Below are 57671 nucleotides of genomic sequence, written 5' to 3' on the forward strand. Positions count from 1 at the left end.
GATTGGGATCCAGGCCTTCATTAATATCGCTTCTGTGACAGGGATGGGGCCCGTTATTGGTGTTCCTCTTCCCCTTGTTTCATATGGCGGATCCTCATATCTCTTTACGGTCTCTGCGATTGCCGTCGTTGCTGCCTGCGCACGCGAGAATGCAGGAATGACAATGGGCCTGAAATTCTCGAGTTTGCGTGACCCCCGCGTCTCGTCGCGGCGTCGTCATCCCGGAAAGAAACGTCAACGCTCGACGGAAGGAACACGATGAGTGAGAAGATCGTTCTTGCTGGCGGTGGAACAGCGGGGCATGTGAACCCCCTGCTCGCAACGGCCCTTGAACTGCGTTCACGCGGGTACGAGGTTGTCGCGCTTGGAACGAAACAGGGCTTGGAAACGACCCTTGTTCCGGCAGCGGGCATCGAACTTGTGACAATTGAACGCGTCCCTCTTCCCCGGAAGCCTTCCCTGCAGTTCTTCTCATTGCCGCGTCGCATGAAGCAAGCCATTGCTCAGTGTCGCTCGGTCCTCCAGGGGGCACAGGCACTTGTTGGTTTTGGCGGATATGTGTCCACGCCTGCTTATCTTGCCGCCCGTAAAATGGGCATTCCGATCATCATCCACGAGCAAAATGCGCGGCCGGGTCTGGCTAATCGCGTAGGAGCTCGCTGGGCCTCGGCTTTGGGCCTGACTTTCCCCTCGACACCGCTGATTGCCAAGCAGGGAATTACGGAAGTGACGGGCTTGCCGCTTCGCCCTGCCATCCAGGAGCTGGCCGCTACTCGCTCCAGTGAGGAAGGACGCCTCGCTGCACGCGAGCAGGCGGCCTCGAGGTTGGGAATTGATCCGAAGTTGGAGACCCTCCTTATCACCGGAGGATCTCTTGGCGCGCTCAATGTTAACCGTGCGATGATTGCCGCGGCCGCGCAGCTTCCGCTAAACGTACAAGTGCTTCACTTGACTGGGAAGGGCAAGGATCAGGAAGTTTCTCAGGCGGTGTCTGCAGCTGGCGTTGCACAACGCTGGCACGTGATTGATTACCTCTCAACAATGGAGGACGCGCTAGCTGTCGCTGACCTTGTTGTCTGCCGTTCAGGAGCAGGCACTGTCGCCGAGATGACCGCTCTGGGATTGCCGTGCGTATATGTTCCGCTTCCTATCGGTAATGGAGAGCAGAAGCTTAATGCCGCTGACCACGTTGCTCACGGTGGTGCTCTTCTCGTTGCGGACTCGGATCTGAATTCCCACTACGTTTGTGAGAAGATCTTCCCCCTGCTCGGAAGCGCAGAATTGCAGCAGATGGCGCAGGCATCGCGAGCTCTGGCTCAACCCGATGGTGCGCTTAAACTTGCCGACCTGATCGAATCGACTCTTCATGGGAAGAAGGCTGAAAAGTGACTACCTCACATCGCTTCCACCTGATCGGTATCGGCGGCGCTGGAATGTCAGTGGTCGCAGAGCTTTTGAAAGATCGAGGCCTTGAGGTCTCGGGATCCGATCAAAAGGATTCACCGGTCTTGGACCACCTACGCAGCGTGGGTGTGAAGGTTTTCGTCGGCCACGATGCTTCGCATGTTCCCGCAGATAGCGTTGTTGTCGTTTCGACCGCTGTCCGAGAGACAAATCCAGAACTTGCTTATGCCCGCAAAGAAGGGCTGAGAGTTATCCATCGATCTCAAGCTCTTGCTCTGGCCGCTAGCGGCATGCGTTTCGTTGCGGTTGCAGGCGCTCATGGAAAAACGACGACCTCGGGAATGCTCTCAATGGCCCTGCGTCAGGCGGGCGCTGATCCTTCGATTGCGGTTGGGTCTGTCATCCCTGAACTTGGTTCGGGAGCTCACTTGGGCAGTGGAGATATTTTCGTTGCCGAGGCCGATGAATCCGACGGCTCTTTCCTGAACTACACGCCGTGGATCGAAATCGTTACCAATGTCGAGCCCGATCACTTGGACCGCTATGGAAGTCGCGAGGCCTTTGAACAAGTTTTCGTTGACTTCGTTGGGTGTCTTCGTGACGGCGGAACACTTGTGTGCTGCGGTGAGGACGCGGGGAGCGCTCGCCTTGCTCGTTACGCGAAAGGACGCGGTATTGATACCGTGACCTACGGGCGTGAAGGACAGGAAAGCCCTGAACTTGGTGCGCCCTGCGATGTCGTCATCAAAGACGCGACAACCGATGGACACGTCGCATCGGCTCAAGTTTTGTGGAACGCAGAAACGGTCGAGATTAACCTGCGCGTCCCGGGCCTGCACAACATTGTGAATGCTGTGGCCGCGTGGATTGCTGGTGTTCGTTTGGGTATCGAGGGGCATCTCATGGCTTCCTCGCTCACTGCTTTCAGCGGGACTTCTCGTCGTTTTGAATTCAAGGGGGAAAGCGACGGACGTCGGCTTTATGATGACTATGCGCATCATCCCACTGAGGTCGCAGCAGCCATTACCCAAGCCCGCAGTGCAGCTGGGAATGGGGAAGTAAGCGTTGTCTTCCAGCCTCACTTGTATTCGCGGACCCAGTCTTTCGCGGGGCGTTTTGCTGATGCGCTTTCGCATGCTGATCACGTCTATGTTTGTGATATCTACGGAGCACGTGAAGACCCTGTTCCGGGCGTTGACTCGACTCTCATCACTTCGCACCTACCGAAGGCACGCTACGTCCCTGACATGCATGAGGCCGCTCGTCTGGCTGCTCGCGAGGTCAGCGAAGGTGGGATTCTCCTGACCATGGGTGCCGGATCGATTACCCAATGCGATCAGGATGTACTCGATGAGTGGGAACACGACGGCGCTGGGAGCGCTCAGTGAAACAACCCCCTCGTCCTCGTCGCAGCCGCGCCTTTCCTCCTCAAGAACCGGCGAGCGCCCCGGAATCCGCCCCCGAAGACGATCGCCGAGGCGCAGCTGAGGTGGTCGAGGCCCCGCAGGCCTCGTTGGGGGATGACTCGCGCACCGCTTCGGCCTCGATGCGGGGTGAGGAAAGCGGAAGTGAGCGTGAGGCTCATTTTTCAATGGGTGCACGTGCTTCGCGGATTCGTCGGGGGAGCGAAGCGCGTGATGAGCGCGCGGCGAGGCGTGAACGCAATCGTGAGTTGCGTCGTTCGCGACGCGAAGCAGCAGCTCGTCCAACCAGTGGCGACCTTCTTCGCCGTCCTATCGGTCAGTCGGATGCTGCGACAGTTTTAGGCTCGAGTGATGAGAGCGCGACTGCAGACTTGAGCGAGCGCCGAAAAGAACGTCAGTTAGCGCAGCGTCGATTAGTGCTCACTCGGATCGCGACGGTATCTGCTGCATGCGTAGTGGTTGCTGCGCTCGTGTGGGGGATCTTTTTTTCTCCGCTTTTCGCGCTGGACACGTCCAAGGTTTCGATTGAGGGCTTGGGTGAAGATGGTGCAACAACCTCTGAGGTGCAAGCTGCGATTGAGCCTTTTGCTTCTACTCCGCTCCCACGCCTATCGACCTCAAAAGTGAGTGCTGCTATTGGCCAGGTGCGTTTGGTTCGTGAGGCTCAAGTTGAGCGCACGTGGCCACGAGGCCTAAAGATCACGGTGCGTCCGCGTCAGGCGGTTCTTGCAGTAAAAGAGGGGAACGCTTGGTCCTTGGTTGACGATCAAGGTGTGAGCTTGTCGACCTCTCCTTCCATGCCCGAAGGAATGGCACCGACCACGCTGCCTGATGGAGACGAGCGCTCACGCGCTGCCGGTGAGGTTGCTGCAATTTGGGCGGCAATGGGAGACGAATTGCGTTCTCAAATCACGATGATCACTCATGACGGTCAGACCGTATCGATGACATTGTCGAACTCGCGGACTTTAAATTGGGGAGTCGCTAGCGAGAATGATCTGAAAGCAAAAGTGGCTCAGGTTTTGGTTTCGCAGCGTCAGGCGCGCACCTACGACGTGTCTTCTCCCGTGCATCCTGTCACTTCTTAAGTTCGAGAAGCGACACGCCCACAAATGACCTTGAAGAAGAGGTGTCCTACCCCTACCGTCTTTCCGTCTAAAAGCAGGTCAAACATCAACCTTCCACTTGAGGTTTAAGGTTGGTGCGCAGAAAGAGGGCAGGGTTATGGTCGCACCGCAGAATCATCTGGCGGTTATTAAGGTCGTCGGAGTCGGTGGTGGCGGTGTGAACGCCGTCAATCGAATGATTGAAGTGGGCTTGAAGGGCGTTGAATTTATCGCCGTGAACACGGACGCGCAGGCGCTGCTCATGTCCGATGCAGAAACCAAGCTTGATATCGGTCGCGATCTCACGCACGGCCTCGGCGCTGGCGCAGATCCTGCGGTCGGTCGCCAGGCTGCCGAAGACCACATTGACGAAATCACCGAAGCCCTCGAGGGTGCAGACATGGTCTTCGTGACCGCGGGTGAAGGCGGCGGTACCGGTACCGGCGCTGCCCCCGTCGTTGCAAAGATTGCGCGCACCGCGGGTGCACTGACCGTCGGTGTTGTCACTCGTCCCTTCTCCTTCGAAGGAAATCGCCGTGCCTCTCAGGCGGATGCAGGTGTGGAAAAGCTGCGCGAAGAAGTCGACACCCTCATCGTGATCCCCAACGATCGCCTCCTGCAGATTTCTGACGCGAATATTTCGGTTCTTGAAGCTTTCCGCGCTGCTGACCAAGTCCTCCTTTCAGGTGTCCAGGGCATCACCGAACTGATCACGACTCCTGGTCTGATCAACGTTGACTTCAACGATGTGAAGTCCGTGATGAAGGATGCCGGTTCTGCCCTCATGGGGATCGGCTCTGCAACCGGTGAAGATCGCGCTCTGCGCGCGGTTGAGTCCGCAATTTCTTCGCCCCTTCTCGAGGCCTCGATCGATGGCGCGCACGGCGTCCTCATGTTCTTCCAGGGCGGTTCCGACCTTGGTCTGCAGGAGATCTACCAGTCCTCGCTCCTTGTTCGCGAGGCCGCACACCCCGAGGCGAACATCATCTTCGGCTCGGTTATCGACGATTCGCTGGGCGACGAGATCCGCGTGACAGTTATCGCTGCAGGCTTTGATGAGGTTGCGACGCAGGCAGGCCCGATCAGTGAACCCGTCATCGCGCCTCGCCCCGTCCAGGCTCGCCCCGAAAAGAGCGAACAGCAGCCGGCACCGCAGCGCCGCCTCGGTGAGGTTGCTTCGACTCATACCGCTGCACACCGCGCAGATCCGGAACTGCCGACTCGTACCAACCAGATTCCGATCGCGCGTCCTACCGAAGAAGACGGATCGAAGGAAGTTCCTTCTTCCCTCGAAGTTCCTCGCGTCTTCGAAGAGGAACAGCATTCGGATGTCTTGGACATTCCGGACTTCCTGCGCTGATGAAGCATACTGACCTGCCCGGTGCCCGCGTCTTCTTCACTGAAGTTGGCGCGGGCACCGACCCATACCGGGACAACTATGGCGCGCATGTTCCCGATGACCCTCGGCTTGTTGAAGAACGGCGTTTCGGACTTTTTACTCAGATCGGGTCACCAATCGTTTGGATGAACCAGACTCACTCGGCCACTGTTGAGATTCTTGATCCTGCGAAGATCTCTTGTTATGACTCTGGGCGCATGGGGGAGTGGGGTCCCATCGAGTCTGACGGAATCGTCGTCGATTCTCGTCAATGGGAAACCCCGCCAGCCCTTGCGGTAATGACAGCAGATTGCATGCCGGTATTGTTGAGTTCACGCCAGGGAGTCATCGGTGCGGTTCACGCTGGTCGGGTCGGCTTCCTTCACGGAATCTTGTCGCACGCCCTTGATGCTTTTCGTTGCTGCGGCGTGCAAAATGAAGAAATCTCTATGCTCATTGGACCGTGTATCTGCGGTAAGTGCTATGAAGTTTCGCCGCAGATGAGAGAAGAGAGCGCCGCCAGCTGCTCCGCCATTGCCTCGCAAACGTCATGGGGTACCGAGGCTTTAGATTTGCCGGGTGCTGCCTTGCAGTGGGCCCGCGAACGTGGAGTTAACGCGTCTTGGGTGGGCGAGTGTACGCTCGAGAACCCGGCCTACCATTCCTACCGTCGTTCCCCCGAATGCGGGCGTTTTGCGTCGGTAATTGCGACATGCCGACACTCTTAAGCTGAAGCGATGCTCTGGGGCATTACCTTGTGCACAGGTCCCATTATTTCAAGGAGAGCATGATGTCAGGCTTCGGAGCGAAAGCACGCCAATTCATGGGTTGGTACACCCCGGAAGAGGTCGATGAGAGCACTTTGGACTTCCTTCCCGAAGAGTTTGAGGAGACAGAGGTGGCTCACATTACGCCCACTCCCGCATCGAATGTCACTCCGATCCACCGCGAGGAGCGTCGTAGCTCTCAGCAGGCCGATCTTTCTCGCATCGTGACGGTTCGCCCGCTGAACTACAATGATGCTCCCGCAATCGCTGAGCCCTACCGTGACGGTATTCCGGTGATTATGAACCTCTCGGAGGTTTCCGATAAGGATGCGCAGCGCTTCATTGATTTCGCTGTCGGTCTGACCTACGGACTCCAGGGTGTTTTTGAGCGCGTGACCGATCGTGTCTTCCTCCTGTCGCCCCACAGCGTTGAAGTTACTGGCGACGTCACCGGCTCCAATCGTTCGGCTACCGCGCTCTTCGGACGCTGACAATGCTGTTCCTGTGGTTGGGAGGAGCGATTGCTCTTCTTGCCGGTCTTTATATGCTCGTGCTGATCACGCGCATGATTTTTGACTGGATTCGCCTCCTTTCGCCGTTATGGCGGCCACGGGGAATCATTCTGCTGATCGCGAATGTGAGCTACTTTCTCACAGACCCTCCGATAAAGTTTCTGCGCAAGATCATTCCGCCTGTTCGTTTGGGAGGAAACCTCTCTATCGACACAGCCTTCATGATCGTCTTCTTAGTGACGATCCTGTGTGAAAACCTTGGTGTTTTTATTCGGGGCTTCGGTGTTTGATCTGTGCAGCTGACGCGCGCTCTCGATCCCGTCGCGCTTGCGTGTCACCCGAGTAATAAGTGAAATATGGGGAAATTGGTGTTATTGTGACGCTAGTTCCGCTATTATTCCAGTGTGTAGTTCGGGTCATCCTCATCGGTGATCCGGTGGTGTAAGTGCACTTGCGCCACGTAACAAGTACCGAGAGGTAAACAAATGGCTCTGCTCACAACCGAAGATGTTTTGAACAAAACCTTCAACATCGTTAAGTTCCGTGAAGGATACGACCAGGTCGAGGTCGACGATTTCCTTGATGAAGTTGTCTCCACGATCTACACCCTCCAGGCTGAGAATCAGAACCTGCGCGAAGAGCTTGAAGCAGCTGAACGTCGCGTAGCCGAGCTGTCGAACGGCCAAGCCACCACCTTCACGGCACCCGAAGAACCCGAACCCGTCGTCGAAGAGGCACCTGCCCCCGCAGCTTCTGTCACCGAGACTGTCGTTGCCGCTCCTGTCGCCCCCGCGACCCCGGAGAGTGCAGAATCTGCAACCTCGATGCTCGCTTTGGCTCAGCGTGTCCACGACGAATACGTGCGCGATGGTCGCGAAGAGTCCGACCGAATCATTGCTGACGCCAACGCAAAGCGTGATGAGATCATCGCCGATGCCCAGAACCAGCACCAGAACATCCTCTCCCAGCTGGATCAGGAGCGCTCGCTGCTCGAAGGAAAGATCAACGAGCTTCGTTCCTTCGAAGCCGAATACCGTGCGAACCTGCGTGACCACCTCGAGGGCCTGCTCAAGGAAGTAAACGCCGGTACGCAGAACTGATTGTCTTTTCGACATCCGTTATCTTCCCTATGACGGTGGCGCCTGAGCGGCGTCACCGTCATAATCTTTATGTGAAGAAAAATAACCGCGCAATGCTCATTTGGGCCTACCTCATTGCAATCCTTGCAATCGCACTCGATCAAGCCTCGAAGTTTTGGGCGTTGAAGAATTTAGGAGACGGCACTGTTCGTCCGCTTCTTGGATCTTTTCTCCGCCTTGAACTAACCGCCAATCCGGGCGCTGCGTTTTCACTGGGATCTCATACAACGATCATCTTCACATGCATTGCCTGCGTCGTTGTTACTGCAATCATTATGTATCTTCCCCGCGTTCGTTCGCGCTTCCTTGCCTTTGGCTGCGCTCTTCTCTTGGGCGGGGCAGCGGGCAACCTCATCGATCGATTTATCCAAAACCCAGGCTGGGGTAACGGACACGTTGTTGATTTCATTGGTTACGGGAACTGGTTCATCGGGAACGTCGCCGATATCTGGATTGTCTGCGCTGTCATCCTTCTCTTTATCGGTAGCTTTATCGGCCCCAAACGTAGCGCTCACTGATCATGCCTGAAACTCGCCTCATGCCTGTTCCTGACGCTCTCGTGGGAGAGCGTATTGACGCAGCTCTTTCGCGAATTCTTGGACTCTCGCGCTCGCGCTGCACTGATCTCATCCTTGAGGGCCACATTCGAGTCAATGGGAATCCAGCTTCAAAGTCACTCAAACTTGGCGATAGTGACCTCCTCGAAATCACCATCCCAGATCCGGAAGTTCCTGTCACTCCCGTTGTTGGTATGGATATTCTCTATGACGACGATGACATCGTCGTTGTGAATAAACCCGTCGGGGTTGCTGCTCACTCTGGTCCCGGCTGGACGGGCCCGACAGTTGTTGGCAATCTTGCAGCAGCGGGATATCGCATCACGACACACGGTCCTGTTGAACGTCAGGGAATCGTTCACCGACTCGATGTGGGAACCTCAGGTGCGATGATGGTTGCTAAATCGGAACTCGCCTACTCGGTCATGAAGCGCGCATTCAAAGAGCGCACAGTCCGAAAGATTTACCACGCGGTCGTTGCCGGGCATCCCGATCCGGCCTCGGGAACGATCGACGCTCCCATTGGTCGCCATCCTTCACGTGAGTGGCGGATGGCCGTGATCGACGGGGGAAAACACGCAGTCACGCACTATGACACCCTCGAGTTGATGGCGGGGGCGGCCCTGTTGGAAGTCCACTTGGAAACCGGACGTACCCATCAGATTCGCGTTCACATGGCGGCTGTCGGGCATCCTTGCGTCGGAGATGTTTTTTACGGGGCGGATCCGACGAAGGCGGAGGAACTGGGCTTGGAACGTCAATGGCTTCATGCCGTTGAACTTGGCTTCACCCATCCGCGCACTCAACTTCCTGTAACTGTTCGCGCGCCTTACCCGGATGACCTTCAAAGAGCTCTTGATACTTTGCGTGAAGCCTAAGGCTTGAACTCTCGATTCAATCAGTACGGCCTGAAGAGAAACACTAGACTGGAAACATGGCACCTGTGGACTCGTTCGTGCACCTGCACAATCACTCGGAATACTCGATGCTCGATGGAGCTGCGCGAATCAAACCGATGGTGGCAGAAGCCGTACGTTTGGGGCAGCCCGCAATTGGTCTGACCGACCACGGATACCTCTTTGGTGCCTATGAGTTCTACGACGCAGCAACGAAAGCCGGCATTAAGCCCATCATCGGACTCGAAGCCTATGTGACCCCCGGGACCTCTCGTTTCGATCGCCAAAAAGTCACTTGGGGTGAGCCTTGGCAGCGCTCGGACGACGTATCGGCCTCGGGGTCCTACAATCACCTCACGTTGATCGCCTACTCAACCGAGGGAATGCACAATCTTTTCCGCTTGGGGTCCTACGCCTCGGTAGACGGACAATTCGGTAAGTGGCCGCGCGCAGATAAAGAACTCCTCGAGCGCTTCCACAAAGGACTGATTGTCTTCACCGGCTGCCCCTCCGGAGCTGTGCAGACCCGCATGCGTTTGGGGCAATGGGACGAGGCCGTGGCGGAGGCCGCGGAACTACGCGATATTTTCGGGCCCGAGAACTTCTACGTCGAAGTGATGGATCACGGGATTGAGTTTGAACGCCGTACCCAAAAGCAGCTTCTTGAACTAGCCAAACTCATGGATGCTCCGCTGGTAGCGACCAACGATGCGCACTATGTGAAGAAAGAAGACCGCGGGATCCAAGACGCGCTCTTGTGTATTAACTCGGGGTCGCGGATTTCTGACCCTGATCGCTTCAAATTCGACGGCGATGGCTACTACATTCGTCCCTCCGAAGAAATGCGCTCGATCTGGAAAGAGCTGCCCCAAGCCTGTGATTCGACGCTTGAGATTGCCGAAAGATGCGAGGTTCACTTCCACACCACTGCGGAAGGCGCCTCGTATATGCCCGACTTTCCGGTGCCCGAAGGGGAAGACAAGACCTCATGGTTCATCAAGGAAGTTGAAAAGGGACTTCAGGAACGATTCCCGAAGGGCATTCCAGACGCTGTGCGTAAGCAAGCTGAATACGAGGAAGACGTCATCATCAAGATGGGGTTCCCCGGTTACTTCCTGACGGTTGCGGACTACATCAACTGGGCAAAGAGCCAAGGAATCCGCGTGGGGCCGGGCCGTGGTTCCGGTGCAGGATCCATGGTCGCCTACGCGATGAAGATTACGGAGCTTAACCCCCTCAACCACGGGCTGATCTTTGAACGCTTCTTGAACCCCGAACGTATTTCGATGCCCGACTTCGACGTTGACTTTGACGAACGTCGTCGCGATGAAGTCATCGAGTACGTCAAGCAAAAGTACGGCGAAGACCGTATTTCTCAGGTCGTTACCTACGGTCGAATCAAGACGAAACAGGCTTTGAAGGACTCCGCGCGTATTTTGGGGCGCGACTTCAAAGTGGGGGAGCAGCTGACGAAGGCCCTGCCGCCATCGGTCATGGGCAAGGACATTTCTGTTGCGGGTATCTTCGACGAGAATGACAAACGCTATGCCGAGGCGGCGGAGTTCCGAAAGTATTACGAAGAGAACCCGGACATTCACGAGGTCGTCCAATATGCCCTGGGCCTTGAAGGACTGACGCGTCAGTGGGGTGTGCACGCCTGCGCTGTCATTATGTCTTCGCATACGCTCACGGACATCATCCCGATCATGAAGCGCCCGCAAGACGGCGCAATCATTACGCAGTTTGACTATCCGACCTGTGAAGGGCTCGGCCTGCTCAAGATGGACTTCTTGGGCCTGAGAAACCTCACCGTCATCTCAGATGCTTTGGAGAACATCAAGCTCAATGGGAAAGAAGATCCAGATCTAGACCATGTGGCGCTGGATGACCCGGCAACCTACGAGCTGCTGGGGCGCGGAGACACTCTGGGTGTCTTCCAGCTTGATGGCGGTGGCATGCGCGATCTTCTCAAGCTCATGAAGCCCGACAACTTCGAAGACATCTCGGCTGTCGGTGCGCTGTATCGCCCGGGGCCCATGGGCGCAAATTCCCACACGAATTACGCGCTGCGTAAGAACGGGCGTCAAGAGATCACTCCTATTCACCCCGAGCTCGCGGAGCCACTTGAAGACATTCTTGGAACGACTTTCGGTCTGATCGTCTACCAGGAACAGGTCATGCAGATTGCCCAGAAGCTGGCAGGCTACTCCCTGGGCCAGGCAGATATTCTGCGTAAGGCCATGGGTAAGAAGAAGAAGGAAGTTCTGGACCAACAGTTCAAGGGCTTCCGCCAGGGAATGATCGATAACGGGTACTCCGAGGAATCGATTCAAGCTCTGTGGGACGTCGTTGTTCCCTTCTCTGCCTACGCTTTTAACAAGGCACACTCTGCGGCTTACGGTTTGGTGTCCTACTGGACTGCTTACCTGAAAGCGAATTACCCGACCGAATACATGGCAGCCCTGCTGACCTCAACGAAGGACAACAAGGACCGTCGCGCGCTCTATCTGGCGGAATGCCGTCACATGGGCATCACGGTGCTTCCTCCGGATGTCAATCATTCGATGGGAACCTTTGCTCCTGATGGGCAGGATATTCGTTTCGGTTTGAACGCTATCCAAAACGTTGGAGCCAACGTCGTTGATGCCATCGTGGAGACCCGAAAGGAAAAGGGCAAGTTCACCAACTTCCAAGACTTCCTCGACAAGGTTCCCCAGGTTGTGTGCAATAAGCGCACCATTCAGTCCTTGATTCGCGCGGGAGCTTTCGACTCACTTGGCTACACCCGCCGTTCGCTTCTCGCCCGCTGCGACGAGGCCGTGGATGCAGTGATCGACCTCAAGCGCAACGAGGCAATCGGGCAGTTTGATCTTTTCGGCGGCATGGGGATGGGAGATGAGCCGGGTTCTTCACTGGCCATCGAAATCCCGAATCTGCCTGAATTTGACCGCCGCCAAAAGCTCGCCGAAGAACGCGAGATGCTGGGTCTGTACGTCTCGGATCACCCTCTGCGCGGCCTCGAAGGCGCGCTGGAGAGACACCAAGACGTCGAAATTGCGCAGATCGTTGGCGGGGAAGAATCCATGGTCGACCGAACGGTGAAGATCGCGGGATTGGTTTCCGCGGTCCAAACAAAGGTCACGAAGCAGGGCAATCCTTGGGCAATTGCAACGATTGAAGACCTGAGCGGTTCAGTGGAAGTACTCTTCTTCCCCCGTGCCTATGAGACTGTCCAGACTTTCCTTGCTCCCGACTTGGTTGTTCAGATTGAGGGGCGCGTCAATACGCGTGACGAACAGGTATCGATCTACGGGCAGTCCATGAATATTCTGGAATTGCGCGAGGATGGTAATGTTCCCCTTGACCTGGAACTGGCAGCATCGCGCTGCACACCTGAGCTTTTGCGTGAACTCAAGGAAGTCCTAGAGACTTTCCCCGGGTCGTCACCCGTTCGGCTGCATCTGCGTGAACCCGGACGTGTCACCATCGTTGAGCTGGACTCTTCACTTCGAGTGACGCAATCGGGTCCCTTCTTTAGCCACGTGAAGGCGGTTGTCGGTGCGGATGGTGTTCTGACCTCGCACTGATCGCACGAAACCCGGTAGAAAACGCCGCAAACGGGGGAGCGCGGCATCTTTGCGTGGTGGCCGGAGGCCTCGTCGCTTAATCGACGACGCTCACGCGCGCCGCGTAGGTCCCCGTGGCGGTGTGAAGCTCGACGAGTTCTCCATCCTCGAGGGCGTGTCCGCGCCTAGTCTCTACCTCGCCATTGACGCACACATCGCCACTTTGGATGAGTTCGCGTGCCTCGGCCCCATCTTCAACAAGGCCAGAAAGTTTCAGGAACTGTCCAAGGCGGATAGCCCCGCGAACCTCGATTGTGGGGACCGATGACATATAGACTCCTACGTTTCCAAAGTCTTCTCTTTGCTTCGTATTATCACACGCGCCGCGCACGCGATACGATAGGCCAAGTAATCAACACGAAGTGGGAGGGCCCTGTGTCTGAAGACCAGAATCGGGATCTCGATGCACAATTTCGCGATCTAGTCGCAGGCATGGAAACCGATTTGGACGCGGGCGGTGTGCCGGAAGATGCGGCGGCCAGCCAGAACCCAGCCACTGATGATCTTGATACTCCCGTTGATGAGGCTCTTCACCTTGAGGGGGGAAAGCTCTCCGTCGCATTGATCCTCGCGCCGATTCCTTCCGCTGAGGCCTTGCATTCCCTTCTTGCCCTTTCCGGAATCCACGAGGCCGTGGTCCGTCTGAAACCGTGGACGGGGGTTTGGCTTCGCGTGCAGACCCAGACGACGCAAGAAGACGAACTGGACGTGCTGCTCACCGGGCGTCGAGCAATGCCCGCCGAGGTCGACAAGGTCGCTTCTGTAATCTCTCGACTTTCAAAATACGGAGCTGTGGCGATCATGTCATGGCTCGTCGAGGGTGATGGAATCGAACCGGGAGTTTCGGGGCAAATTACCGCTCAACGCTACGTCAATGGCCATAGTGAAGACGATATTCCAGCGGGGCTTTTGCTTGGAGCAATGCCTCAGGCAACCGAGGATTTACTTCTTGGGCGTACGGTTCCCGCAGACTATCCCGATTCGATTCAAGCTGATGGTAAAGGCGGCAAACGAGGCCGTTTCATGTGGTTCAGGAAGCGTTGATGGTGGATATCGGAGAGGCGCAGAAGAACCGTTTGGCTCAGCGCTTAGCGATGGCTTCTCACAACCGTGAGGATTCTGGTCAGCTTTTGGAAGCAACCGCGCGGGCTCTTCAAAGTGGTGAAGACGGTAGCGCGTCTCAGCTTGAGGTACTGGTTCATGCCTTCGAAAACGAGCGCGTAATTGTCCCGATCCGCGTTGAAGAAGATCCTCGGGTGACAGGGATTCACGCGGGGGAGGCCGGACATGATCCCGTCGGATTTCTTCGCGTTGAAACGGTGGCAGGGCCAGCGATTGCTGCCTTTACCTCCGCGCAGTCACTGGGCGCGTATGACCCGAATGCTCGTCCCATGGCGCTGAGCTTTCGCCGCCTCGCATTGGCTGCATTAGTTGAGAGCGCAGGCAAGGTTATCGTGGATCCTAGCAGCCGCGATATTCTCATCCCTCGCAGTGCAACGAGCGCGCTTGCTCAGGGAGATCATTGGCTCCCAGCATGGAAAGATCAGGAACTACGGGACCTTCTTTTCCGGCAGGCACAGGATGAATGCTCATCGATTATTGATCTGAGCGTCGAGTATGCGGGAATGGGCGTATGCAGGGTCAGCCTCGTCATTGATCCGCAAGCAGTGGAAGAAGCGGATCGTGCGCAGTTGCGCGAAAGAGTCTTGCATGCGATTGACGTTCTGAATTCGAATAAGCGTCTGAGAGCCGTTGCTGATGATATTCAGTGGGTTCCGCGCTGGGGGACAGTAGCCGGATAGGGGCATCACAGGGCGAGCATGTGAGAGATTCCATCGCTGCGGCTTGTGAAGGGCCTTCGCGTTGAATGGAATCTTTTGCTAAGATTGTTTCGACCAATCGGGGATTTCGCCCCGATCGTGCAAGCGGAGTTTCTCCCACCTTGATTCCCGCCCGGGTGACCGGGTTGCCCACGTAGAGCCAGGGGATCGGGTTAAACGGTAGCATCCGGACGGATGTTGTTGCCGGGATAAGCCTTCGTGCGCACAGTGGCACGGAGGCATTTTTCGTGTCACGGATACGACTGTGGAAGGAGCCACTCATTAGCGAGCCTCGCATCAATGAGCGGATTCGAGTTCCCGAGGTACGTCTCGTGGGACCCGGAGGAGAACAGGTTGGTGTTGTCCGCGTGGAAGACGCACTGCGTCTTGCCGAAGAAGCGGGCCTCGACCTGGTCGAGGTTGCACCCGACGCTAAGCCGCCGGTTGCAAAACTCATGGACTACGGAAAGTACAAGTACGAAGCGGCCCAGAAGGCCCGTGATGCTCGCCGTAACCAGGCGAACACCCAGCTGAAGGAAATCCGTTTCCGACTGAAGATTGATGACCATGATTTCTCGGTGAAGAAGGGACACGTTGAGCGTTTCCTTTCTGCAGGCGACAAGGTCAAGGTCATGATCATGTTCCGCGGTCGTGAGCAGTCACGACCCGAAGCGGGCGTCCGACTCTTGCAGCGTCTGGCTGAAGAAGTGGGAGAACTCGCCACCGTCGAATCTATGCCTCGTCAAGATGGCCGCAACATGACCATGGTTCTTGCGCCTACGAAGCGCAAGTCCGATGCGGTGAACGAGCAGCGTAAGCGTCGTGAAGCCGAGCGTGAAGAACGCCGCGGTAAGCGCGCCGAACGCGCCAGTAAGGACCAAGCTCGTGCGGCCTCGCAAGAGGCTGATGCACAGAAGTAGTGAAGGCAGGGGCTCAGCCCCCGTCCGGAAGAAGAAGGATCAAAATAATGCCGAAGAATAAGACGCATTCCGGTGCAAAGAAGCGTTTCCGCTTGACCGGAAAGGGCAAGATCATGCGCGAGCAGGCAGGCGCACGCCACCTCCTCGAGCACAAGTCCTCCCGCAAGACCCGTCGTCTGGCCACCGATCAGGTTCTGGCCACCGCCGATGTCAAGCGCGTCCGTTCCATGCTGGGCAAGTGACCCGCACCTTCGACAAGGAGATTTAGAAAATGGCACGTGTTAAGCGTTCTGTTAACGCCAAGAAGAAGCGTCGCACCGTACTTGACCAGGCATCCGGCTACCGTGGCCAGCGTTCGCGCATGTACCGCAAGGCCAAGGAACAAGTCACGCACTCATTCGTGTACTCGTACCGTGACCGCAAGGCCAAGAAGGGCGATTTCCGTCGCCTGTGGATCCAGCGCATCAACGCTGCTTCCCGCGCACAGGGCATGACCTACAACCGTTTCATCCAGGGCCTGAACCTGGCAGGCGTTGAGGTCGATCGTCGCATGCTGGCCGAACTGGCCGTCAACGACATTGCTACCTTCAATGCTCTCGTTGAGGTCGCCAAGAAGGCTCTGCCGGCAGACGTGAACGCCCCCAAGGCCTGAGCTTTCGGTGAATAACTTTTCTGAACGCCCGTCCATCCTCGATAATCCTCATGCTGAACGCGTGAAGAAAGTCGCGGCTCTGGCCGGGCGTTCGGCGCGTTTCAAGCACGGGAAAATTCTGGTTGAGGGCCCGCAGGCAGTTCGTGAACTAATCCGGCATCGTTCCTCCTTCGTCGAGGACGTTTATTACACTTCGGCAGCGGCACAAACGCATCCCGATGTTATTGACGACGCCGAGAGACTCTGCCGCTGGGTTCATGAAGTCAGTGACGAGGTCTCTGAAGCGTTGAGCCGCGACAGCCAGGGAATTTGCGCAGTTGCACGTGCAGAGGCAATTGAGACCTCCCTGCCCGAAATCCAAAGTGGGGATACCCTCGTCGTCATTGCTCAGGGGAGAGACCCGGGTAATGTTGGCACCATCATACGTACCGCGGATGCGATGGGGGCTCGGGCAATTGTCAGCGTCAAGGGAAGTGTTGATTCTTCCAGTCCCAAGGTCATTCGCTCCTCTGCTGGCTCGGTTTTCCATCTTCCCATCGTCCCCGCTGCGTCTTTTGGCGAGGCCTGCCAGACTTTGCGCGGCATGAATGCTGGAATCCTCGGGACTTCCGGTGCGCAAGGTGCCTACAGCCTGACCTCATTAATGTCGTATGCCGCCTGGGAAAGACGCGGCTGGCTTGCTCAAACCCACGCATGGGTCTTCGGAAACGAGGCACAGGGAATGAGCGATGATGAAATGGCCGCATGCGATGCTCTGGTGATGATTCCGATGAGCGGCCAGGCAGAGTCCCTCAACGTTGCAAGCGCCGCTGCGATGTGCCTCTTTGCGTCGCAGAGCGTTCGCCTAGGCTAGGTCTTCTGCTGGGACGAAGAATCATTCATAAAAGTGCCCGGTGTTTCTTTTGAAACACCGGGCACTTGGTATATGCGAGAGTGAAGGCTACTTGACCTTCTTGATGCGCATGATGAGCCATGCGGCGACCAAAACGACGATAATCGCAACGATGAAAACGACCGTGTAGGCCGAGGTCGGAGTTGTTGTCGTATGAGTGATGTTCTTGACGATGACGACAATTGCAGAGGTCATCAGTGAGCCGATGACCATCGACAGTGTGTTCGCCAGGTTCAAAATTCCTAGGTCCTTACCGGCCTCATCAGGGTTGGGGAGTACCGAAACGTTGAGTGCTTGATCAATTGCGTTGTAAACGCCGTAACCGAGCCCTGCGATGCCTGCGAAGAGGTACATGCCCATCTGGGTATGGAAGATCAAAGGCATTGCGGAACCGATGGCGAAGAGGACGCTTGCAAGCGCCACGGGGAGCTTACGACGGCCGATGTAGTCGGTAATCGGACCCGCGCCTAAAGCCGCGACCAGTGAGACTACCAGAGTAATCACTGCCATCGAGGCAATGAGCTCCGCCGCAAGTGTGGTTGCATTGGAATTACCTGCGAAGATGTAGTCCTTAGCGATGTAGAGCAGGTAGGTGTTGATCATCCAGTAGCCGCCCATCATCAAGGTGCGGCCAACAAGTGCGTAGTAGAAATCAGGAGCGTTCTTAGGTGGACGGAAAGATTCTAGGATGCGCTTCACCGAGAAGCTCTCATCGGATTCGCCTCGGTTGTCGCCTTCGCGGGGCCAGATAATGACGGTGACGATGCCGATAGCAGCAAAGACGGCTGCACCGAGGAGCCATCCGTGTGTCAGCCCGTTATCGACTTTCAGTAGGCGCGCGCCAACAAGGTTACCAATGGTCTGTCCAGCGGCGATGCCTGCACCGTAGAAGCCCGAGATCGTGCCTCGAACCTCGTCGGGGATGCGGTCAGACATTGTTGCCACAAAGGGAGCGAGCATGACGTTGTATCCCAGCTGGGCGGTGCACCACAGCAATAGGATCATCGGGAAGGAGTTCTGGTTCAGTGCAAGCAGGGCCATTGCACCACCAGCAATCAAACCGCCCAGAATGATCCACGGAGTGCGCTTACCGAAGCGAGAACGCGTCAGATCAGAGAAAGTACCGAAAATAACGTTCGCAAGAAGTGCGACTACGGAACCAACGGCGTTGATCGTACCCAGCATCGACTCTTTGCCGGCGGCGTTAATGTTCTCAAGAACGGCCGGTAAAATCACGGAGGTCAAGGCAACCCAGGGGATCGCGCAGGCAACCGCGCTGACGGTAAAACCAATGCTCAAGCGAATGAGCTTGATTCGCTTTGTCCTCGATTGAGGAGTGCTTGTAGCCATGATGAGTTCCTTCGGGGATGACTAGTTAGCGACGGGAGGATTGGCAAGAAGATCGTCGGTCGTGTGCTCGCCCTGACCATCAGTCCAGGACAGGGAAGCAATAGAACCGGTTTCAGACGGGGCGGCTGGATTGAAGGTGAGTCGCGCGCTCGTGCCGGCGCCTTCCCACGCCAGCGTCAGCACTTCGCCATCTCGCTGGTAGGAGAAGTCTCCGTCAAAGGCCGCAAGAGTGTTACGGAACGCGCACAAAGCGTTGAGCGCCTGAACAACTGGACGCTTGAGGTTTTCTTCAACCTCTTCAGCGGTGTAGTAGTGACGGTTGATGTCGCGCCCGACATTGGTGCGCTTGAGCAGTTCCATGTCATTGGCGCCGGCCATTGCACCAACGTAGTAGACCTGGGGGATTCCCGGGAGGAAGAACTGAACTGCACGAGTTGCCAGGTAGTGCTGGTCATTGCAGCCCAATGCCGAGTAGTAGGTCGAATTGACCTGGTAGAGATCCAGATTCGAGGCCGCAGCCCCCGTTGCTTCGCGAGATTCTCCTTGGGTGTTTGCGTGGATTGTTTCGACGAGGCGATCAACATCGGGATCGGGAACCAGTCCCTTGAGGGAGCGATCCAGCTGGTCTGAACCAATGTCGATGACGCCGATTCCATCGTGAGTATCCAAAACGGTCACGGCATTGTTGGGACGCACGTTGATCCAGTGCTCAAGAGCATCGACGCTGCCCGAGAAGATTGAGTGGAGCAAGAGCGGAGGAAGGGCGAAGTCATAGACGCGGTCGACCTTGCTGGCAATGTCGATTTGCTTCTTGTAGTAGGAGTGAACCTCAATGAGGGTTTCGAGGCCCCTCTTTGCGCCCTCTTCCTTGATACGTTCGATCAGTCTGAAGGTCTTAGGAATCATGAAGCAGGATGTACGCGCTTCCTTTGCCCCGTAGCCGACGGCGTCGAGGCGGATTGAGGAAACGTGGCTTGCCCCGAGCTGATCGAGGATTGACATCAGGTATCCCCAGCCCTGGTCAGAATCGGTATCGATGTCGACCTGTTGCGGAGTGAAAGTTGTCCAGACCAGTCGGGTCTTATTGCCCCATGTGTAATGGGTGAGGGGAAGACCTGGACGAGGGCGGTAGATGCCAGCGAGTTCTTCTTCGGTCACACCTTCGGGGAAGATGCTGGACAAGGTCAGGAACATCGGGGCGAAGGGGCTGTCTTCACCGTTCTTCATGACATCTTGGAACTGTTCTGATTCCCAGGAAACGTGATTGACGATGGTGTCAACCATGATTTCGTGGCTCTTTGACAGTTCTGCAACGTCATCCCAAGATCCAAGCCTTGGATCAACCTTGGTGTGATCGACGGGGTCAAATCCTGCATCGGCGCCATCAAAGGGAGTGAAGAAAGGAAGAATGTGAACGCCTTCGTACACCCCCGAGAAATGCCGACGCAGTGTTTCCGTCAGCGAGGAAATCGTGTTGCCGCCGAAACGATCGGCGTAGGTGATGAGCTGAACCTTATTTTGCATGGTTTTCCCTATTCTGGTGGTGTGCGATCAGCGCACAGGCCTCCTCAAAATGGTGTTCCCAAACACATAACATCTGTGAACGTTTTTAGAATAGCGGTTAGTTAACTAAATGCTTCATGGAGTCCACGATCTGCAGCAAGCAAATAAATGCATTTTTGCTGGAAAACTTCTGGGAAGAGTATCTCTTCATCTCTCAAACCGTTTTTGACCTGCACTTTCAGGGAATGGGGTTGCTCAGGTTGATTCTATGGTGGCTGGGACCAAAGGCAGGGTAGTGGAGAGAAGGTAAAGAAAAAGGCCGAACTCGCAAAGCGAGCTCGGCCGATCTCAGTCTGAATCAGGCAGCGCGAACGACTCGATCAGACTTCAGGCACTTGGTGCACACGTTCAGGCGCTTGGGCGTCCCATCGACCAGGGCGCGAACGCGCTGAATGTTCGGATTCCACCGGCGGTTGGTACGAACGTGCGAGTGCGACACGCTCTTGCCGAAGCCGGGTCCCTTACCGCACACGTCACAAACGGCAGCCACGATGTTCTCCTCGGTTTTTCTTACACGATTAGTTGTCTTGACCTTGAAGATCAAGAGGCCATTGGTGACAGGTCACCGCAGGCAACTATGACACCTTATCTGATTTCGCCTCAAATAACCAAGTCCACGGGGGAAATATGCGTGTCAGGTGGCACACATGTGTGTGGGCGCGAAACAATGTCATCATCCCCTTCAACCCACAACAGTACGTTACAAGACGTCGATCAAAGGATAAGTGGTGTCTTTAGACTCTGGAGTGCTCGCACGCAGCTTTCGCATTGCAGCAGACGAGATGACAAAGCTTGCGCCTTTTATCGATGACCTCGATGGTGTCGGCGGTGGCGATTGCGATACGGGAACAAACGCCCGAGTCACTTTTGAAGCTCTCGCCCACTCCCTCAGTGGATTTCCCGAAGACGATCCTTTATCTGTCGGGCTGGATGTCGCACTCCAAGCCGGAGTACGTGCTTCCCTGGGACACTGCGGAATACTGATCGTCTCCATCTTGCAGTCTTGGCGTGTGGCTCTTGGAGAACAAGAACTCACCCCCATTCGCCTGCGACGTATGCTCGTCGCAACCGCATCTGCCTCCTCAACTATCAACGGTCACACCGCGGCCTTCGATGCGATGATCGCTGAAGCTTCCTCAGAGCTCATGGGACTTGGAGATACTCTGCCAGAAATTCCCGAGGAACTCTCCGCCTTCTGTGCCGCTGCGCAATTTGGCCTCGTCGAGGCCACCAGTGCTTCGACGGGAACAATCGATGCAGGAGCCGCTGTCGTCGCACTCATGCTCAGTGCTCTTGACGCAGCATGTCGCGATGATCTTGGAATGCTCGAGTCTCTTGCCGCGATGCTTGCTGAACTTGCCGGACAAACTGCGAGCCGTGTGCGTCCCGGCGCTCCCGCTCCTGATCGTGCCTTCACCGTTGACGTGATTCTTCAAGGAACTCAAGACGATTGTGAGGCGCACTGTCGTCACCTCGATGCTTTAAACGCCCGCTACTCGTGGATCGGTCAGTCTGATCTTTTCGGGCTGGGGGAGTGGCGCTTCCATATTGATACTGCCGCGCCTCTTTCTGTTCGCCCGCACCAAGGACGCACCCTGCGTTTCCATGTCGCCGATGCGCGACCTGACGAAACAATCGGTATCGATACGCTGGCCGATGGCGTGACGCACCGCGGGATCCGCCTCCTCGAGCGCCAACCGATCCGCCGAGTAGAACGCGCTGCAGTAGTGGCTTGCACTCGCATCCCCGGAATGGTTGAAGACCTTGCACTGTGCGGTGCGCACGTGTTCCTCGACCCTCAGCTTGAAGACCTCGAAGCCTTAGTCCAACCCGCCCGCTGTGCCTCCAGTGGCGTGGAATTGATCGTTCCTAGTGATCGTGACTGTCTTGCTCTGGCGCAGAGGATCAGCGTGTCTTACGAGCGCTTGGGCGCAGAGCCGGAACTGAGCGTTCTCATCGCCTCGTCGCACAATGAATTGGAAGCACTCGCGGTCAGTCGCGCCTGCGCACCCCTTTTCGTTCCCCAGCCCGGGGGACGGCAAGTGGCTCCAAGGCTTTGCGCGCTTATTGAAGAAAACGCGCAAAGCGCATTACTCGCCCAGCATTCCAGGCCGATCGAAGCGGATTGGCAAGTCGAGGACATCTCACGTGCTGTTCAAGAACTCATCTCATATGCCCCTTCTCGGTGGGCTCTCCTAGCCGGTAGTGAAGACTCGGGCACTCTTATCGCCGTGCTGCGCCAGCTCTTAGACGGATTAAACCTCGAAGTGAGCGGTGCGGATCTTGAGGTTATCGACGCTTCTCCTCAGGTGCATTCTCTTGTGCAGGCCCTGTCGTGAATCCGCTTGATACCCCGCTGAATCTGCGCCTTCCTGCCAAGCTCGCGAAGAAACTTGAGAAGGCTGGGATCAATACTGTCGGAGACCTGCTTCTTGAAGCGCCGAGGCGGTACTACCACTGGGGTGCGCTGACCCCCATGCATATTTTGCGCAGCGGTGAAGACGTCACAATCTTGGCGGAAGTCGTCAGTACTCGCCTGATCCCGAATCGCTCGCGGGCAGGAGTACGCCTTGAAGTGCTCCTCACGGATGGTACAAGCCAGATGAGTGCCACCTTCTTTGCTGCAAATCCCTACAAGCTCAGCGTTCATGAACGCCTGCTTCAACCGGGAGAACACTTTCTTTTCGCCGGGAAGGTCGGATCATATCGCGGGAATCTGCAGCTGGTGCATCCCGAATTCGAGGGAGTCGAAGACGATCAAGATGATCGTTCCCTCCGCGAGAGATCGCACCGTCCGATCCCCATTTATTCCTCTAAAGGTGGTATCACCTCGTGGGTGATAGCCCGAGCGATTGCTGTTCTCCTTGAATCGATTGATCTCGATTCAATCCCAGACCCTATTTCGGATAGTATCCGCACTCGCTACGATATCGATCCCCTTGGCCGTTCACTCCTCCTTCTTCACCAAGGAACAAGTGACGAAGAAGTGGCACGAGCGAAGAAGAACTTGCGGTGGAGGGAAGCCTTTATCCTCCAGGCTTTTCTTGCGCACAGGCGTCTAGGCAACAATGCGATGCAGGCATGCGTCTCGCCGCATTCCTCGCCCGAATTGACCGCCTTCTTGTCCTCTCTTCCCTTTGCCCTGACCGATTCCCAAAAGAAGGCGATTGAACATATCGGCGCGGGACTGGCGGATTCTCACCCGATGCAGCGTCTCCTTGAAGGAGACGTTGGTTCGGGGAAAACCGTCGTCGCACTGGCCGCGCTTATCCAAGTCGTCGCTGCTGGGCATCAGGGTGCTCTTCTAGCTCCGACCGAAGTTTTAGCTAAGCAGCACGTGGATTCTTTGCGTGCTTTGCTTGCCCCTCTTGAAAAGGCCGGTTTTCCAATCGACCTGCGACTTCTCACGTCCTCGACACCTGCTCCAGCTAGGCGCGAAATTGAACGCTTGCTTGCCTCTGGGGCGCCGCTCATTGTCGTTGGCACCCACGCCTTGCTTTTTGCTCGTAATCTCTTCGCCGACCTGGCTTTGGCAGTGATCGACGAGCAGCATCGTTTTGGTGTCCAACAGCGCGATGCCCTTCGTGAAAGCCGTAGTGATGGCTTGCTGGTCCACCAACTGGTCATGACTGCAACGCCAATCCCAAGAAGCGTCGCCATGACGATTTTTGGCGATCTCGATGTCACCGTCATGAAGGGACTTCCCAAGGGACGCCAGCCCGTTGCTACCTACGTCGTTGACGCGGGAAATGAAGCGTGGATGAGTCGAATGTGGCAGCGCGCTCGTGAGGAAATCGACGGAGGCGGACGCGTTTATATCGTCTGTCCCCGCATCGACGACTCTGATACGAGCGATGCGCTCCTCGATTCTGAATCTTCTGTTCCCCTGGCCTCGGTTTCCCAAACCCTGCTCGGCCTTTCCGAGATCGAACCCTTACGCGGGATTGGTGCAGCAACTTTGACTGGGCGTGACAGTAGCGAGGACAAAGAAGCCATCATGAGTGCCTTCGCAAGTGGTGAGCGCCCGATTCTTGTGGCTACTACCGTCATCGAGGTCGGAGTCGACGTTCCCGAGGCGACCATGATGATCATCTTGGATGCGCAGCAATTTGGCCTTTCCCAGCTTCATCAATTGCGCGGGCGCGTTGGGCGCTCTTCTCGAGCGAGCGTGTGCATGGCAGTTCATCCCAGCGCGATCACCGATACTTCCGCCAAGCGCCTCGAGGCTTTCGCCTCCACGACAGACGGCTTTGTCCTTGCTGAGGCCGATCTTGCGTTGCGTAGGGAAGGGGATGTTTTGGGATCGGCTCAGTCTGGAAAATCCTCTCGTCTGCGTTTCTTAAGCGTTGTTCGCGACGGGGAGATTATTGAGGAGGCGCGTTCGTGCGCGCAGGAGCTTCTTGCCTCCGATCCTGACCTGAGTGAGCATACCGAGTTGCGACAAGCTCTCAATGACGCTTCAAGCGAAGAGCTCGTGTGGATGGAGCGCAGCTAACGTAGTCTTAAACCATGACTCGAATTATTGCTGGCACTTTGAAAGGACGAATCCTCCAGGTTCCTCCTTCAGGGACTCGGCCGACCTCCGAACGCGTGCGTGAGGCAATTTTTTCGCGTCTCGAACACATGGGCGTTATCGAGGACGCAAGGGTCCTTGATCTGTATGCGGGAAGTGGTGCTTTAGGTTTCGAGGCCATCTCGCGGGGAGCGGCATCCCTAACCTTGGTGGACTCATCAGCGGCAGCGATTCGCACTTTAAAGAAAAACCTTCCGCTTGTGCCCGAAGCCCTGGTCATTGGCGCAGATGCTCTTTCTGCGGTCTCCAATCGACTGAGTGGTTCATTTGACCTGGTCTTTGTTGATCCGCCCTACGATGTGGCAAGCCAAGACATCACTGAACTCCTCAAAGCTCTGCTTCCTTTATGTTCTCCAGATGCCTCCATCGTTGTAGAACGATCGACGCGTTCTCCCGAAGTTGAGATTCCAGAGGGATTGATGTGTGAAGACCGCAGGGACTGGGGAGAAACTCGAGTCTTTTTCCTTGCGCCTCCACTTGACGAACAGGACCACGAGAGCGAATGAAAGCCGTTATTCCAGGGAGTTTTGACCCCCTTACAGTGGGACACCTCGACATCATTACGCGCGCTTCGCGCATTGCGGATCACGTGATCGTTGCGGTCGGGGTGAACCCGGCCAAGGCCTCGGCAAGCGAAATGAAATGCCGGCTTGAAAGCGCTAGAGCGGGGGTTGCTCATCTGCCCAATGTTGAGGTCCTCCCGATGCGCGGACTGCTTGTTGATTTTTGCGCTGAAAATGATGTCGACGTAGTCGTGAAAGGGATTCGCACCAGCGCGGATCTGGACTCCGAGATGACTCAGGCCGTAACGAATAGGGAAATCGGTGGGGTAGAAACACTGTGGATTCCTACCGACCCGCGCTATCAGCATGTCTCTTCGTCATTAGTGCGTGAACTTTTTGGCTGGGGAATGGATGTTTCTCGGTATGTTCCTTCCTCAGTTTTGGCTCTGTGGGGAGAAAATAGAGACGTAGTGCACGCGCATCGAGCAACAGGAGGACACAATGACTGAGACCCACGATGAGCAGGCGGATTCGGCGCAGCAGTGGGAGGACCAGACAGTCTACGGCCCCTCGACCGTCATTGCTGCTTTGGATCGAATTGAAGATCTCCTTGAAGCTGCGCGTGCAGTCCCGCTTTCGGCGTCCGTTATGGTTAACCGAGCCGAGCTATTGGATCTTCTCGACCAAGCGCGTGAAGCTCTTCCCGATGATTTGAAGGCTGCGGATGCGGTTGTGGCCGATGCCGACGCCGTGCTGGTGCGTGCTGACTCAGCTGCGGAAACAACTATTGCCGAGGCGAACGCGCGTGCTCGTTCGACAATCGACGAGGCCCGTGAGAAGGCGGACCAGCTGGTCGCCGAGGCTGAAGAGCAAGCGCGCCGTACCCGTGAAAAGGCCGAGGAAGAAGCAGCTCGAGTTCGCGCGCAGGCACAATCGGATGCGGAGAATACGCTGGCCGATGCAAACGCCCAAGCGGAGCGCTTGATCTCAAGCGAAAACATCAAGCAGATGGCCGAGGAACGTGCGCGTGAGATCGTTTCGCAGGCTCGTGCCCAGGAAAAGCAGATGCGTACCGGCGCTGATGAGTACGCCTCGGCTTCGCTCAGCGAGTTGTCCTCGCTGCTCCAAGAACTCCAACGCCGCACCGATGCCGGTCGGCGCGCCATTGCCGAGCGCAATGGTCGTGATTTGACGAATGTGACTTTAGAACATGAGTGAACGTCCTCTAGAAATTTCCCTTCGCGATCTTTCTCGCTCGCCGGGATCAATGCGCGACTATGAGCTGATGTGGGAAGTCCCCGAGGATCTGGGGACCTCCATCATGCGTGTTGCTCCGGGCAGTGAGCTTCCTATTGATGTTGCAATCACCTCGGTTGATGACGGTGTTTTGGTGCGTGTACACGCTGACGTCGACCTTGAAGGTGAATGCGTACGATGCCTTGACGAGGTGCATCGTCACCACAGCGTCGATATTGATGAGCTATTCTTCGAGCCCAAAGCTGCCCAGCGTCTTCGCCAGGAAAACGATGAAGAAGCCGATGACTTCCTGACGATCTCGGCAAAAGATACGATCGATATCGAATCGATTGTGCGCGATGGGATCGTCACTTTGATGGAAGACCGGCCACTGTGCAAGCCCGATTGCCAGGGACTGTGCCCGGGGTGCGGAGAAAAGTGGGAGGATCTGCCCGAAGATCACGAGCACGTCGTGATTGATCCGCGCCTTGCGGGGCTCGCGGGGCTTTTTGATCAGCTCTCGCACCAGGATGAGAACTGATGGCTCGTCGATCTAAACTCCCAGTTCCACCGCGCCCTCAAACCGATACTCTGCTTGAAGCATGGGGGACCCCGGTACGCCAAGATCTCTTGGACCTTGCACTCATCCATCGCTCCTACGCAAACGAGGCAGGGGGCATCGCGCATAACGAGCGTCTGGAGTTCTTGGGAGACTCTGTTCTTTCCATCGTTATTGCCGATGAACTTTTCCATCGTCACCTTGATGTACCGGAATCTGAGCTCTCACGCATGCGTGCCGCAACCGTTTCTCAGGAACCTCTTGCGCAAGCTGCGAGGCACATTGAGCTGGGGGAGTACATTTACCTTGGTCGCGGGGAAAGCACACACGGAGGACGCGACAAGGATTCGATTCTTTCCGATACCTTTGAAGCTCTTGTCGGAGCAACCTATTTAAGCGTTGGCCTTGAAGGAGCCAGAGAGACGATTTTGCGTCACCTTGGTTTCCTTCTCGTGCATGCAGTCGAACGCGCCGCAGAACAGGACTGGAAGACGACTCTCACCGAGTTTGCCTTCACCCACGATATGGGGGCTGTGACCTACGAAGTGGAGGGCGAAGGCCCCGACCACCAGAGGGTGTTTACTGCGCACGCGCACGTCGCCTCGCGAACTGAGCAGGTTGGCCAGGGTGTCGGATCTTCAAAGAAACATGCTGAAAATGCTGCTGCTGCGGACGCTGTTGCCCGTCTGACCAGGCAGCGCTCGCGGAAGAAAAAAGAAGGAGAAGCCCGTGGCTGAAACAGAAGAAGCAATTGAAACTCCCATCCGCGTCATGATCGTCGATGATCATGAGATCGTTCGCCGAGGTATCGCGGAAATCGTCGATCGTGCAGATGACCTTGAAGTCGTTGCAGAAGCTGGAACGGTCCAAGATGCCCTGCGTCGAGCGCAATTGGTCAGTCCCGATGTCATCCTTGTTGATCTTCAACTCCCCGACGGGACCGGGATCGACATCATGGAATCCCTCGGTCAGACAAACCCTGAGATCCGTCCGATCGTTCTGACATCCTTTGATGATGACGAGGCCTTGGCTGAGTCCCTCGCGAAGGGCGCACGCGCTTACGTCCTAAAGACCGTCCGTGGTGCTGAAATCACCGATGTCATTAAGGCCGTTGCGGAGGGACGGATTCTTCTGGATGAACGCACGCTGACGCGTCGACGTGCAGATCACGACGATCCGACGGCTGATCTGACTCCTTCAGAACGCAAAGTTTTGGAGCTGATCGGGGACGGACTGTCGAACCGAGAGATCGGCGCAAAGCTTGGGGTTGCTGAAAAGACCGTCAAGAACCACATCACGTCTTTGCTCTCGAAAATGGGGCTGCAACGCCGCACTCAAGTAGCAGCGTGGGTTGCCGGGCAGCGCGCTGCCGCTTGGCGTAACTGAAAACCCCGTTTAGGACAGGGGGACGCGCCAGGTAATCCTGGTGCCTTTCCCCTCTAAACCTGTCCCCAAAGTGAATGTCCCACCGTTCAGGCGCGCGCGTTCTGCCATGTTCGCAAGCCCTGAATTCCGTGTGTGTTCGGGGTCGATTCCAACCCCGTCGTCTGCAATGGACACAGTGAGGCTTCCTGAGTTTGTGTCTCCGTGAAGGTCAACACTGACAGCGCCAGCCGTTGCGTGAGCATGACGGGCAATGTTTGACAGTCCCTCACGAACGACAGCGACCGCGTCATCACTGCGTGAGTCGTCGACCCTAGAATCCACCAATTCCACGAGGCAATCTTCGCTCTCTGCTTGCTCGTTGACGGCTTGGCCATCAACGGATATCAACAGTGAGGGGGCAAAACCCAAGAAAGAACGCGAAAGAGAAGACTCTCGGCGGATACGCTCCACTAGGCCCACATTGGAATCTGGCTCACGCAGGTTGTGAACGATCGCGCGGATCTGGCGCACGGCCTCGTCAATGGAAGCCAAGGAGAGGTCGAGGGCGTGAATGACTTCGCTGACCTCAAGCTGTTCTTCACTGACTTTTTGCTTGGTAGCGTCCAACTGCATTCCCGCAGCAAAGAGCTGTTGAATTGCGAAATCGTGAAGATCCCGACCGATACGGTCGCGCTCATCCAGAAGCGAGGCGACGTCTTCCGCGTGACGCGCTGAAGCAAGTTCCAAAGCAAGAGCAGCTTGAGCAGCGAGGGACTCAGCGAGGGCAAGTTCGGAGTAGTCGAATTCTGGTTTGCCTGGTAAGCGGAGCAAAATGAGGACTCCCGCAGGCTTTCCTCTCCCGCGTAGAGGAGCATAAAGCGCAGGTCCGAATTCGGTGAACTCGGGGATACGCATAGTCTGAGCGCGGGCGAGGGAATCAACGATCATGCCGGTTCCCTCATTAAGCACCGACATCGCGCGGCCCTCGGGTGGGAACATCACGCCGAGGAGGCGATCCGCGTGATGCCCATCGGTAATTTCCGCAGCCCACGTGTCTTTGACCGAAGGCAGAACGATAATCGCCGTATCTGCTTGCGAAACCTCGCGAACGGTCTGGGCAATCAGAGTAAGGCCTTCTTCTTCATCCGCGCCCTCAAGCATCGAAGTTGTGAGCTGTTGGGAAGCGCGGATCCACCTGGCGCGGCGCCGCGCATCTGCATACAGGTGAGCGTTTTCAACAGCAATTCCCGCGGCGGATGCTAGCGTCTGGACGATGCGTAGCGCGCTCAGTCCAAATCCTCCCAGGCGATTAACCAAATACAGGCGTGCATAGACCTGGCCTTGGAAAGTCACTGAAACGCCGAGGAAATTCTCGAAACCCGGGAGGTTTTCAAGCAGGCTCGGATCGTTCAAAATAACGTAGCCCTCGTCGGTAATACGCTCGACGAGTTCGTCGGGAAGCTGGTCCGGTGAAGCGTTTCCGGCGGGGGCATCACCGAATTCGACGGACATCGTCGTATCGCCCCAGGTGTCCAGAACTGACAATCCTGCGTAGCGCGCACCGGTTAATGCGCACGCGCGTTCGACGAAGTTTTCCAGAATTCGCTGGAGGTCGAGGCTCGAGGTCACATCGAGTGCAGCCTCAAGAAGTCGAGAGTCGGTCCTTTCCGGGCTCATTGGTCCTCCTGACTCAGTGCCCAACGGAAGTGCTCGTTGTTTTGGGCGAGCTGCTCGAAAGTTCCTCGCGCAATGATCTGCGCTGGGCGCTTGCGAGGATCTCCATCGGGATACCCCATCAGGATAATCTCATCGGCCAGTTGAAGAGCACTCAAACGGTGCGTGACGATGAGTAAGCCGCGCTGACGGGTACGTTGCGCCAAAGTGCGCATGAGCGCGTCGGCTGATTGGGGATCCAAATGCTCACTGGCCTCGTCGATGAGAATGATAGGCGCGGGGGAAGCAAGAGCTCGTGCGACCAAGAGTCTGCGGCGCTCTCCACCGGAAACTCCAGTCGCGCCGGCGCCTATGAGGGTATCGATTCCTTCCGGCAAAGAAGCGCACCACTGCTCGAGGCCGACTGCGCTGAGTAAGTCGAGGGCCTGTTGTTTGTCCAGATCCGGGTTTGCGACGCGGAGGTTCTCAAAAATGCTTGTCGCGAAAATATGGGCATCTTCAGCGGTCACTTGGAGAACTGATGAGCTCTCCTGGTGGGGAATGTCCATGAGACTGACATCGTTGAGGGTCAGGCTTCCCTCTCGCGGTGGAATGAGACCCGCAAGAGTGTAGAGAAGTGTTGTTTTCCCGATTCCCGAGGGGCCGACAATTGCTATGGACCGTCCACGCTCGACTTCGAGGTCGAGTCCTTCAACAAGTTCGGGGCTATTCGGCCACGCGATCGAGAGGTTTTCAGCACGCAGAAGCGGCGAGCTCACCATTTCTGGCGTGATCGTTTCCTTGTGCTTTCCCGAGGCCGCGTGGGCGCCTTGCGTGGGGTCAGCTGTTTCTCGGTCAACGTTCTTTGCAGATAGAAGCGCCCTCGGCCCGATGAGTTCATCAATGCGCGCCGCTGCCTGCGCAGAACGCACGAGCTGTGCGACAGCAGAATTCATCTGAGAGGAGGCTTCGAAAGAAGACAGGGGAGTGAGCGCAATAACGGCTAAAGCCACCGCGCTGAGGATTTGAGCATTAACGCTGGGGATCCCTACGAGCAAGGCTCCGACAACCGCGAAACCCATCGCTGCTCGATCAATGAACTGAGCCCAAGCGGAGGCACGTGCTGCGCCCTTTCGTGAGGACTCAATACGGTCCTCAGCGCGTTCAAGCTCTGCCTGCGCGCGGCCGGCCAAGCCATTGATCGCCAACTCGTCGTACCCGTCAATAACTGTCACAAGGGCAGTGCTCAAGGACGTACGTGCCTCAATACCTTCGACTTGAGCAGCTCGTTGTGCTCGAGCGGTGACAAGCGGAGCGAGGACGCCCGAAGCGATAAGACACAGTGCCAAGATGATTGCCGCTCCCGGTGACAAAAGCGCCAAGGCGCCGACGGTCCCACAGCCGACAACGGCTGCGACCCCGGCGGGAAGAACAGACTTGACAATGAAATCACCGACTTCGTCAACATCGGAACCGATGCGTGCAAGAAGGTCTCCACGGCGCAGCGAAGTGACGTGACTCAGATCTGCCTGCGCAATTTGGTCATAGAGATGCAGGCGAAGGTGATCCATTCCTTCAAGGGCAACACGATGGGCGACAAGGCGTTGAATGTAACGCAGGAGTGCGCGCGAGACACCGAAAAGGCGCACTGATGTCGCAGCAACGGAAAGGACCAAGACTGGAGGCATCTGGGAAGCTCTCGCAATCAACCATGCAGAAGTGGCGCCAAGCGCAATCGAGGATCCGATGCCCAGACTCGCAAGAAGGAGAGCGCTGATAAAACGCCATTTGTCAACGCGCAGCAAAGAAACAGCCCAGCGCAGGGAAGAACGTTCTTGAGGAGTGAGGATCCGCATGACTACTTCCTTCCTTCCACTTGTTCGAGCTCTTCTTCGTTCATCTGCGCGCTCTGGATCTCAATAACCTGATCTGCTGCCTCGATTAACGCTTGCCTGTGCGCGATAGCGATCACCGTTCGCCCTTGCCCGCGCAGGGTTTCAATAGCGCGGAGAACAACTTCTTCACTGGCGGCATCGAGGTGCGCTGTTGGCTCATCCAAAATAACGATGGGAGTGGTGGCCAGGAGCGCACGCGTGAGGGCAAAACGTTGTCGTTGCCCAACGGACAGCCCAATTCCGCCCTGGCCAATTGGGGTTTCCCAGCGAAGAGGAAGCGAATCGAGAACGTCACTGAAAGCGCATAGGGACGCCGCGGCCTCGAGATCATCATCCGAGGCAGGTGGAAGCTGCTCGCGCAAAGTTCCAGGGATCAAAGTAGGGTGTTGCGGCACCCAGGTGATGGTCTTCCACCATTGCTCACGAGCAAGCTCACGCACATTGATATCTGCGCCCGAGGCTTGAGTGCGTAAACAAATCTCGCCGTGATCTGGATCGATGAGCTGCATCAGTGCATAGATCGTGCTGGTCTTTCCTGCGCCCGAAGGTCCGACGAGAACATTGAGCTTACCCGGAAGGACAACGGCATTGGCACCGGCAGGCGCCCACACGCCGCGAGCAGCAATCGAGAGATCGCGGATCACAATCTGCGTCCTCGACCAGTCAATTGAGTCGAGAGTAGAGGGAGACAGTGAATCTTCCTCAGTGACTGCGGAGGTTTCGAGGATGTCAAAGGCTCGCTCGGCTGCTGCGACGCCGTTCGCGGATGCATGAAATTGCGCACCAACCTGGCGAAGAGGCTCGAATACCTCTGGGGCTAGCATGATGACCGCGAGGCCCGTGAAGAGATCGACGTTCCCGAAAACCATGCGCATGCCGACTTCAACGGCGACCAGCGCGACGCATAAGGTGGAGAGGAATTCAAGAACAGCGCCCGAGAGGAAAGCAACGCGCAAAGTCCCCATAGTTGCTCGCGTGTTCGAGGCGGACAGCGCGGCAAGATGCTTTCGAGGGGCACCTTCGCGACCGAGTGCTCGAAGGGTGGGTAATCCGGCAATGAGATCAAGCATCTGCGCACCGAGCTGTTGCATTGATTCAAGCTTTGCTGAGGATGCATCCTGCGTGAAACGGCCGATTAGCGCCATGAAAATGGGAATTAAAGGAACGACGATCGCTGCGATGAATGCCGACCAAAAATCCAGATAGAGAATCGTGGCCAAAGCGAGGGGAGTAACGGTCGCAGTAAGGACAAGCTGGGGTAGGTAGTCGACGAAGTAGGGAGAGAGATCACTTAAGCCGCGCGTAAGAAGTGTCGAGGCCTCGCTGCCGTTTGTTGCTCGCCAACGTGGACCCAATTGCGCGATGTGGTCGATGACGCGTGCACGTAACTCGCGGATCGTTCGGTCTACGGCGCGGTGGCCTAGGGCCTCGCGAATCCCGATGAGGGCTGCCCGGAGAGCAAGTATTACGGCGAGGATGCACAAGGGCATGCGCAGTTGTGCAAGAGTTGCCCCAGAAGTGACCGCGGGGGATAGGGCTGCAGAAAGCGCAAGAGTCTGTGCGATCACAAGGAGCGCCGTCAAAATGCCAAGGATCGAAATGACGATGATGTGGCGACGGGCGCTTCGTGCGTATTTGAGCAGTCGAGGGTCCAGGGGGCGCATTCCTCTATTTTCTTTCCTTTGAGGGGGAGATGCTCGCTGAAAAAACTGGTGGCCCCGGTTTCCCGAGGCCACCAGCTCTGCGGGGATCAGCCCGCGAGGAAATTCTGATCCAGTCTGATCTTGTCGAAGATCAAACCGGTGTCCGTTGACACGTCCTTTGTTGAAACGCGAGAACGGAACTTCCAGTAGGACCAAACAGTGTAGGCGAGAACCACGGGAACAAGGCACAAGGCCACGATCGACATAACGATCAGCGTTCCCTGGGTCGAGGATGCCTGCTCGATGGTCAGTGAGTAAGCGGGGTTGATACTCGACTTCATCACCGCGGGAGCCATCGCAGAGAAGATCCACGCGACAGCACCTGCCATTGCAACGCAGGAGAAGAGGAATGCCAATCCTTCACGACGCAGCGCCTTCTGAGAGAAGGCTGCCTGGGCGATCAAGCACAGGGCTGCAACGAGAAGCGGGAGCCATGCGAAGACATTCGTCGAGTATGCGAATTGTCCCCAGATGACCCAGATTGCTGCCAGAGCGGTGGCCGCAACCGAAGCGGGAGCCGCAAATGTATTTGCTCGCTCGCGCAAGTCGCCTTCGGTTTTCAGTGCCAGGAATTGTGCACCGTGTGCCAAGCACAGGGCAACCAGTACGACTCCACCAAGGAGGGTGTAGGGGGTGAGGAGAGAGAAGAATCCACCGGTGAGCTGGTGAACAGCCGTTGCCAAAGATGCCGGAACATCCTCGGGGGCAACCACCGCATTGGTGCCGTGGGTGACAACTTCGATCTTCATTCCCTGAACCAGGTTGGCGAAGGCAACACCGAAGAGGAGCGGAACGAGGAGAGCTGATACTGCGTGGGTACGATCCCAGACGCTGCGCCACTTCTCGGACTTGATCTTCGAACGCCACTCGATTGCGCACACACGCACGATGAGAGCGAGGAGGATCAGGAAGAGTGCCAAGTACATTCCGGAGAACATCGTTGCGTACCACTCGGGGAACGCCGCGAAGGTCGCTCCACCGGCGGTGAGAAGCCAAACTTCATTGCCATCCCAGTGGGGGCCAATGGTACGGAGCGCTTGAGTGCGTTCGCGATCGTCGCGGGCGAGGAATCCTTGGAGCATTCCAACGCCGTAGTCGAAGCCCTCGAGAACCAGGTACATGGTCCACAGGACGGCGATGAGGATAAACCACAAAATACTAAGTGTCATGGGTCTTCCTTTCCTCAGTACCCGAAGGAGAGTGCGCCAGCGGTCGCTTCCTCATCGGATGCGTCCTTGGAGCGGGAGTGGAGGCCTTCGGCGGCGTAGCGCTTCATGAGGATGAACCAAATGACGCCGAGGACTGCGTAAACGATCGTGAAGACAACCATCGAGAAGAGAACCTGCCAAGCAGGGACAGCGCTCGAGACGCCAGCGGAAGTCATCATCATGACCGAGCCGATGGGATCGCCGCTTTCAAGTCCTGCGAGGTTAGGAACAACAACCCAAGGCTGGCGTCCCATTTCAGTGAAGATCCAACCGAAGGACGCAGCCAGGAAGGGCATCGGGATGGAGACAAGCGCGAAAGTTCCCAACGCCTTCGATGCAGAAACCTGTCCCTTGCGCGTTGCCCACAGGCCCCACAGCGCCAAGAGAGCAGAGAAGGCACCCAGGCCGATCATGATTCGGAAGGACCAGAAGGTCACCATCTGCGGGGGACGGAAATCATATTGGGATGCATCGCCATAGGTCTTGACGAAGTCCGCATTCGAGTTCAGGAGTTCAACCATGCGCTTTTGCTCGTCGGCAACGCCCTTAACGTTGGCCGAGAAAGAATTGTGCGACATGAAGGCGGCAACGCCGGGAACTTCGATGAACTTGGTGGGCTGAGCACCATCTTCACCCAGCGGGCATTCGCCGAACTGTGCAACGGTGAATGCTGCGCCCTGAGTATCGACACAGACACCTTCTGCAGCTGCCATCTTCATGGGCTGAATCTCGACCAGCTCCTGGCCTTGGAAGTGGCCGGTTACTGCAGTTCCGATTCCACCGATCAGGATGACGGCGAGGCCGAAGCGCGCGATCGGGCGCCACATGCGTGCGGCTTCCTTTGCGCCTTCTTCACCGCCGAGGCGCTTTGCGCGAGTCATCCACCACACGGAAAGACCTGCAACGAAGGTGCCGGCAACGAGCCATGCGGAGGTAATGACGTGGGTGTATTCCCACACAAGAACCGGGTTGGCAACGACCTTGAGGAAGCCTGCGGCTCCATCCAGTTCTGCACGCCCGGTTTCGGGGTTGAATCGTGCGCCTACGGGGTGTTGCATCCAGGAGTTTGCTCCGAGGATCCACAGGGCGGAGATCATGGTTCCGATCGATGCCAACCAAATGCAGGCAAGGTGCCAGCCCTTGGAGAGGCGTCCCCAACCGAAGATCCACAATCCCAGGAAGGTTGATTCAAGGAAGAAGGCCAAAAGGGCCTCGACAGCGAGCGGAGCACCGAAGATGTCGCCAACGTAGCGGGAATACTCCGACCAGTTCATGCCGAATTGGAATTCCTGCACGATACCGGTGGCAACACCGAGGGCGAAGTTGATTAAGAGCAACTTGCCGAAGAAACGGGTTGCCTGAAGCCATTCCTCTTTACCTGTCTTGTGCCACACGGTCTGCATAATTGCGACCAGGAGCGACAGACCGATGGTGAGAGGAACCAAGACGAAGTGGTAAACGGTCAGGATACCGAATTGCCATCGTCCCAGTGTCAGCGCATCGAGTGCAGCTGGAGCAAAGGTCATGGTCATAATCCTGTCTCAGGGAAATTGTGTTCAGGGTGTGTCATAAGTTCGTCACAGATGTGGCAAAACTTTAACGACGTTGTGTCAACAAATATAGAACGCAACCGTCTAAAATGCTGCTTTTCTGAATAATCAGGGCACTGTGTCGTTTTCTTCAGCGGCTCCATGGGTGACGCATTGAGCTCGGTGCGAACCGCCGAATGGCAGCTCAAGCATGCCTGCGCACCCTATGAGACAATAGGGAAGACGAAATGGTTGGAGCGCACTCTCTGATCATCACAGCGCATGTTTCTTTGAAAACGCGCATGCCTGTGGTCGCCTCATGCGACTTCGAAGAGACTTCCGCTTAAACGCGTGTAAATACAGACCCAGCAGTGCGAGCTCGGTCAACATACTGACATTGTGAAAGAAGAGGCCATGCCTGAAACGCCAGCAGCAACCCTGCTTTTCCAGGCTCCGACATTCCAGGAACCGACTTTTTCTGCACCGCCAAGTGTGCCCCAGCAAGAAAGTGAAGAAAAACCTCAGCGTCGTTCACGCACCCGCGCGGCGCGGAGTGAAGAAAATGCTGAGGAAGCGACGCCCAAGAAGCGTACACGTACGCGCAAGAAGGTAACTGAGGAGGAAGCTTCCGTCGAACCCGCGCAGACGAGGCGTCGTCGTGCGAAGCGCAAGGAGACAGAAGAAGAAGCTCCGGCCTCGGAAAAAGAAGCGGTAACGCAGGACGCTCAATCTTCGGAAAACGAAGAAACTACAGAAGGCGGCGAAGAAACAAGCCGTCGTCGCCGTCGTCGCCGCGTACGCGCATCCGAAGCTCAAGACGTTAACGATGAAGTTCAAGCCCTTAAGGGCTCGACGCGTCTGGAAGCAAAGAAGCAGCGCCGTAAAGAAGGGCGCCGCGAAGGGCGTCGTCATCATCGCATCACCGAGTCCGAATTTTTGGCTCGACGCGAGTCCGTGAACCGCAAGATGGTCATTCGTGACCAAGGTGGACTCGATCAGATCGCAATTATTGAAGACGACCTCTTGGTTGAGCACTATGTTGCGCGCCGTACCCAAAAGACTGCCGTCGGCAATATCTATATGGGACGCGTTCAAAACGTTCTTCCCTCAATGGAAGCTGCCTTCGTTGATATTGGCAAGGGGCGCAATGCGGTCCTGTATGCAGGCGAAGTCAACTGGGATGCTGTCGGCTTGGAAGGAAAGCCTCGCCGCATTGAATCTGCTCTTAAACCAGGCGATCCTGTCCTTGTTCAGGTGACGAAGGATCCCATCGGGCACAAGGGTGCGCGTCTGACTAGCCAAATCACTTTGGCGGGACGCTACCTGGTTTTGATCCCCGGTGGTTCCATGATGGGTATTTCCCGCAAGCTCCCCGAACGTGAGCGTATTCGCTTGAAGAAGATCCTCAAGCAGGTCGTCCCTGACTCTGCGGGCGTGATTGTGCGAACGGCTGCCGAAGGTGCAAGTGAAGAACAGATCCGCGATGACGTTCGTCGTCTGAGCAAGCAGTGGGACGATATTGAGTCCAAGCTTTCCTCGACGAAGAATGCACCGGTCCTTCTGCGCGGCGAACCGGAGCTTGCTGTCCGCGTTGTTCGTGACATCTTCAATGAGGACTTCTCCGAACTCATTATTGAAGGTCATGAGACCTATGAGACGGTGAAATCTTACGTTGATGAGCTTTCGCCCGAGCTTTCTGACCGAGTTCACAAGTGGGTCGGAACCGAGGACGCTTTCCATGCCTACCGCGTGGATGAGCAACTTGCCAAGGGAATGGATCGCAAGGTGTGGCTGCCCAGTGGTGGCACCTTGATCATTGACCGAACCGAAGCAATGACGGTTATCGATGTCAATACCGGTAAGTTCATCGGTGCTGGCGGAACTTTGGAAGAAACCGTTACGCGCAACAATCTCGAGGCCGCAGAAGAGATCGTCCGTCAGCTGCGGCTGCGCGATATCGGCGGCATCGTCATCATCGACTTTGTCGATATGGTCTTGGAATCTAACCGAGATTTGGTTTTGCGTCGCCTGGTTGAATGCTTGGGACGCGATCGGACTCGTCACCAAGTCACCGAGATTACTTCTCTTGGTTTGGTGCAGATGACGCGTAAGCGTGTGGGGGAGGGGCTCGTTGAAGCCTTTTCGACCACCTGCGAGGCGTGCGAAGGTCGCGGCTTCATTGTTCACCAGCATCCCGTTGAAATCCAAGGGGCCACTGAGGAAGCACCGAAGCGTTCGAAGAAGACTCAAACCCGCGCCCGGGTTGAGGAGTCTCCCGAACATGAACGCGCTCGAGAAGCGCTCACTGCGATTGCTGCGGCGACTGTGCGCGATGATTCCTCATCCCACCAGGAATCAGGTGCCCACAGCGAACAACCTTCGGCAAAGGACTCTGATTCCAGCGTTCACGAGGCTGAAGCATCCAAACCGAAGGATGAGCCCGCAGCGGAGGAACAGTCTGGGGTGAACGCCACGCCGGCAAAGCGTCCGCGTCGTTCTCGCCGGGCAACGCGTCCTCAAGTGGAAGAAAGCGCCGAGGTCTCTACGCCTGAAGAAAAGCCTGAGGCGGCACCTGTAGCGCTAAATGATCCCGCCCAGCTCGCGAGTGACTCTGAGCGTGAGGAAAAGGGAAGTGCACAGTCGGTGGCTGCCTCGTCGCAGACTCGGGAAAAACCAGCACGTCCAGGACGAAGCCGCAGGCGTCGTGCAGCAATCGAAGCAAGTGAACCAGTAACGGTTCATCTTGATCTTCCTGAGCCGGCTGCTCCTGTTGCTGCAGTCCAAAGCGTTCATGACATTGTGATCGATGTGCCTGCTCGCTCCGAAGACAGCGCCCCCATTAAGCGCTCTCGGCGGCGTCGGGTCGCTGTTAGTGCGCCCGCCGCACCGGGTGAAGAACAGTAACAGTGCCCAAGCACACACCCAAATTCTGAAAGTTTTCGCTCTAGCGGTTTGCTTGAGAGTCGATTTTCAGCTAAATTTGATCGTCGGCGCAACGAGCGCCAACGGGCTTAGTGTTTCTTGAAGAGGAACGTTGTTCGAACGTGGAAGCCAAGTCCGTCCAAGTTTTCGAGAAGAGATGAGCTTCAACGTGGTCTACGCGATCGTCAAGGCCGGCGGCCGGCAGGAAAAGGTGTCCGTCGGTGACGTCGTCGTCGTCGACAAGCTGGCAGATGAAATTGGTGCCAGCATCGAACTCCAGCCTTTGATGCTGGTCGATGGCGATGCAATCACCGTCGAGCCCAGCGCACTGGAGAAGGTCACGGTCAAGGCAGAGGTTGTTGACTCTGCTAAGGGCCCGAAGATCTCCATTATTAAGTACAAGAACAAGACCGGTTACCGTAAGCGTCAGGGCCACCGCCAGAAGCTCTCGGTTATTAAGATCACTGAGATCGCCTGAACCGTTCGATATAGAAAGTAGACGTCGAGATGGCACATAAGAAGGGCCTTGGCTCCTCCCGCAACGGCCGCGACTCGAACGCCCAGCGACTGGGCGTCAAGCGTTACGGCGGCCAGCTGGTCAACGCCGGCGAAATCATCGTTCGTCAGCGCGGCACCCACTTCCACCCCGGTGAGGGCGTTGGTCGTGGCAAGGACGACACCCTCTTCGCGCTGCGCGCGGGTGCGGTTGAGTTCGCAACCCGTCGTGACCGTAGGGTTGTCAACATCGTTGAGCCGGTCTCTGCCTGAGACCGACCGCTGATTGGGGGCGTCCGGCACAAGGCCGGATGCCCCTTTTCACTATCCTGATTCGCGCTGGTGCGCACTGGCCAAGACGGGGGACACCACAGTGGCAAGCTTTGTCGATCGAGTAACGATTTTCGCCCAGGGAGGCAACGGCGGCCACGGCGTCGCCTCGGTCAAGCGCGAGAAATTTAAGCCCCTGGGCGGCCCTGATGGTGGTAACGGTGGTAACGGCGGCTCCGTCATCCTCGAGGTAGACCCGCAGGTGACCACTCTTCTGACCTATCACCGCAATCCCCACCAGCGAGCGGAAAACGGTACTCAAGGCATGGGTGACTTCCGTCAGGGAAGGAACGGTGCGGATACAATCCTCCCGGTTCCAGACGGCACTGTCGTCAAGTCAAAGCGCGGTGAGCTGCTTGCTGACCTCACCGGCGCGGGAAGTCGATTCGTCATTGCCGAAGGCGGCCGAGGAGGCCTGGGCAATGCGGCGCTCGCCTCGAAAAAGCGTAAGGCTCCCGGGTTCGCGCTCCTTGGAGAGCCAGGGGAAGAACACAATGTCGTTCTTGAACTCAAGTCTGTTGCTGATGTTGCCCTTGTCGGCTACCCCTCGGCAGGCAAATCCTCACTGATTGCAGCGATGTCCGCCGCGCGCCCCAAGATTGCCGACTATCCTTTCACGACGCTTGTTCCCAATCTTGGGGTCGTTCAAGCAGGAGATTCTCGCTACACCGTCGCCGATGTTCCAGGACTCATTCCCGGGGCTTCCAGCGGTAAGGGACTGGGATTGGACTTCTTGCGTCATATCGAACGCTGCGCTGTCATTGTGCACATTCTCGATACCGCAACTTTTGAAGTCGATCGCGATCCCGTCTCTGACCTACGCACAATTGAAGCCGAACTGGCCGCATACGAGGGTGATCTGGGCGAAATTGAGGGCTATGTTCCCCTCATGCAGCGCCCCCGCGTCATCGTCCTCAACAAGATCGATATTCCCGATGGCCGCGATCTTGTCGATATCGTTCGCCCGGATCTCGAGGTTTTCGGCTGGCCAATCTTCGCGGTTTCCGCAGTGACCCACGAGGGCCTTAAAGAACTTTCTTTCGCGCTCGCTTCCCTTGTTGACGAGCACCGCGCCAAGCTGCCCCAGATTGAATCTGCACGTCAGGTTCTGCGGCCTCGTCCGGTGGGAAGCAAGGACGAAATCACGGTGCGCGCGGTTGAACATGCCGGTGAACTCGTCTACCAGATTCGTGGAACCAAGCCCGAACGCTGGGTGGTGCAAACCGACTTTTCCAACGACGAGGCCGTGGGCTACCTTGCCGATCGCCTTGCGGGAGCAGGGGTTGAAGATCAGCTCATGAAGGCGGGCGCTCACGCCGGCGATACCGTCGTCATCGGTCGCCTCGACGGGGGAGTGATCTTTGATTGGGAACCCACGCTGACAACCGGACCGGAACTACTCGGACAGCGAGGCACTGATCTTAGGCTTGACCGCAACGAGCGCCGCACGACCGCCCAGCGTCGTGAGCGTTACCGCGAAATGATGGACGCGAAGTCTGCAGCGCGAGAAGAACTGTGGACCGAGCGCTCGACTGGCGTATGGACTGATCCGGAGGATGAGCGCTAAATGACTCCAAGGCACATCGCGGTGCAGCAGGCGCGCCGAATTGTTGTCAAAATTGGTTCTTCTTCGCTGACCCGTGAAGATGGCGGACTTGACCTCAATCGAATCGACTCTGTCGCCAGACTTGTTTCTGCCAAAGCGCGGCGAGGCTGTGAGATTCTGATCGTCTCTTCGGGCGCTGTTGCAGCGGGCCTTGAGCCTCTTGGACTCTCCTCGCGCCCTAAGGACCTAGCAAGCGTCCAGGCGGCCGCGGCAATGGGCCAGGGGTATCTCATGGCGCGTTGGTCATCCGCATTCCAAGCTCACCACCTCCACGTCGCGCAGATTTTGCTCACCGCAGCCGACGTCATGCAGCGCGAGCACTATACGAATGCAATGTCTGCACTCGATAAACTCCTTGCTTTTGGGGTCGTGCCGATCATCAATGAAAATGACGCGGTCACGACTCGTGAAGTGCGTTTCGGTGATAATGACCGGCTTGCGGCATACGTGGCGCAGATGGTTGGTGCGGATGTCTTGGTCTTGCTGACAGACGTTGATGGACTGTATACAGCACCTCCCTCGCAGCCCGGGGCTCGTTTGATCACCGAGGTTAACGCGACCGATGAACTTGGTGGAATCGACGTGCGCGGAGCCGGTTCCAGCGTGGGGACAGGCGGAATGGCGACAAAGCTCCATGCAGCCTCCATGGCCCAGCACGGAGGGATCGGCGTGATCCTCACCAGCGCAGATCGTTTGAACGAGGTTCTTGACGGACAAACGGTGGGTACGTGGTTTGAACCCACGAGAAACCGTCCCGCCTCGCGCACCTTGTGGATCGCCCACGTTGCTCCCTCTGCGGGGCAGATACTGATTGACGCCGGCGCGCGCCGCGCGATTACCCGGGGAAAGAAGTCTCTTCTCCCCGCGGGTATTACTGACGTTCTTGGGGTCTTCTCGGCGGGAGAAGTCATCGATATTGTTGATGACAGTGGATTGATTGCTCGAGGGATCTCCCGCTACGACTCAGATAGCTTAGCCAAGCTCATGGGTCATAAGCAGGAAGAAAAACAGAAGGAACATATGCGTCCGGCTGTTCACCGCGACGATCTTGCCGTTCTTGTTCAGGAGTAAAGGTGAGTAACGAACTGGATATTTTTGAGCTGACCGATCGTGCACGCTGTGCGCAGCGCAAACTTGCCACCTCGACAAGTGCACAGCGTAACGCACTATTGCGGGCAATTTCTGCTGCTCTGATCGCTGAGGTGGAAGAGATCCTCGAATCGAATGCACGCGATTGTGAGCGTGCCCTCGACAAGGGGATGGCTGCAGGCCTCGTTGATCGTCTGCGTCTTGATGACTCTCGCGTGCGCTCTATCGCACAGTCCGTTCTTGACGTCGTTGGCCTTGAGGATCCGGTTGGAACAATTATTCGTGGGGGATGCACCGAAGACGGTTTGCGTGTCTCCCAGATTCGCGTTCCGATGGGCGTTGTCGGCATGATCTACGAGGCGCGTCCCAATGTGACCGTCGATGCTTCCATCTTGGCCCTCAAGTCGGGCAACGCCGTGATCCTTCGCGGTGGAAGCGCTGCACTTTCGACAAACGAGACCCTCGTCAAGGTCATTCGTCGGGCAATTGAGTCATGTGGATTCTCGGCCGACTTGGTCCAGACCGTTGATTCCTGGGGACGTGAGGGTGCACGTGCGATGATGCGCGCACGCGGTGGCATTGACGTTCTTATTCCCCGAGGCGGCGGGGGCCTGATCCGCGCTGTTGTCGAAGAATCCACCGTCCCCGTCATTGAAACGGGAACTGGAAACTGTCACGTCTATGTTGATAGCGGCGCTGACGTTCAAGCTGCGCTGGCCATCATCATGAACGCGAAGACCCAACGAGTCGGCGTCTGTAACGCTGCAGAAACACTTCTGGTGCACCGTGATATGGTCGCTTCGTTCCTCCCTCTTGCTCTTGAAGAACTCACTGCTGCGGGAGTGACGATTCACGCTGACGAGGCTACCCGTGAGTGCGCGGCTTTGGGCGATTTAGTCAGTTCGCAGCTGATCTGCGCTGCAACGGAAGAAGACTGGGCAACAGAGTACCTTTCGATGGATTTGGCCGTACGCGTTGTTGATTCGATCGAAGAAGCAGTTGAGCATATTCGCACATACTCTTCTGGACATACCGAGGCGATCTGCACTCCCTCACTGAAGGCAGCGCACTTCTTCCGCTCCAACGTTGATAGTGCGGCTGTTGCGATCAACGCCTCGACACGTTTCACCGATGGCGGTCAGCTGGGATTGGGCGCCGAGATCGGCATCTCCACCCAAAAGCTTCACGCGCGAGGCCCAATGGGATTGGCTGAGCTGACAACCAGCCAGTGGATTATTGAAGGTGACGGAGCGGTACGAAAGTAAAGGGAGGGGAGTATGCCAACTCTGGACGCGGCCTCGGGAAAGATCCGACGCTCAATCGGGATCATGGGCGGCACCTTTGACCCCATCCACCACGGGCACCTCGTGGCTGCATCCGAGGTTATGGATGTCTTCCAACTCGATGAGGTTATTTTTGTCCCGACCGCAATGCAGCCCTTCAAAGCGGGTAGGAGGGTTACTCCCGCGGAACATCGCTATTTGATGACGGTAATTGCAACCGCATCGAACCCGCGTTTCTCGGTCTCCCGGGTCGATATCGACCGCGGTGGAACGACCTACACGATCGATACTTTGCGTGATCTCAAAGGTATCTATCCGGATGCAGATTTCTACTTCATTACGGGAGCAGATGCCCTGACGCAGATCGTTCAGTGGAAGGACGTTGATTCCCTCTTCGAAATGGCCCATTTCATTGGGGTGACGCGGCCCGGGCACGTCCTCGATGCGAAGAAACTCCCCGCATCCTCCGTGTCTTTGCTGGAAGTTCCGGCAATGGCGATTTCCTCGACAGACTGTAGAAGGCGCGTCGAGCGGAATAAACCGGTGTGGTACCTCGTCCCCGATGGCGTCGTTCAATACATCAATAAGTACCGTCTGTATCGTGCCGAGCGCTAAAGTGCGATGCACCCGCCGGCCGTCGGCGCTCTCGGTGGCTCGCGAGACCAGATAATGGCAGACTGAAAGAAACGAAAGGATAACTGTGGACGTTCAAAGCGACGATCTCATCACAAGTGCGCTTCGAGGCGCTGCCAATAAGCTTGCCCAGGATCCTGTGTTGATTGATGTCTCTCAGCGTCTCGGGATCGCAGAGTCGTTCTTGGTGGTCTCTGCTCCAACATCGCGTCAAGTTCGCGCGATTGCCGAAGAAATCATGGATGAGATCGGGCGCGACTGGCATGTCGTTCCCAAACGCATTGAAGGACGCAGCGAAGGAACGTGGGTTCTGGCCGATTATGGCGATGTTGTGATCCACGTGATGAGCCAAGAAGATCGCGAGTTCTACGCCCTTGAGAGGCTGTGGGCTGATCAAAGGATCACTCATCTAGAACTTCCCGATGTGGCTCCCGGTGCAGTGCGACCGGTTATGACTCCCGCACAAGTGATTGAGGGGATTGAAGAGTGAGCACCAAGGAAACTGAAGTTTCTGCCGAGGCCGTGGCTGGTTATTCGCGCATTAGTGGCGCCCGTCGGATCGTCTTTCTCCGTCACGGACAAACCGATTACAACGTCGAGCACCGCTTTCAAGGGATCATTGATATCCCGCTCAATAGCATTGGGCACGAGCAGGCACTCGAAGGCGGACGAGTTTTGGCAAAGCGCCTCGCTGGGGGTGGCCGTATTGGCGGTTTGAATGCTGATTACGTGTCTGCCTCGGAAGTGAGGATTGTGTCTTCGCCCTTGGAACGCGCCTTGAATACCGCTCAAGCCTTGGCGCGCGAACTTGATGCTCTCGGTGTTGAGGTGGGGGAGATCGCGATCGATAAGCGACTTCTTGAACGCTCCTACGGTGTTTTCGAAGGATTGGATTTCGACCAGATCGCAGAGCAATACCCGCAGTGGCTGCTTGAATGGCGCCAGACGGGGGAGAGCGCGGGTGCGGGGGTTGAACCCGGTGGCGTTGTGGGAGATCGCGTTCGCGAGGCCGTGCTTGAACACGCTGAGTCTGTTCCTCAAGGCGGTACTTTGGTTGCAGTTTCTCACGGTGCGGCTATTGCCCGTGGTGTCATGTCCACGATCGGTCTAGATCCGCGAGACTTCGACTGTATCCGCGGTGTCGATAATGTGCACTGGTCTGAACTTGTCCTTGCTGGCGGAGGCGGTTCGGGGGCATCTGGCGCTGCACGTTGGCGCTTGGCCTCGCACAACGTCGGGGCTGCCCCGGAGGTCTTCGGCGCATAACTGTATCGAGGCAAATGTGTCAGCTCGCACAGCTCCTTAATTTTGCCTCAGGCGACTTCGTCCGCTATTCTTAACAGGTCCGAGCGAGAGATCGCAACGACCCTGGGGCTATGGCGCAGTTGGTAGCGCGCTTCCATGGCATGGAAGAGGTCAGGGGTTCGAATCCCCTTAGCTCCACAAACAAAACCGCTTGGCAATTGCCAAGCGGTTTTTTGTATGTGCCAAGGTGGACATACACCTCGTCTGCTCTCCGTCTAGGCCAAAAAGAGGGGGAGCCAGCATTGCCGGCTCCCCCCTAAAAGTAGGCGAGGATTTAGTGCACGTCAAGTGCTTCCTCAGCCTCTGCCTCGTCGATGGCAGGAGTGCTATCTGTGCGCGAAACCATGCCGCTTGTCCAACGGTACAGCGCGAAGATTGAACCGAAGAAGAAGACGGCACCGATGATGGTCGCGGGAGTGGCGAAAGAATCCCCGACGATGGCCAAAGGCTCGTCGTTTCCTGCAGCCCCAACGATTCCGGCGTAGATCACGCCGAAGAGGCTCTCGCCGACGATCAGGCCGGTTGCCAAGAGCGTGCCCATACGGCGTGCGCGTTCGGGATCCTTGCGCTTTGCGGACCAACGGTCGTAGAAGAAACCGATGACGCCGCCAACGGGGATAAGAATGGTCAACGAAGCGGGGAGGTACATGCCCATGCCGACCGCGAGAGGCGGAAGAGCAAAGCGACCCTTCGAGCTCAGCTTGAGAACCTCATCGATGATGATGACGCCCACACCGATGATGGCGCCCAGGCCCAAGAGACTCCAGTCTTGAGTGCCGCCCACAACGCCTTGAGCCAGCGAAGAAATAAGAGAGGCCTGCGGGGCAGCAAGTGCATCTTGACCTGCTCCAGGAGCCCCCTGGAAGCCGAAGGCGTTCTGCATCAGGTTCAGAACCGGAGGAATGATGAGAGCACCAAAGACAACACCGATGACCAGAGCCACCTGCTGCTTCCAAGGAGTTGCGCCCACAAGCTGACCGGTCTTGAGGTCTTGCAAATTGTCGTTCGAAATTGTTGCGATGCAGAAGACAATCGCTGCGGTAAAGAGTGTGTAGGCGATCAGGGCTGTTGTCTCTGCAGCAGAGGAGCCGTGACCGTGAACCGCAACGATTGCCAGAGCGGTCAAGACCACGACCAAAATACCCACGCCTGAAACGGGGCTATTTGACGAACCGATGAGGCCAGCCATGTAACCACACACCGCGGCGACCAAGAGTCCAGCGAGCAGAGTGAAGATCACGGAAACAGCGATAAGCATCGCTGTATTGTGCGCGATCTCGGTGCCGTGAGTGAAGATCCACAGCAAGCCACCTACGGGAATCATCGATAGAACAATGACCAAGGCGACGATGGTAATCGGAATATCGCGTTCGGTCTGGTCGAGTTCGCCGCCCTCGTGACGGGTGCGAGAAGAGCGCATGGCGTCACGGATTCCCTTGATGATGGGGGAGATGATCTTGACAAGAGTCCAGATTGCCGCGACGGCCATGACGCCGGCGCCGATGTAACGCACCTGGCTGGAAAAGACCGTGTCGACAACGTCAGACAGGGGTGAACCGTCAATCTGTCCGACACTGAAGTATGGAATCAAGATGAAGAAACTGACGAACATGCCGATCAGCATTGCGATGCCGACAGTCAGTCCAACCAGGTGTCCAACGCCGATCAGTGCCAGGGAGAGCGAGGTGCCAATCGATGTTGCACCTGCACCCACGCGGAAGGTTGCGGACAGTGATGAGCTTGCAACCTTCATGTAGGACAGCAAGGACATTGCAGCAGAACAGATCGCTCCCCAGATAATTGCGCGTAAGCCAAGGGTGTTATCGGCTGACTTCTCGTGGGAGTCACCAACCTTGAGGATTTCTGCTCCGGCAACGCCTTCGGGGTAGGGAAGGTCCGAACCCGTAACCAATGCGCGGCGCAAGGGGATTGAGTACATAACACCCAAGATGCCGCCGACCGCGCAGACGGCCATTGTTGTCCAGTAGGGGAATCCGCTCCACCAGCCAACAATGACCAGACCGGGGAGGATGAAGATTACTGCGGAAAGCGTTCCAGCAGCGGAAGCAATTGTTTGGACAATGTTGTTTTCTTGGATAGTGTGATCCGAGAAAAATCGTAGAATTGCCATGGAAATGACGGCTGCCGGGATGGAGGTTGCGAAAGTCAATCCGACTTTCAATCCCAGGTAGACGTTCGCGGCGGTGAAAACCAAAGTAATAATTCCACCGATGACAATTCCGCGGAAGGTCAATTCCTTAAGTGACGAGCGTGAGCTCGTTGCGGGCGTAGACACGTGAATCCTTTCCGTGTGCTGACGCATCGGCCGCACCCTGCGGTCATATGTGTCGGTCCTTGTAGTGATTGACAGTCTAAGTGCCTTATGAAAATTCTGTTTAACGTATGGTCACAATTTGGGAAAATCTGCTGACCAGAGCCAAAAATGAAATGAACAACACAGGAAAATAATGACAGCGCAGCAAAAATCATATTCGCGTGCCGCGGTTTCGACTTCCTTGGCATTCGTCGGCATTCTTGCCATGAGTTTAACTATGCGCTCTGGAGCGACCTCGACCGGGCCACTTCTATCCACGATCTCTCAAGCCTATTCGGCTCGAGAGGGAGCGCTCGGAGTCCTCTCTGCTCTACCATGCCTTGTCTTCGCCGGTGTTGGTCTTCTTGCGGTTCCCCTATCAAAGCGCTGGGGGATGAGCGTTGTCCTGACCGCGGGCACTGCGCTGAGCGGCCTCGGCTTGCTTGTGCGCCCCTGGGCGGGCAACTTCATGCTCTTTTGTCTTCTCAGCGTCGTAGCACTCATTGGCCCAGCCCTTGCGAACGTCCTTGTCCCTGCCTGGATTAAATTCCACGAGGCCGGACGACGAACGCTGCTCGTCACCACATACGGGACGGTCCTGTTGATCGGAGGAGCGGCTGGTTCTGCTTTCGCCGTGCCGCTTTCTGGTCACGATGGTCAGCTCTGGCGTTCTTCGCTGGCCAGTTGGGCGATCTTCGCTGTCATTGCAGGCGCAATTTGGATCAAGATCAGTGTTCTTGTTCGTCGAGATTCCCCAGATGGAGGCGCCCGAAGCGCGGAAACTGGCTCCTCTGAAGCGAGCATGCGGCGCCCGATCTACCACTCGAGAACGGCAATTGCTCTGGTTCTTGGATTCGGACTTCAAGCATTAAACGCTTATGTTCAATTCGCTTTTCTCCCACAAATTTTGATGAATGCCGGCTACTCTGCTGGATTTGCATCCATCATGACGGCTCTTGTGAACTTGTGGGCAGTCCTCGGAGGACTGGTCATTCCCTTCATGATTGATCACATGGCGACGCATATCCCGTGGCTTTCCATCATTTTCGGTCTGCTGACATTTGCCGGCTGGATCGGTTTGTTACTGGTGCCCGGGTCTTTCGCATTCCTTTGGGTGTCTTTCTTGGCGATTGGGGGATTCACCTTTCCCCTAATCATCGCTCTCATTCCCGCCCGTTCTCGCGAGGCAGCTGTTACGGCCGAACTCTCGGCCTTGGTGCAGCCCATTGGCTACGTGATTGCTGCGCTTGGCCCTATCGGTTTCGGGATCCTCCTCCAATTCCTTGGAAGCGAGACTATTCCCTTGCTGGCGATGGCAGTCACGGGCCTGCTCATGGGAGTGACGACCTACGTCGGATCTGGAACGGGAATAATCGATGACGAACTTGCCGTCCTTGGCAAGTAAGTTCAGTCAGCACCGGAGAATGTGCGGTGCGAATCGCCGAGCAATATAAGAAGTTGGGGGCTGCCAAAGAAGCAGCCCCCAACTGATGAATCCTGTGATCAGGCATCAGCCGCCTGAGCGCCGAGCATGCGCTCGGTGGTTGAAATCTGCTCGCGCAGGAGTCGAATCAAGGCCGCGGAGGCATCCTGGTGCGACTGAATCCAACGCGTTCCCTGCGCAACCAGATCAAGGCCTTCCACGTAGCCGGCGAGGGCCTTCGGGAACATCAAAGTGACGATGTCCTCTGCAATGTGGAAGGTGTGATCTCTCCAGATCTGCTGGAGGGAGTCGAAGTAATCGGCAACGACCGGGACGTACATCTCGGGAGTTGTACGAGCTTGCGCCCAGAAACCGGAAACCATCGCCCAGCGAGTATCGTTCGGGATCGAGGTATCACGAAGGACCGCGTCCCAGACCTGCTGCTTCACAGCAATGTCGGCAACTGCAGCGCGGGCAGCAGCTGCCTTCTGATGTCCGGTCATCGTGTCGTCTTCGGCCTCAAGAGCCGCGATCTCAGCTTCGCCAGCAACCCCGCCGCGGACAAGTGCCGTGAGCAGTGTCCAACGCAGGTCGACGTCAAGGTCGAGTCCCATGAGGGTTTCGGTGCCCTCGTACAGGCCACGCACCGCCTCGAAGTGCTCGGGGAGAATTGCGCAGTGCGCGAGCTCGCGGACGAAGAGTTGCTGTTCGTCGGAGTGAGCGCTAGCAGTGCGAGCCATGATGAGTAGCGCCGAGGCAACACGCTCTTGCAGTGCACGACGACGCGCGGGTGCAACATAGGTTTCAAGCGCCTGCTCGAGGTGGCGCAAGTACAGTCGCAGCATGGTTGCGTTGCGCTCTGCGGGTAGTGCGCTGAGCAGAAGCAACAGGTAGTCGCGCGCGGGCATTTCACCATCGCGGGTCATATCCCACGCGGAAGCCAAGATCACGCCTCGGGTCAAAGAATCCTCAAAGCGAGCGATGTTGCGGATCGCAAAGTCCAAGGACTGCGGATCCAAGCGAACCTTCGCGTATGCCAAGTCCTGATCGTTAATCAGAATGAGGTCGGGGCGTGCGATGCCAGTTGCCTCGGAGACAACGGTGGAGGAACCATCGACGTCAAGCTCTTGGCTGAATACGCGTTCGATAGATCCATCCTCTGCCTGGCTGTAACCCGAAACAATGAGGCGGTGGGGACGCAGTGACGACCCTTCGGAGAAGGGCTCCTGAATGACCTTGAGCTGGGTGATCGCACCGTTGTCATAGACGTCAATCTGCGGGCGCAGCAGGGTGATTCCGGCTTCTTCAAGCCAGACGCGCGACCACTGCTTAAGATCGCGGCCCGATGCCTTTTCTAGCTCGCCCAAGAGGTCTGCCAGTGTTGCGTTCGAGTAGGAGTGCTTCGTCAGGTACTCGTGCAGACCAGCAAAGAAGTGTTCGCGGCCGACGTAAGTGACCAACTGACGCAGGACCGAGGCGCCCTTCGCGTAGGTAATTCCATCGAAGTTCACTTCGACATCGGCGAGATCGCGGATTTCAGCGGTGATCGGGTGAGTGGTCGGAAGCTGATCTTGGTTCATACCCCAGTCCTTGCGGAGCATGAATCCAGTCCAGCCTTCGGTGTATTCGGTGGCCTCTGCAAGAGCCAAGTGGCTCATGAACTCAGCGAAGGACTCGTTGAGCCACAGGTCATTCCACCACTTCATGGTGACCAAGTCGCCGAACCACATGTGAGCGAGCTCGTGGAGAATCGTATTCGCGCGAGCTTCGAGGTCAGCGGTCGTGGGACGAGTGCGGAAAATGTATTGATCGCGGAAAGTGACGCAGCCAGCGTTTTCCATTGCGCCCGCGTTGTACTCGGGAACGAAAATCTGGTCGTAGGTCTTGAAGGGATAAGGAATCCCGTAAGCGTCTTCGAAGAAAGTGAATCCCGCACGCGTGATATCCAAGATCCGATCGGAATCCAGAGAATCAAGCAATGATGCGCGGCACCAAACACCCAGAGGAATCGTGCGACCATCGCTGGAAACCAGTGAGTCGGTCACGCCCTGGTAGGGACCGGCGATAATCGCGGTGATGTAGGTCGAGATGCGTTCGGTCTCTTCGAAACGGTAGGTCCACGAAGACTCGTTCATCTCAGGTTCAGGAGTCGCCGAGTTCGAGAAGACCTTCCATCCGGCGGGCACCGTTACCGTGAAGGTGAAGGTCGCCTTCAGATCGGGCTGTTCGAATGTCGTGAACACGCGACGAGCATCCGGAACTTCGAACTGGGAGTAGCAGTAGGCCTGCGAGTCAGCAGGGTCGACGAAGCGGTGGAGGCCCTCACCGGTGTGCATGTACTGGCAGTCAGCCTCGACCGTCAGGGTATTGTGTGCAGCAAGTTGCGGAAGGGCAATGCGGTGATCTTGGTGGATGAGCGGATCCAGGTGCTCACCGTTGAGGACAATCGAGTGAACATTGTTCGACACCAAGTCCGCGAAGGTTGTTTCTCCTTCGGTCGCGCTGAATGTCACGGTTGTGCGCGAAAAGAAATCCTTGTCTCCGCGCGTGAGGTCGAGTTCGACGTCATAGTGATCTACGCAGATCACGTCTGCGCGCTGGATGGCTTCCTCGCGCGTCAGGTTCAGGCCAGGCATTGCTCACCTTCCGATTGTGTTGACGATCAGGACGCGCGGATGCGCGTAAACGTCTTAATTTTTACATGTTTGCCCTTGTGGCGCGAACCTTGCCGCGCCACAAGGGCAATTGTTGTATCGAATTGAAACCTTGGTTGTCCTGGCTACCAGATGTGGACGCGCTCTTCGGGGGCGATCCACAGATCATCACCGGGGGCTACATCGTAGGCCTCGGCGAAGGGGTCCATATTCGCAACGATCTGATTGCAGCGGAATTCTGCGGGGGAGTGAGGATCGATACTCAGGAGCTGTTTGGCGTACTCGCGGCGGATCGCCGTCCTCCATCCGCGAGCCCACGCGGTGAAGAAACGCTGAGCTGCGTTTTGCCCGTCGATTTCAGGGGCAGATTGCGGGGTGAGTCCCTTCTGCGCAAGGCGAGCAACATAGGCCTGCCATGCGATGGAAAGCCCCGCCAAGTCACCAATGTTCTCGCCCAGAGTGAGTGCTCCGTTGACATGGAGCGGGGGTTCTTCCCCTTGGAGATCCCGTGGGGTAAGCGCGTCGTATTGATCAACGAGGCGCTTGGTGCGTTCCTCGAAACGCTCCCGATCCTCATCGGTCCACCAATTCTCCAAGTTACCTTCCGCATCGAAGCGTGAGCCTTGGTCGTCAAAACCGTGCCCGATCTCGTGCCCGATCACTGCGCCGATTGCGCCGAAGTTCGAAGCATCATCTGCATCCGGATCAAAGAATGGCGCTTGCAAGATTGCAGCAGGGAAGACGATTTCGTTCATCGTCGGGTCGTAGTAGGCATTGACGGTCTGAGGCGTCATGTGCCATTCGCTTCGATCGACGGGGCCACCGAGTTTATCCCAGCGGCGCTGAACGTGGAAGCGGGTTGCTGCCTCGACGGCATCGACCAGAGAGTCTGAATCGAAGTGCAAGGATGAATAGTCAATCCATTGGTCGGGATAGCCGATCTTGGGAGTAAAGGTACTGAGCTTCTTCAATGCTTGAGCGCGGGTTTCTTCGCCCATCCACTCGCAGTGGGTGAGTGCTTGCTCATAAGCGTCGAGAAGGCTGCGGACGAGGCCGTCCATGATTTCTTTATTGGCGGGCGGGAAATGGCGGGACACCCAAATTTCGCCCATGGCCTCGCCAAGGAGAGAAGAGACCAAGGAAAGGCCGCGCTTCCAGCGAGGGCGCAGTTCCTGGGTTCCTGAAAGAGTTCGTCCGTGGAATTCGAAGGAGGCATTGACGAAATCTTCGGAGAGCAAGGAGGCATACTCGTCGATGAGGGAGTGCTCCATCCACATCTTGAGGACTTCAAGATCGGTGTTATGCCACAGCTGAGTCGCACCCTCAAAAAACTCCGGATGTGACACGTTGAGTGTCTCGATCTTTTCCAAGGGAAGCTTTGCGGCCTTCGCCCACAGGTCCCACGGGAACAAGGGGTAATTTTCACGCAACTCATTCCAGGTCATGGGGTGGTCAGCTAAGAGCGGATCGCGGTTTGACACTGCATCGCGATGGAAAGAGGCAACTTGTGTTTCGAACTCGCGCACAGCACGCGCGTGAGACATGGCGTCTTCTTCACTGGTCCCGACCAGAGTAAAAAGCTTGGCGACGTAGGCCTCCCAGGCTTCGAGAACTTCGCGATGCTGTTCTTCGCGGTAGTAGGCCTCGTCTGGCAGAGAGATGCCGCCCTGGTACAAGTCGAGCATGTGCTGACTTGAATTGTGTGCGTCGGTGCCGACGTAGCTTCCGAAGAGGCCAGCGATTCCCTCGTAGCGGAAGGTCCCCATAAGCGTTGCGAGTTCGTCATGGCTCGCTACTGCTCGCAGACGTGTGAGCTTGTCAGTGATGGGGGAGAATCCTGCTTGGTTGGCAGCGTCTTCATCCATAAATATTCCGTATAAATGGGCGATAAGTTCCCCGTTGTGACCGGGAACTTTACCGGCAGCTGCTTCCTCTGCGATTGCTTTTTCCCACAGCTCAGATTGATCAAGGAGCTCATGGAAGGTTCCGTGTATGGGGCGATCGGCCGGAATTTCGTGGGTCGCGAGCCACTCGCCGTTGGTGTAGCGGTAGAAATCGTCCTGTGGACGGTAGGTCTGCTCTTCAGTCATAAAGACACTGTACGTTGCGGCTCCTATGCGGCGCACGCCCGATTTCTTAGGAAGACCTAAGTTTGTTGTGAATGATTACAGGCTTCAATGAGTAATGTGCACATATGTGCAACATGCCTTGGGAAGATGTGCAGAGGCCCCAAAAGGGTCATGATTAATAAGGAAACAATCAGAAACTCTCTAAGGAACAACGTAACACTATGAGGACGATGGAGACTGATGTCGTAGTCATCGGTGGTGGCTCGACCGGTGCCGGCGTTGTCCGCGATGTCGCAATGCGCGGATTCCGTGCCATTCTTCTTGACCGGGCCGATATGGCTCAAGGAACTTCTGGCCGCTACCACGGATTGCTCCACTCAGGCGCACGCTACATTGCGTCCGACCCTGAATCGGCAACCGAATGCGCGGAAGAAAATGCAATCGTTTCCCGCATCAATGCTGATGCCGTGGAGAAGACCGGCGGTCTCTTCGTGACAACCTCTGTCGACGATGAAGACTACGCCGATCAGTTCATCGCTCGCGCCAGAGCCGCTCATGTTCCTGCAGAAGAGATTTCTCCCGCCGAGGCGCTTCGTCGCGAGCCTCGACTTGATCCGGGACTCAAGCGCGCATTCGCAGTACAAGACGGAACCGTCGACGGCTGGCGTATGGTCTGGGGCGCAGCGCGCTCGGCCATTGCCTATGGAGCGGAGATCCTCACCTACACCCGTGCAACCGGGATTGAACGCAGCCAAGACCGTATCGAAGCGGTCTACGCGCGCGATGAACGATCGGGCGAAGACATCCGAATTGACTGTTCCTTTGTCTTGAACTGTGGTGGTCCCTGGGCCGGACAAATTGCGGCCCTCGCGGACTGCCATGGAGTGGAAGTTGTCCCCGGTGCGGGGATCATGATCGCCATGAATCATCGTCTTTCGCACAACGTCATCAACCGCTGCATTTGGCCCGCTGACGGCGACATCTTGGTTCCCGTCCATCCCGTTTGCATTATCGGAACGACCGACTTGCGCGCGGAAGACCCCGACAAGCTGCCCATTCTTGCCGACCAAGTCCAGCAGATGCTTGACGCGGGAGAAACCCTGATTCCTGGCTTCCGTAAGTCCCGTGCTCTCCACGCCTGGGCGGGAGCTCGCCCGCTCATCAAAGACACTCGCGTCTCCGAATCAGATACCCGTCACATGGCCCGAGGAATGCACATCGTCGATCACCTGAGTCGCGATGGCGTTGATGGCATCTTGACCATTGCCGGCGGTAAGCTCACGACCTACCGCCTCATGGCAGAACGCATCGTCGACATCATGTGTCAGCAGATGGGGGAGGAGCGGCCCTGCCGCACTGCCGACGAAGTTGTTCCCGAGGCAGAAGGACACTCCAACTACTACATCGGCCACCGCCTCGACGATGTTGAACACCATGGCGAGTCTCCCTCCAGCCAAGAGATCATCTGCGAATGTGAACTGGTCACCCGCGAAATGCTCGAACGCACAATGGACGTTCTTCCCGGCGGTCAACTCGATGACGTGCGCCGTCAAGTTCGCCTCGGAATGGGACCATGCCAGGGCGGTTTTTGCTCCCAGCGCAGTGCGGGGATTGCACATGAACGCGGTGACATCGACGCGCCTCGGACAAATGAACTGCTTCGCCTATTCCTCAAAAACCGCTGGATCGGACTGTGGCCCATTCTCTTCGGCAAACAAGCCCGTCAGGCTGCTCTGGACAACTGGATCCACGAAGGAACCCTAGACGTCGAGCACCTGCCGACCGCTCCCGACGCCATTCCTCATGAATGCGCGTACTGGGATGCTGTCGAAAGTGGGGAAGAAGCCCTGGAAGATGGAGAAGAAAAGGAAGGACTCACCCATGCGTGACGCAGTCGTTATCGGAGCGGGCCTTGCCGGTCTTGCTGCAAGCATCCGACTGGCGCAGCGCGGGGCTCAGGTCACTCTTGTCACCAAGGGAATCGGTGGCCTCCAACTGGGGCAGGGGACAATCGACGCCTTGGGGTACGCCCCTGAATTCGTTGAGCGCCCGCTAGAGGCAATCACACAGCTCGCCGCCGATCACCCTACTCACCCCTATGCACGCCTCGGGGCATCATGTGTTGAGCAATCGCTTGAGTGGATTCGTGAGCTTCTTGGACCCGAGCGCCTCCTTGGCTCGGCCGATACGAATGTCCGTATTCCAACAGCGCTTGGCGCACTGCGTCCGACCGCCTTGTACCAGCCTTCGATGCAAGCCGGTATCCCCGTCGGGCAAAGCTATGTGATCGTTGGTTTCAAGCGTCTGAAGGACTTCTACCCCTCCCTTGCCGCCGAGAACATGCGTCTCCAAAAAGACGCCAACGGGCAAGCGATTGTGGCGCGTTCGGCCTATGTTGATCTTGATATTCGCAGGCAAGAACGAGACACAACCGGCACGAACTTTGCGCGCGCGTTGGACCATAAGGAGACCCGCGAACGTCTTGTTGCACTTCTGAAGGAAGTTGTGCGACCCGGCGAAACCGTTGGCCTTCCTGCCGTTCTTGGTCTGAATGATCCGGGCGCTTGGCTCGACATCCAAGAAATGCTCGGCCAGCCCGTATTCGAGATTGTTCTTCAGCCGCCCTCGCTTCCCGGTATGCGCCTGAACCAGGAACTCACCGAGATCGCAAAGGCAAACTGCCGCGTGATGCTGGGATCGTCCCTGGTTTCATACGAGGTCGAAGACCAGCAGGTGCAATCCGTGACCATCTCGACCGCTGGGCACGCTCGCACGATCCCGACCAAGTCCGTGATCCTCGCTGCGGGAGGGTTCGAATCGGGAGCACTTGAGATCGATTCTTACGGCCACGTGAGGGATACGGTCATGGGTCTTCCACTGACAGGTGTTGATACGAGCTTGCTCAATGGCGACTTCTGGGGCAGTGAACAGCCTCTCTTCAAGGTTGGCTTTGAGGTCGACGACAAGATGCGCGTGTGCACTCCGGGAGCAGGTCCTGTCTACTCCAACGTTTATGCGGCTGGTGGGAATCTGGCTGGTTCAACGCGCTGGAAGGAAAAGTCGGGCGATGGTATCGCTCTGGCAAGTGCGCTGCGCGCAGCCGATTCGATTGTGGAGGTTCTTCAATGAGTCTGGAAATTGTCCCCGGCATCGAAGAAGCCGATGTTTTGGGGCTCGAGGGTGATGACTTCGGTCTTCGTGCTTCCCTTGACGCCTGCGTGAAGTGCACGATCTGTGAAACGCAATGCCCCGTCATGCGCGTGACCGATCTTTTCGCTGGCCCGAAGTACTCCGGTCCACAGGCAGAACGCTACCGCC

Annotated in this window: 51 protein-coding genes and 1 tRNA gene (2 of these 52 cut by a window edge); 40 read left to right on the forward strand and 12 right to left on the reverse strand. The window is 56.8% G+C overall.

Features of this window, described 5'->3' with window-relative positions:
• The 12 genes from ACWNMW_RS06755 to dnaE form a co-directional block, all read left to right on the forward strand.
• On the forward strand, window positions 1–262 hold the end of the coding sequence (locus ACWNMW_RS06755) for an FtsW/RodA/SpoVE family cell cycle protein (protein WP_034501616.1). Its footprint begins 1016 nt before the window's first position; 262 of the gene's 1278 nt are visible here — the last part of the coding sequence; its start codon lies off the left edge, out of view; its stop codon occupies window positions 260–262.
• On the forward strand, window positions 259–1389 hold the full coding sequence (murG, locus tag ACWNMW_RS06760; protein ID WP_295894052.1) for an undecaprenyldiphospho-muramoylpentapeptide beta-N-acetylglucosaminyltransferase: 1131 nt from the start codon (window positions 259–261) through the stop codon (window positions 1387–1389). Before ACWNMW_RS06755 ends, murG begins: the two co-directional genes overlap by 4 nt.
• Window positions 1386–2792 (forward strand): UDP-N-acetylmuramate--L-alanine ligase, encoded by a 1407-nt coding sequence (gene murC / locus ACWNMW_RS06765; RefSeq protein ID WP_448750666.1) that lies wholly within the window; start codon window positions 1386–1388, stop codon window positions 2790–2792. Before murG ends, murC begins: the two co-directional genes overlap by 4 nt.
• Entirely contained in the window at window positions 2789–3916 is a 1128-nt protein-coding gene (locus tag ACWNMW_RS06770) for a cell division protein FtsQ/DivIB (RefSeq protein ID WP_449490428.1), read from the forward strand. Before murC ends, ACWNMW_RS06770 begins: the two co-directional genes overlap by 4 nt.
• A gap of 136 nt (window positions 3917–4052) precedes the next feature.
• Window positions 4053–5294, forward strand: coding sequence for a cell division protein FtsZ (gene ftsZ / locus ACWNMW_RS06775; RefSeq protein WP_449490429.1), 1242 nt, complete (start codon window positions 4053–4055; stop codon window positions 5292–5294).
• Entirely contained in the window at window positions 5294–6040 is a 747-nt protein-coding gene (locus tag ACWNMW_RS06780; RefSeq protein WP_449490430.1) for a polyphenol oxidase family protein, read from the forward strand. Before ftsZ ends, ACWNMW_RS06780 begins: the two co-directional genes overlap by 1 nt.
• A 59-nt stretch (window positions 6041–6099) precedes the next feature.
• Window positions 6100–6570, forward strand: coding sequence for a cell division protein SepF (locus ACWNMW_RS06785; protein WP_034501610.1), 471 nt, complete (start codon window positions 6100–6102; stop codon window positions 6568–6570).
• 2 nt (window positions 6571–6572) lie between these two features.
• A complete protein-coding gene (locus ACWNMW_RS06790) occupies window positions 6573–6881 on the forward strand; it encodes a YggT family protein (protein WP_314212121.1) in 309 nt (102 codons plus the stop codon).
• A gap of 195 nt (window positions 6882–7076) precedes the next feature.
• Window positions 7077–7691, forward strand: coding sequence for a DivIVA domain-containing protein (locus ACWNMW_RS06795; RefSeq protein WP_034501608.1), 615 nt, complete (start codon window positions 7077–7079; stop codon window positions 7689–7691).
• Window positions 7692–7762: 71 nt separating this feature from the next.
• The gene (lspA, locus tag ACWNMW_RS06800; protein ID WP_234305250.1) at window positions 7763–8248 is read left to right on the forward strand and encodes a signal peptidase II; all 486 of its coding nucleotides are present in this window, start codon (window positions 7763–7765) and stop codon (window positions 8246–8248) included.
• 2 nt (window positions 8249–8250) lie between these two features.
• Window positions 8251–9165: an RluA family pseudouridine synthase gene (locus ACWNMW_RS06805; RefSeq protein ID WP_034501606.1), complete on the forward strand. Its 915-nt coding sequence runs from the start codon at window positions 8251–8253 to the stop codon at window positions 9163–9165.
• A 56-nt stretch (window positions 9166–9221) separates the two neighbouring features.
• Entirely contained in the window at window positions 9222–12770 is a 3549-nt protein-coding gene (dnaE, locus tag ACWNMW_RS06810) for a DNA polymerase III subunit alpha (RefSeq protein ID WP_449490431.1), read from the forward strand.
• Between the two features lie 76 nt (window positions 12771–12846).
• Here dnaE and ACWNMW_RS06815 read toward each other — a convergent pair whose 3' ends face one another.
• Window positions 12847–13080: an RNA-binding S4 domain-containing protein gene (locus ACWNMW_RS06815; RefSeq protein WP_034501604.1), complete on the reverse strand. Its 234-nt coding sequence runs from the start codon at window positions 13078–13080 to the stop codon at window positions 12847–12849.
• Between the two features lie 161 nt (window positions 13081–13241).
• On the opposite strand from ACWNMW_RS06815, the gene ACWNMW_RS06820 reads away from it, so the two are divergent.
• The 6 genes from ACWNMW_RS06820 (at window position 13242) to ACWNMW_RS06845 (ending at window position 17054) form a co-directional block, all read left to right on the forward strand.
• On the forward strand, window positions 13242–13853 hold the full coding sequence (locus tag ACWNMW_RS06820; RefSeq protein WP_449490497.1) for a hypothetical protein: 612 nt from the start codon (window positions 13242–13244) through the stop codon (window positions 13851–13853).
• The gene (locus ACWNMW_RS06825) at window positions 13853–14611 is read left to right on the forward strand and encodes an SseB family protein (protein WP_449490432.1); all 759 of its coding nucleotides are present in this window, start codon (window positions 13853–13855) and stop codon (window positions 14609–14611) included. Before ACWNMW_RS06820 ends, ACWNMW_RS06825 begins: the two co-directional genes overlap by 1 nt.
• 266 nt (window positions 14612–14877) lie before the next feature.
• On the forward strand, window positions 14878–15549 hold the full coding sequence (gene infC, locus ACWNMW_RS06830; protein ID WP_072456100.1) for a translation initiation factor IF-3: 672 nt from the start codon (window positions 14878–14880) through the stop codon (window positions 15547–15549).
• Between the two features lie 47 nt (window positions 15550–15596).
• On the forward strand, window positions 15597–15791 hold the full coding sequence (rpmI, locus tag ACWNMW_RS06835; protein ID WP_034501600.1) for a 50S ribosomal protein L35: 195 nt from the start codon (window positions 15597–15599) through the stop codon (window positions 15789–15791).
• Between the two features lie 29 nt (window positions 15792–15820).
• A complete protein-coding gene (gene rplT, locus ACWNMW_RS06840; RefSeq protein ID WP_034501599.1) occupies window positions 15821–16201 on the forward strand; it encodes a 50S ribosomal protein L20 in 381 nt (126 codons plus the stop codon).
• 7 nt (window positions 16202–16208) lie between these two features.
• On the forward strand, window positions 16209–17054 hold the full coding sequence (locus tag ACWNMW_RS06845; RefSeq protein WP_449490433.1) for a TrmH family RNA methyltransferase: 846 nt from the start codon (window positions 16209–16211) through the stop codon (window positions 17052–17054).
• An 87-nt stretch (window positions 17055–17141) separates the two neighbouring features.
• Here ACWNMW_RS06845 and ACWNMW_RS06850 read toward each other — a convergent pair whose 3' ends face one another.
• The 3 genes from ACWNMW_RS06850 to rpmB form a co-directional block, all read right to left on the reverse strand.
• Window positions 17142–18443 carry an MFS transporter gene (locus tag ACWNMW_RS06850; RefSeq protein ID WP_449490434.1) on the reverse strand — a complete coding sequence of 434 codons (1302 nt, stop codon included), beginning with the start codon at window positions 18441–18443 and terminating at the stop codon, window positions 17142–17144.
• Window positions 18444–18464: 21 nt separating this feature from the next.
• Window positions 18465–19967, reverse strand: coding sequence for a sucrose phosphorylase (gene gtfA, locus ACWNMW_RS06855; protein ID WP_449490435.1), 1503 nt, complete (start codon window positions 19965–19967; stop codon window positions 18465–18467).
• A gap of 337 nt (window positions 19968–20304) precedes the next feature.
• On the reverse strand, window positions 20305–20496 hold the full coding sequence (gene rpmB, locus ACWNMW_RS06860) for a 50S ribosomal protein L28 (protein WP_019127135.1): 192 nt from the start codon (window positions 20494–20496) through the stop codon (window positions 20305–20307).
• A 238-nt stretch (window positions 20497–20734) separates the two neighbouring features.
• On the opposite strand from rpmB, the gene ACWNMW_RS06865 reads away from it, so the two are divergent.
• The 8 genes from ACWNMW_RS06865 to ACWNMW_RS06900 are packed head-to-tail and all read left to right on the forward strand — an operon-like array spanning window position 20735 to window position 28263.
• A complete protein-coding gene (locus tag ACWNMW_RS06865; protein WP_449490436.1) occupies window positions 20735–22345 on the forward strand; it encodes a hypothetical protein in 1611 nt (536 codons plus the stop codon).
• Window positions 22342–24501: an ATP-dependent DNA helicase RecG gene (locus tag ACWNMW_RS06870; protein ID WP_449490437.1), complete on the forward strand. Its 2160-nt coding sequence runs from the start codon at window positions 22342–22344 to the stop codon at window positions 24499–24501. Before ACWNMW_RS06865 ends, ACWNMW_RS06870 begins: the two co-directional genes overlap by 4 nt.
• Before the next feature lie 14 nt (window positions 24502–24515).
• Window positions 24516–25085: a 16S rRNA (guanine(966)-N(2))-methyltransferase RsmD gene (rsmD, locus tag ACWNMW_RS06875; protein WP_449490438.1), complete on the forward strand. Its 570-nt coding sequence runs from the start codon at window positions 24516–24518 to the stop codon at window positions 25083–25085.
• Window positions 25082–25591: a pantetheine-phosphate adenylyltransferase gene (gene coaD, locus ACWNMW_RS06880; RefSeq protein WP_449490439.1), complete on the forward strand. Its 510-nt coding sequence runs from the start codon at window positions 25082–25084 to the stop codon at window positions 25589–25591. Before rsmD ends, coaD begins: the two co-directional genes overlap by 4 nt.
• Window positions 25584–26300: a hypothetical protein gene (locus ACWNMW_RS06885; protein WP_449490440.1), complete on the forward strand. Its 717-nt coding sequence runs from the start codon at window positions 25584–25586 to the stop codon at window positions 26298–26300. Before coaD ends, ACWNMW_RS06885 begins: the two co-directional genes overlap by 8 nt.
• Window positions 26293–26859, forward strand: a complete 567-nt coding sequence (locus ACWNMW_RS06890) for a YceD family protein (protein WP_449490441.1) — start codon at window positions 26293–26295, stop codon at window positions 26857–26859. Before ACWNMW_RS06885 ends, ACWNMW_RS06890 begins: the two co-directional genes overlap by 8 nt.
• Window positions 26859–27614, forward strand: coding sequence for a ribonuclease III (rnc, locus tag ACWNMW_RS06895; protein ID WP_034501589.1), 756 nt, complete (start codon window positions 26859–26861; stop codon window positions 27612–27614). The genes ACWNMW_RS06890 and rnc overlap by 1 nt, the downstream gene beginning before the upstream one ends.
• Before the next feature lie 34 nt (window positions 27615–27648).
• Entirely contained in the window at window positions 27649–28263 is a 615-nt protein-coding gene (locus ACWNMW_RS06900; protein ID WP_295895388.1) for a response regulator, read from the forward strand.
• A 9-nt stretch (window positions 28264–28272) separates the two neighbouring features.
• Here ACWNMW_RS06900 and ACWNMW_RS06905 read toward each other — a convergent pair whose 3' ends face one another.
• From ACWNMW_RS06905 to ACWNMW_RS06925, 5 genes are all read right to left on the reverse strand, one after another.
• Window positions 28273–29919, reverse strand: coding sequence for a GAF domain-containing sensor histidine kinase (locus ACWNMW_RS06905; RefSeq protein WP_034501588.1), 1647 nt, complete (start codon window positions 29917–29919; stop codon window positions 28273–28275).
• Entirely contained in the window at window positions 29916–31751 is a 1836-nt protein-coding gene (gene cydC / locus ACWNMW_RS06910) for a thiol reductant ABC exporter subunit CydC (protein WP_449490442.1), read from the reverse strand. Before cydC ends, ACWNMW_RS06905 begins: the two co-directional genes overlap by 4 nt.
• A 2-nt stretch (window positions 31752–31753) precedes the next feature.
• Window positions 31754–33454 carry a thiol reductant ABC exporter subunit CydD gene (gene cydD / locus ACWNMW_RS06915; protein WP_449490443.1) on the reverse strand — a complete coding sequence of 567 codons (1701 nt, stop codon included), beginning with the start codon at window positions 33452–33454 and terminating at the stop codon, window positions 31754–31756.
• Between the two features lie 86 nt (window positions 33455–33540).
• Window positions 33541–34662 carry a cytochrome d ubiquinol oxidase subunit II gene (cydB, locus tag ACWNMW_RS06920; RefSeq protein WP_449490444.1) on the reverse strand — a complete coding sequence of 374 codons (1122 nt, stop codon included), beginning with the start codon at window positions 34660–34662 and terminating at the stop codon, window positions 33541–33543.
• A gap of 14 nt (window positions 34663–34676) precedes the next feature.
• On the reverse strand, window positions 34677–36227 hold the full coding sequence (locus tag ACWNMW_RS06925; RefSeq protein WP_449490445.1) for a cytochrome ubiquinol oxidase subunit I: 1551 nt from the start codon (window positions 36225–36227) through the stop codon (window positions 34677–34679).
• Between the two features lie 417 nt (window positions 36228–36644).
• Here ACWNMW_RS06925 and ACWNMW_RS06930 point away from each other — a divergent pair, with 417 nt between their 5' ends.
• The 10 genes from ACWNMW_RS06930 (at window position 36645) to ACWNMW_RS06975 (ending at window position 46031) form a co-directional block, all read left to right on the forward strand.
• Complete coding sequence (locus ACWNMW_RS06930; protein WP_449490446.1) at window positions 36645–39134, forward strand: Rne/Rng family ribonuclease; 2490 nt, start codon at window positions 36645–36647, stop codon at window positions 39132–39134.
• Between the two features lie 175 nt (window positions 39135–39309).
• Window positions 39310–39630 (forward strand): 50S ribosomal protein L21, encoded by a 321-nt coding sequence (gene rplU, locus ACWNMW_RS06935; RefSeq protein WP_034501582.1) that lies wholly within the window; start codon window positions 39310–39312, stop codon window positions 39628–39630.
• 29 nt (window positions 39631–39659) lie between these two features.
• A complete protein-coding gene (gene rpmA / locus ACWNMW_RS06940; RefSeq protein ID WP_009748005.1) occupies window positions 39660–39920 on the forward strand; it encodes a 50S ribosomal protein L27 in 261 nt (86 codons plus the stop codon).
• A 100-nt stretch (window positions 39921–40020) separates the two neighbouring features.
• Window positions 40021–41544: a GTPase ObgE gene (gene obgE, locus ACWNMW_RS06945; RefSeq protein ID WP_034501581.1), complete on the forward strand. Its 1524-nt coding sequence runs from the start codon at window positions 40021–40023 to the stop codon at window positions 41542–41544.
• Window positions 41545–42654 carry a glutamate 5-kinase gene (proB, locus tag ACWNMW_RS06950; protein ID WP_299063849.1) on the forward strand — a complete coding sequence of 370 codons (1110 nt, stop codon included), beginning with the start codon at window positions 41545–41547 and terminating at the stop codon, window positions 42652–42654. It abuts the gene before it with no gap.
• Between the two features lie 2 nt (window positions 42655–42656).
• A complete protein-coding gene (locus ACWNMW_RS06955) occupies window positions 42657–43937 on the forward strand; it encodes a glutamate-5-semialdehyde dehydrogenase (RefSeq protein WP_449490447.1) in 1281 nt (426 codons plus the stop codon).
• 12 nt (window positions 43938–43949) lie between these two features.
• Window positions 43950–44570 carry a nicotinate-nucleotide adenylyltransferase gene (gene nadD, locus ACWNMW_RS06960; protein WP_034501578.1) on the forward strand — a complete coding sequence of 207 codons (621 nt, stop codon included), beginning with the start codon at window positions 43950–43952 and terminating at the stop codon, window positions 44568–44570.
• 85 nt (window positions 44571–44655) lie between these two features.
• Window positions 44656–45078 (forward strand): ribosome silencing factor, encoded by a 423-nt coding sequence (rsfS, locus tag ACWNMW_RS06965; protein ID WP_034501577.1) that lies wholly within the window; start codon window positions 44656–44658, stop codon window positions 45076–45078.
• Window positions 45075–45854, forward strand: a complete 780-nt coding sequence (locus tag ACWNMW_RS06970) for a histidine phosphatase family protein (protein ID WP_314212101.1) — start codon at window positions 45075–45077, stop codon at window positions 45852–45854. The genes rsfS and ACWNMW_RS06970 overlap by 4 nt, the downstream gene beginning before the upstream one ends.
• 104 nt (window positions 45855–45958) lie before the next feature.
• Window positions 45959–46031, forward strand: a tRNA-Ala gene (locus tag ACWNMW_RS06975).
• Window positions 46032–46167: 136 nt separating this feature from the next.
• On the opposite strand, the gene ACWNMW_RS06980 is transcribed toward ACWNMW_RS06975, so the two are convergent.
• On the reverse strand, window positions 46168–48189 hold the full coding sequence (locus ACWNMW_RS06980) for an OPT family oligopeptide transporter (protein ID WP_449490448.1): 2022 nt from the start codon (window positions 48187–48189) through the stop codon (window positions 46168–46170).
• A gap of 172 nt (window positions 48190–48361) precedes the next feature.
• Between ACWNMW_RS06980 and ACWNMW_RS06985 the strand changes: the two genes are divergently transcribed.
• On the forward strand, window positions 48362–49612 hold the full coding sequence (locus ACWNMW_RS06985) for an MFS transporter (RefSeq protein WP_449490449.1): 1251 nt from the start codon (window positions 48362–48364) through the stop codon (window positions 49610–49612).
• 98 nt (window positions 49613–49710) lie between these two features.
• Here the strand turns inward: ACWNMW_RS06985 and pepN are convergent, their stop codons facing one another.
• Window positions 49711–52266, reverse strand: a complete 2556-nt coding sequence (gene pepN / locus ACWNMW_RS06990) for an aminopeptidase N (protein WP_449490450.1) — start codon at window positions 52264–52266, stop codon at window positions 49711–49713.
• Between the two features lie 143 nt (window positions 52267–52409).
• Window positions 52410–54374, reverse strand: a complete 1965-nt coding sequence (locus ACWNMW_RS06995) for a M13 family metallopeptidase (protein WP_449490451.1) — start codon at window positions 54372–54374, stop codon at window positions 52410–52412.
• Window positions 54375–54574: 200 nt separating this feature from the next.
• Between ACWNMW_RS06995 and glpA the strand changes: the two genes are divergently transcribed.
• The 3 genes in view from glpA to ACWNMW_RS07010 are tightly spaced (each overlapping or abutting the next) and all read left to right on the forward strand, a layout consistent with a single transcriptional unit that may run on beyond the window.
• Window positions 54575–56242, forward strand: coding sequence for an anaerobic glycerol-3-phosphate dehydrogenase subunit GlpA (gene glpA / locus ACWNMW_RS07000; RefSeq protein ID WP_449490452.1), 1668 nt, complete (start codon window positions 54575–54577; stop codon window positions 56240–56242).
• Entirely contained in the window at window positions 56235–57482 is a 1248-nt protein-coding gene (gene glpB, locus ACWNMW_RS07005; protein ID WP_449490453.1) for a glycerol-3-phosphate dehydrogenase subunit GlpB, read from the forward strand. Before glpA ends, glpB begins: the two co-directional genes overlap by 8 nt.
• Window positions 57479–57671 carry the 5' portion of an anaerobic glycerol-3-phosphate dehydrogenase subunit C gene (locus ACWNMW_RS07010; RefSeq protein ID WP_034501564.1) on the forward strand. It continues 1082 nt past the right edge of the window, so only the first 193 of its 1275 coding nucleotides appear in the window; its start codon is at window positions 57479–57481; the stop codon falls past the right edge of the window. Before glpB ends, ACWNMW_RS07010 begins: the two co-directional genes overlap by 4 nt.

Source organism: Actinomyces sp. Marseille-QA0893, assembly GCF_976954355.1.

Coding starts and splice junctions, on each gene's coding strand:
- ACWNMW_RS06820 (WP_449490497.1), top strand. CDS start 13,242: ATGGAAACCGATTTGGACGCGGGCGGTGTGCCGGAAGATGCGGCGGCC.
- ACWNMW_RS06825 (WP_449490432.1), top strand. CDS start 13,853: ATGGTGGATATCGGAGAGGCGCAGAAGAACCGTTTGGCTCAGCGCTTA.
- cydB (WP_449490444.1), bottom strand. CDS start 34,662: ATGACACTTAGTATTTTGTGGTTTATCCTCATCGCCGTCCTGTGGACC.
- ACWNMW_RS06790 (WP_314212121.1), top strand. CDS start 6,573: ATGCTGTTCCTGTGGTTGGGAGGAGCGATTGCTCTTCTTGCCGGTCTT.
- ACWNMW_RS06925 (WP_449490445.1), bottom strand. CDS start 36,227: ATGACCTTTGCTCCAGCTGCACTCGATGCGCTGACACTGGGACGATGG.
- ACWNMW_RS06985 (WP_449490449.1), top strand. CDS start 48,362: ATGACAGCGCAGCAAAAATCATATTCGCGTGCCGCGGTTTCGACTTCC.
- ACWNMW_RS06780 (WP_449490430.1), top strand. CDS start 5,294: ATGAAGCATACTGACCTGCCCGGTGCCCGCGTCTTCTTCACTGAAGTT.
- ACWNMW_RS06785 (WP_034501610.1), top strand. CDS start 6,100: ATGATGTCAGGCTTCGGAGCGAAAGCACGCCAATTCATGGGTTGGTAC.
- ftsZ (WP_449490429.1), top strand. CDS start 4,053: ATGGTCGCACCGCAGAATCATCTGGCGGTTATTAAGGTCGTCGGAGTC.
- ACWNMW_RS06905 (WP_034501588.1), bottom strand. CDS start 29,919: ATGAGCCCGGAAAGGACCGACTCTCGACTTCTTGAGGCTGCACTCGAT.
- ACWNMW_RS06995 (WP_449490451.1), bottom strand. CDS start 54,374: ATGACTGAAGAGCAGACCTACCGTCCACAGGACGATTTCTACCGCTAC.
- nadD (WP_034501578.1), top strand. CDS start 43,950: ATGCCAACTCTGGACGCGGCCTCGGGAAAGATCCGACGCTCAATCGGG.
- ACWNMW_RS06805 (WP_034501606.1), top strand. CDS start 8,251: ATGCCTGAAACTCGCCTCATGCCTGTTCCTGACGCTCTCGTGGGAGAG.
- glpB (WP_449490453.1), top strand. CDS start 56,235: ATGCGTGACGCAGTCGTTATCGGAGCGGGCCTTGCCGGTCTTGCTGCA.
- pepN (WP_449490450.1), bottom strand. CDS start 52,266: ATGCCTGGCCTGAACCTGACGCGCGAGGAAGCCATCCAGCGCGCAGAC.
- rnc (WP_034501589.1), top strand. CDS start 26,859: ATGGCTCGTCGATCTAAACTCCCAGTTCCACCGCGCCCTCAAACCGAT.
- rpmI (WP_034501600.1), top strand. CDS start 15,597: ATGCCGAAGAATAAGACGCATTCCGGTGCAAAGAAGCGTTTCCGCTTG.
- glpA (WP_449490452.1), top strand. CDS start 54,575: ATGAGGACGATGGAGACTGATGTCGTAGTCATCGGTGGTGGCTCGACC.
- rplU (WP_034501582.1), top strand. CDS start 39,310: ATGAGCTTCAACGTGGTCTACGCGATCGTCAAGGCCGGCGGCCGGCAG.
- proB (WP_299063849.1), top strand. CDS start 41,545: ATGACTCCAAGGCACATCGCGGTGCAGCAGGCGCGCCGAATTGTTGTC.
- ACWNMW_RS06930 (WP_449490446.1), top strand. CDS start 36,645: ATGCCTGAAACGCCAGCAGCAACCCTGCTTTTCCAGGCTCCGACATTC.
- ACWNMW_RS06815 (WP_034501604.1), bottom strand. CDS start 13,080: ATGTCATCGGTCCCCACAATCGAGGTTCGCGGGGCTATCCGCCTTGGA.
- murG (WP_295894052.1), top strand. CDS start 259: ATGAGTGAGAAGATCGTTCTTGCTGGCGGTGGAACAGCGGGGCATGTG.
- rsmD (WP_449490438.1), top strand. CDS start 24,516: ATGACTCGAATTATTGCTGGCACTTTGAAAGGACGAATCCTCCAGGTT.
- ACWNMW_RS06795 (WP_034501608.1), top strand. CDS start 7,077: ATGGCTCTGCTCACAACCGAAGATGTTTTGAACAAAACCTTCAACATC.
- rpmA (WP_009748005.1), top strand. CDS start 39,660: ATGGCACATAAGAAGGGCCTTGGCTCCTCCCGCAACGGCCGCGACTCG.
- rplT (WP_034501599.1), top strand. CDS start 15,821: ATGGCACGTGTTAAGCGTTCTGTTAACGCCAAGAAGAAGCGTCGCACC.
- cydC (WP_449490442.1), bottom strand. CDS start 31,751: ATGCGGATCCTCACTCCTCAAGAACGTTCTTCCCTGCGCTGGGCTGTT.
- ACWNMW_RS06890 (WP_449490441.1), top strand. CDS start 26,293: ATGAGTGAACGTCCTCTAGAAATTTCCCTTCGCGATCTTTCTCGCTCG.
- dnaE (WP_449490431.1), top strand. CDS start 9,222: ATGGCACCTGTGGACTCGTTCGTGCACCTGCACAATCACTCGGAATAC.
- ACWNMW_RS06900 (WP_295895388.1), top strand. CDS start 27,649: ATGATCGTCGATGATCATGAGATCGTTCGCCGAGGTATCGCGGAAATC.
- gtfA (WP_449490435.1), bottom strand. CDS start 19,967: ATGCAAAATAAGGTTCAGCTCATCACCTACGCCGATCGTTTCGGCGGC.
- cydD (WP_449490443.1), bottom strand. CDS start 33,454: ATGCGCCCCCTGGACCCTCGACTGCTCAAATACGCACGAAGCGCCCGT.
- ACWNMW_RS06850 (WP_449490434.1), bottom strand. CDS start 18,443: ATGGCTACAAGCACTCCTCAATCGAGGACAAAGCGAATCAAGCTCATT.
- ACWNMW_RS06885 (WP_449490440.1), top strand. CDS start 25,584: ATGACTGAGACCCACGATGAGCAGGCGGATTCGGCGCAGCAGTGGGAG.
- coaD (WP_449490439.1), top strand. CDS start 25,082: ATGAAAGCCGTTATTCCAGGGAGTTTTGACCCCCTTACAGTGGGACAC.